The 56531-nt window shown below is 69.5% G+C and carries 52 protein-coding genes and 1 pseudogene; 23 read left to right on the top strand and 30 right to left on the bottom strand.

Annotated features, from left to right (window positions below):
• The first annotated feature begins 112 nt into the window (after positions 1-112).
• From ABZW18_RS19250 to ABZW18_RS19240, 3 genes are all read left to right on the top strand, one after another.
• Positions 113-1153 (top strand): ABC transporter substrate-binding protein, encoded by a 1041-nt coding sequence (locus ABZW18_RS19250; RefSeq protein ID WP_356188840.1) that lies wholly within the window; start codon positions 113-115, stop codon positions 1151-1153.
• A 103-nt stretch (positions 1154-1256) separates the two neighbouring features.
• A complete protein-coding gene (locus ABZW18_RS19245; protein WP_356188838.1) occupies positions 1257-1706 on the top strand; it encodes a PaaI family thioesterase in 450 nt (149 codons plus the stop codon).
• A 72-nt stretch (positions 1707-1778) separates the two neighbouring features.
• Positions 1779-2927 carry a pyridoxal phosphate-dependent aminotransferase gene (locus tag ABZW18_RS19240; RefSeq protein WP_356188836.1) on the top strand — a complete coding sequence of 383 codons (1149 nt, stop codon included), beginning with the start codon at positions 1779-1781 and terminating at the stop codon, positions 2925-2927.
• Here ABZW18_RS19240 and asnB read toward each other — a convergent pair whose 3' ends face one another.
• Genes asnB through ABZW18_RS19205 form a run of 7 tightly spaced genes read right to left on the bottom strand, consistent with a single transcriptional unit; the run spans position 2928 to position 10444 of the window.
• Positions 2928-4844, bottom strand: coding sequence for an asparagine synthase (glutamine-hydrolyzing) (asnB, locus tag ABZW18_RS19235; protein WP_356188834.1), 1917 nt, complete (start codon positions 4842-4844; stop codon positions 2928-2930).
• Positions 4844-5611: an NTP transferase domain-containing protein gene (locus tag ABZW18_RS19230; protein WP_356188832.1), complete on the bottom strand. Its 768-nt coding sequence runs from the start codon at positions 5609-5611 to the stop codon at positions 4844-4846. The genes asnB and ABZW18_RS19230 overlap by 1 nt, the downstream gene beginning before the upstream one ends.
• The gene (locus ABZW18_RS19225; RefSeq protein ID WP_356188830.1) at positions 5608-6762 is read right to left on the bottom strand and encodes a hypothetical protein; all 1155 of its coding nucleotides are present in this window, start codon (positions 6760-6762) and stop codon (positions 5608-5610) included. Before ABZW18_RS19225 ends, ABZW18_RS19230 begins: the two co-directional genes overlap by 4 nt.
• Positions 6763-6767: 5 nt before the next feature.
• Entirely contained in the window at positions 6768-7715 is a 948-nt protein-coding gene (locus tag ABZW18_RS19220) for a transketolase C-terminal domain-containing protein (protein WP_356188828.1), read from the bottom strand.
• Positions 7712-8602: a transketolase gene (locus tag ABZW18_RS19215; RefSeq protein ID WP_356188826.1), complete on the bottom strand. Its 891-nt coding sequence runs from the start codon at positions 8600-8602 to the stop codon at positions 7712-7714. The genes ABZW18_RS19220 and ABZW18_RS19215 overlap by 4 nt, the downstream gene beginning before the upstream one ends.
• Complete coding sequence (locus ABZW18_RS19210; RefSeq protein WP_356188824.1) at positions 8595-9524, bottom strand: NUDIX domain-containing protein; 930 nt, start codon at positions 9522-9524, stop codon at positions 8595-8597. The genes ABZW18_RS19215 and ABZW18_RS19210 overlap by 8 nt, the downstream gene beginning before the upstream one ends.
• A complete protein-coding gene (locus tag ABZW18_RS19205) occupies positions 9521-10444 on the bottom strand; it encodes a class I SAM-dependent methyltransferase (protein ID WP_356188822.1) in 924 nt (307 codons plus the stop codon). The genes ABZW18_RS19210 and ABZW18_RS19205 overlap by 4 nt, the downstream gene beginning before the upstream one ends.
• A gap of 187 nt (positions 10445-10631) precedes the next feature.
• Between ABZW18_RS19205 and ABZW18_RS19200 the strand changes: the two genes are divergently transcribed.
• The 4 genes from ABZW18_RS19200 to rosC are packed head-to-tail and all read left to right on the top strand — an operon-like array spanning position 10632 to position 14490.
• Positions 10632-11726, top strand: a complete 1095-nt coding sequence (locus ABZW18_RS19200) for an aminotransferase class V-fold PLP-dependent enzyme (protein ID WP_356188820.1) — start codon at positions 10632-10634, stop codon at positions 11724-11726.
• On the top strand, positions 11723-12754 hold the full coding sequence (locus tag ABZW18_RS19195) for a nucleoside-diphosphate kinase (protein WP_356188818.1): 1032 nt from the start codon (positions 11723-11725) through the stop codon (positions 12752-12754). Before ABZW18_RS19200 ends, ABZW18_RS19195 begins: the two co-directional genes overlap by 4 nt.
• Entirely contained in the window at positions 12744-13796 is a 1053-nt protein-coding gene (locus ABZW18_RS19190) for a methyltransferase (RefSeq protein WP_356188816.1), read from the top strand. The genes ABZW18_RS19195 and ABZW18_RS19190 overlap by 11 nt, the downstream gene beginning before the upstream one ends.
• A 22-nt stretch (positions 13797-13818) precedes the next feature.
• Positions 13819-14490 carry an 8-demethyl-8-aminoriboflavin-5'-phosphate phosphatase gene (gene rosC / locus ABZW18_RS19185; protein WP_356188814.1) on the top strand — a complete coding sequence of 224 codons (672 nt, stop codon included), beginning with the start codon at positions 13819-13821 and terminating at the stop codon, positions 14488-14490.
• 197 nt (positions 14491-14687) lie between these two features.
• On the opposite strand, the gene rosB is transcribed toward rosC, so the two are convergent.
• The 7 genes from rosB to ABZW18_RS19150 all read right to left on the bottom strand — a co-directional run bounded on the left by rosB (position 14688) and on the right by ABZW18_RS19150 (position 21616).
• On the bottom strand, positions 14688-15494 hold the full coding sequence (gene rosB / locus ABZW18_RS19180) for an 8-demethyl-8-aminoriboflavin-5'-phosphate synthase RosB (RefSeq protein ID WP_356188812.1): 807 nt from the start codon (positions 15492-15494) through the stop codon (positions 14688-14690).
• A 233-nt stretch (positions 15495-15727) separates the two neighbouring features.
• Positions 15728-16288 carry an ABC transporter permease subunit gene (locus ABZW18_RS19175; RefSeq protein WP_356188863.1) on the bottom strand — a complete coding sequence of 187 codons (561 nt, stop codon included), beginning with the start codon at positions 16286-16288 and terminating at the stop codon, positions 15728-15730.
• Positions 16289-16786: 498 nt separating this feature from the next.
• Positions 16787-17527, bottom strand: a complete 741-nt coding sequence (locus ABZW18_RS19170) for a helix-turn-helix transcriptional regulator (protein WP_356188810.1) — start codon at positions 17525-17527, stop codon at positions 16787-16789.
• Positions 17528-18151: 624 nt separating this feature from the next.
• Entirely contained in the window at positions 18152-19357 is a 1206-nt protein-coding gene (locus ABZW18_RS19165) for an MAB_1171c family putative transporter (RefSeq protein ID WP_356188808.1), read from the bottom strand.
• Positions 19347-19868 (bottom strand): hypothetical protein, encoded by a 522-nt coding sequence (locus tag ABZW18_RS19160; protein WP_356188806.1) that lies wholly within the window; start codon positions 19866-19868, stop codon positions 19347-19349. The genes ABZW18_RS19165 and ABZW18_RS19160 overlap by 11 nt, the downstream gene beginning before the upstream one ends.
• A gap of 336 nt (positions 19869-20204) precedes the next feature.
• Positions 20205-20687, bottom strand: a complete 483-nt coding sequence (locus ABZW18_RS19155; protein WP_356188804.1) for a hypothetical protein — start codon at positions 20685-20687, stop codon at positions 20205-20207.
• Between the two features lie 149 nt (positions 20688-20836).
• Positions 20837-21616 (bottom strand): class I SAM-dependent methyltransferase, encoded by a 780-nt coding sequence (locus ABZW18_RS19150; RefSeq protein ID WP_356188802.1) that lies wholly within the window; start codon positions 21614-21616, stop codon positions 20837-20839.
• Between the two features lie 499 nt (positions 21617-22115).
• Between ABZW18_RS19150 and ABZW18_RS19145 the strand changes: the two genes are divergently transcribed.
• The 3 genes from ABZW18_RS19145 to ABZW18_RS19135 all read left to right on the top strand — a co-directional run bounded on the left by ABZW18_RS19145 (position 22116) and on the right by ABZW18_RS19135 (position 24244).
• A complete protein-coding gene (locus tag ABZW18_RS19145) occupies positions 22116-22400 on the top strand; it encodes a ribosomal protein L7/L12 (protein WP_356188800.1) in 285 nt (94 codons plus the stop codon).
• A gap of 509 nt (positions 22401-22909) precedes the next feature.
• Positions 22910-23380 carry a tyrosinase family oxidase copper chaperone gene (locus tag ABZW18_RS19140; protein WP_356188798.1) on the top strand — a complete coding sequence of 157 codons (471 nt, stop codon included), beginning with the start codon at positions 22910-22912 and terminating at the stop codon, positions 23378-23380.
• Positions 23381-23425: 45 nt separating this feature from the next.
• Positions 23426-24244: a tyrosinase family protein gene (locus ABZW18_RS19135; protein WP_356188796.1), complete on the top strand. Its 819-nt coding sequence runs from the start codon at positions 23426-23428 to the stop codon at positions 24242-24244.
• A gap of 366 nt (positions 24245-24610) precedes the next feature.
• Here ABZW18_RS19135 and ABZW18_RS19130 read toward each other — a convergent pair whose 3' ends face one another.
• From ABZW18_RS19130 to ABZW18_RS19120, 3 genes are all read right to left on the bottom strand, one after another.
• Positions 24611-25708, bottom strand: coding sequence for a glycosyltransferase family 2 protein (locus ABZW18_RS19130; protein ID WP_356188794.1), 1098 nt, complete (start codon positions 25706-25708; stop codon positions 24611-24613).
• 351 nt (positions 25709-26059) lie between these two features.
• Positions 26060-27262 (bottom strand): S8 family serine peptidase, encoded by a 1203-nt coding sequence (locus ABZW18_RS19125; protein WP_356188792.1) that lies wholly within the window; start codon positions 27260-27262, stop codon positions 26060-26062.
• A 558-nt stretch (positions 27263-27820) separates the two neighbouring features.
• Positions 27821-28870 carry a CDP-alcohol phosphatidyltransferase family protein gene (locus ABZW18_RS19120; protein ID WP_356188790.1) on the bottom strand — a complete coding sequence of 350 codons (1050 nt, stop codon included), beginning with the start codon at positions 28868-28870 and terminating at the stop codon, positions 27821-27823.
• 338 nt (positions 28871-29208) lie between these two features.
• Here ABZW18_RS19120 and ABZW18_RS19115 point away from each other — a divergent pair, with 338 nt between their 5' ends.
• Positions 29209-29715 (top strand): hypothetical protein, encoded by a 507-nt coding sequence (locus tag ABZW18_RS19115; protein WP_356188789.1) that lies wholly within the window; start codon positions 29209-29211, stop codon positions 29713-29715.
• A gap of 3 nt (positions 29716-29718) precedes the next feature.
• Positions 29719-30603, top strand: coding sequence for an aminoglycoside phosphotransferase family protein (locus ABZW18_RS19110; RefSeq protein WP_356188787.1), 885 nt, complete (start codon positions 29719-29721; stop codon positions 30601-30603).
• Here the strand turns inward: ABZW18_RS19110 and ABZW18_RS19105 are convergent.
• The 4 genes from ABZW18_RS19105 to ABZW18_RS19090 all read right to left on the bottom strand — a co-directional run bounded on the left by ABZW18_RS19105 (position 30559) and on the right by ABZW18_RS19090 (position 35070).
• On the bottom strand, positions 30559-31371 hold the full coding sequence (locus ABZW18_RS19105; protein ID WP_356188785.1) for a 3'-5' exonuclease: 813 nt from the start codon (positions 31369-31371) through the stop codon (positions 30559-30561). The genes ABZW18_RS19110 and ABZW18_RS19105 overlap by 45 nt on opposite strands.
• Before the next feature lie 183 nt (positions 31372-31554).
• Positions 31555-32790 (bottom strand): SAV2148 family HEPN domain-containing protein, encoded by a 1236-nt coding sequence (locus ABZW18_RS19100; protein ID WP_356188783.1) that lies wholly within the window; start codon positions 32788-32790, stop codon positions 31555-31557.
• A 100-nt stretch (positions 32791-32890) separates the two neighbouring features.
• A complete protein-coding gene (locus ABZW18_RS19095; RefSeq protein ID WP_356188781.1) occupies positions 32891-34198 on the bottom strand; it encodes a copper amine oxidase in 1308 nt (435 codons plus the stop codon).
• 56 nt (positions 34199-34254) lie between these two features.
• Positions 34255-35070 carry a Tat pathway signal sequence domain protein gene (locus ABZW18_RS19090; protein WP_356188861.1) on the bottom strand — a complete coding sequence of 272 codons (816 nt, stop codon included), beginning with the start codon at positions 35068-35070 and terminating at the stop codon, positions 34255-34257.
• Between the two features lie 224 nt (positions 35071-35294).
• On the opposite strand from ABZW18_RS19090, the gene glgX reads away from it, so the two are divergent.
• Together glgX and treY are read left to right on the top strand one after the other, a co-directional pair.
• Positions 35295-37409, top strand: a complete 2115-nt coding sequence (gene glgX, locus ABZW18_RS19085; RefSeq protein ID WP_356188778.1) for a glycogen debranching protein GlgX — start codon at positions 35295-35297, stop codon at positions 37407-37409.
• Between the two features lie 616 nt (positions 37410-38025).
• A complete protein-coding gene (gene treY, locus ABZW18_RS19080) occupies positions 38026-40491 on the top strand; it encodes a malto-oligosyltrehalose synthase (RefSeq protein WP_356188776.1) in 2466 nt (821 codons plus the stop codon).
• Positions 40492-40707: 216 nt separating this feature from the next.
• Here treY and ABZW18_RS19075 read toward each other — a convergent pair whose 3' ends face one another.
• Together ABZW18_RS19075 and ABZW18_RS19070 are read right to left on the bottom strand one after the other, a co-directional pair.
• On the bottom strand, positions 40708-41073 hold the full coding sequence (locus ABZW18_RS19075; protein ID WP_356188774.1) for a hypothetical protein: 366 nt from the start codon (positions 41071-41073) through the stop codon (positions 40708-40710).
• Between the two features lie 138 nt (positions 41074-41211).
• Entirely contained in the window at positions 41212-41775 is a 564-nt protein-coding gene (locus ABZW18_RS19070; RefSeq protein ID WP_356188772.1) for a DUF1707 and FHA domain-containing protein, read from the bottom strand.
• 268 nt (positions 41776-42043) lie between these two features.
• Between ABZW18_RS19070 and ABZW18_RS19065 the strand changes: the two genes are divergently transcribed.
• The 3 genes from ABZW18_RS19065 (at position 42044) to treZ (ending at position 47636) form a co-directional block, all read left to right on the top strand.
• Positions 42044-44191 carry a hypothetical protein gene (locus tag ABZW18_RS19065; protein WP_356188770.1) on the top strand — a complete coding sequence of 716 codons (2148 nt, stop codon included), beginning with the start codon at positions 42044-42046 and terminating at the stop codon, positions 44189-44191.
• Between the two features lie 81 nt (positions 44192-44272).
• Positions 44273-45841 (top strand): ABC transporter substrate-binding protein, encoded by a 1569-nt coding sequence (locus ABZW18_RS19060; protein ID WP_356188768.1) that lies wholly within the window; start codon positions 44273-44275, stop codon positions 45839-45841.
• A 22-nt stretch (positions 45842-45863) separates the two neighbouring features.
• Entirely contained in the window at positions 45864-47636 is a 1773-nt protein-coding gene (gene treZ, locus ABZW18_RS19055; protein ID WP_356188766.1) for a malto-oligosyltrehalose trehalohydrolase, read from the top strand.
• 63 nt (positions 47637-47699) lie between these two features.
• Here treZ and ABZW18_RS19050 read toward each other — a convergent pair whose 3' ends face one another.
• From ABZW18_RS19050 to ABZW18_RS19035, 4 genes are all read right to left on the bottom strand, one after another.
• A complete protein-coding gene (locus tag ABZW18_RS19050) occupies positions 47700-48671 on the bottom strand; it encodes an NAD(P)-dependent alcohol dehydrogenase (protein ID WP_356188765.1) in 972 nt (323 codons plus the stop codon).
• A complete protein-coding gene (locus ABZW18_RS19045; RefSeq protein WP_356188763.1) occupies positions 48668-48901 on the bottom strand; it encodes a helix-turn-helix transcriptional regulator in 234 nt (77 codons plus the stop codon). The genes ABZW18_RS19050 and ABZW18_RS19045 overlap by 4 nt, the downstream gene beginning before the upstream one ends.
• Positions 48895-49323, bottom strand: a complete 429-nt coding sequence (locus ABZW18_RS19040) for a hypothetical protein (protein ID WP_356188761.1) — start codon at positions 49321-49323, stop codon at positions 48895-48897. Before ABZW18_RS19040 ends, ABZW18_RS19045 begins: the two co-directional genes overlap by 7 nt.
• Positions 49324-49743: 420 nt before the next feature.
• Positions 49744-50343 carry a TetR family transcriptional regulator gene (locus ABZW18_RS19035; RefSeq protein ID WP_356188759.1) on the bottom strand — a complete coding sequence of 200 codons (600 nt, stop codon included), beginning with the start codon at positions 50341-50343 and terminating at the stop codon, positions 49744-49746.
• Between the two features lie 72 nt (positions 50344-50415).
• Here ABZW18_RS19035 and ABZW18_RS19030 point away from each other — a divergent pair, with 72 nt between their 5' ends.
• Both ABZW18_RS19030 and ABZW18_RS19025 read left to right on the top strand, forming a co-directional pair.
• Positions 50416-51243 (top strand): class I SAM-dependent methyltransferase, encoded by an 828-nt coding sequence (locus ABZW18_RS19030; RefSeq protein ID WP_356188757.1) that lies wholly within the window; start codon positions 50416-50418, stop codon positions 51241-51243.
• 173 nt (positions 51244-51416) lie between these two features.
• Positions 51417-51674 (top strand): hypothetical protein, encoded by a 258-nt coding sequence (locus ABZW18_RS19025; RefSeq protein WP_356188755.1) that lies wholly within the window; start codon positions 51417-51419, stop codon positions 51672-51674.
• A 129-nt stretch (positions 51675-51803) separates the two neighbouring features.
• On the opposite strand, the gene ABZW18_RS19020 is transcribed toward ABZW18_RS19025, so the two are convergent.
• Complete coding sequence (locus ABZW18_RS19020; protein WP_356188753.1) at positions 51804-52331, bottom strand: MarR family transcriptional regulator; 528 nt, start codon at positions 52329-52331, stop codon at positions 51804-51806.
• Between the two features lie 128 nt (positions 52332-52459).
• Between ABZW18_RS19020 and ABZW18_RS19015 the strand changes: the two genes are divergently transcribed.
• Together ABZW18_RS19015 and ABZW18_RS19010 are read left to right on the top strand one after the other, a co-directional pair.
• Positions 52460-54076: a DHA2 family efflux MFS transporter permease subunit gene (locus ABZW18_RS19015; RefSeq protein ID WP_356188751.1), complete on the top strand. Its 1617-nt coding sequence runs from the start codon at positions 52460-52462 to the stop codon at positions 54074-54076.
• Positions 54077-54153: 77 nt separating this feature from the next.
• Positions 54154-54261, top strand: a pseudogene (locus ABZW18_RS19010) (transcriptional regulator); the annotation flags it as partial.
• Positions 54262-54392: 131 nt separating this feature from the next.
• On the opposite strand, the gene ABZW18_RS19005 reads toward ABZW18_RS19010, so the two are convergent.
• Positions 54393-54788 (bottom strand): cupin domain-containing protein, encoded by a 396-nt coding sequence (locus tag ABZW18_RS19005; RefSeq protein ID WP_356188749.1) that lies wholly within the window; start codon positions 54786-54788, stop codon positions 54393-54395.
• Positions 54789-54838: 50 nt separating this feature from the next.
• On the opposite strand from ABZW18_RS19005, the gene ABZW18_RS19000 reads away from it, so the two are divergent.
• Positions 54839-55666 (top strand): AraC family transcriptional regulator, encoded by an 828-nt coding sequence (locus ABZW18_RS19000; RefSeq protein WP_356188747.1) that lies wholly within the window; start codon positions 54839-54841, stop codon positions 55664-55666.
• Between the two features lie 4 nt (positions 55667-55670).
• Entirely contained in the window at positions 55671-56018 is a 348-nt protein-coding gene (locus tag ABZW18_RS18995) for a hypothetical protein (protein ID WP_356188745.1), read from the top strand.
• 23 nt (positions 56019-56041) lie between these two features.
• Here the strand turns inward: ABZW18_RS18995 and ABZW18_RS18990 are convergent.
• Positions 56042-56531, bottom strand: a 490-nt coding sequence (locus ABZW18_RS18990; RefSeq protein WP_356188743.1) for a transposase, incomplete at its 5' end; no start/stop codon positions are given.

Below are 56531 nucleotides of genomic sequence, written 5' to 3'. Positions count from 1 at the left end.
ATGTCCGTGCTCGGCCGCCGTACACCGGTGTGCTTGCATGCAGGCGGCAGCCACCTGGCGTACCGCCACCCCATGAGCGAATCGAAGAGAGATGCGACGTCCACAACCACCCATGATGAAGCCAGAACCCTTTGCTCCCACCGCACGGCTCCGCTTCGTCACCGGTGTGGTCGGCCTCCTCCTGGCTCTCTGCGGCTCGCTGGTGTCCTGCGCCGAGCCGACCGGGAGCAGTTCCGCCAAGAACGCGAAACTGACAATCGGGCTGACCTATGTGCCCAACATCCAGTTCTCGCCGTTCTACGTGGCCGAGGCGAAGGGGTATTACAAGGAGGCGGGGCTGAGCGTGAAGCTGCGTCACCACACAGCGGGTGAAGATCTCTTCGGCGGGCTGGAGTCGGGGAGGGAGGACGCCGTGCTGGCCGGCGGCGACGAAATGCTCCAGGGGCGCTCGAAGTCCGTCCCGGTGGTGTCCGTGGCGCAGCTCTACCACCGCTACCCGGTTTCGCTGATGGTCCCGGAGAAGTCCGGAATCCGGCAGGCGAAGGACCTGCGGGGGAAGAGCGTCGGCATCCCGGGGCCGTACGGGGAGGCGTACTTCGCACTGCTGGCCCTGCTCTCCGAAGGAGGGCTGACGGAGAAGGACGTCGATGTGAAGAACATCGGCTTCACCCAGCAGGCGGCACTGGTCGGGGACAAGGTCGACGGTGTGATGGGGTACGTCAACAACGAGGGAGTCGGGTTCGACAAGGCGGACTTCCCGGTGCGCTCCATCAGTCCGTACGCCGGTGAGAAGGAACTGCCGCTGGTCTCCATCGGCATCGGCGCCCGGCAGAGCGTCGCCGACAAGCGCGCGGGAGACCTGCGGAAGTTCCTCGACGCCACCCTGCGCGGGGTGCGGTTCGTCCTCAGCCACCCGGAGGAGACGGTGGAGCTGAGCAGGACCTACGTGCCGGGGCTGACCGGCGAGAAGCAGAAGCGCGACGCGCTGGCCGTACTGAACGCCACCAGGCCGCTGTTGAAGAACTCCGCCGGCGCCCTGGGCCGGCACGACGCCGAGCGCTGGCAGAGCATGGCCGTCTTCATGGCGGAACAGAAGCTGCTGTCCAAGAAGGTCGACGTCACCTCGGCCTTCAGCAACAAGTACCTTCCGTAGCCCGGTGGGCGGCTTCCGCCGGTCGGACTGCGGACGCCCGTTACGCTCCCGGGAAGCCGCACCCTGCGCCTCGCACGTGCGAGGCATCCACAAGGAGGAACGCATGACGGACCTGGGCAGTGTCGATCCGGCGAAGATGTCCGGACTGGAATTCCTGCGTTACGCCACCAGCCTGCCGGACCGGACCGGCATCGGATCCCTGCTCGGCATCGCGGCCGATGTACTCGAGGAGGGGCACGTGATCATGTCCCTCGAGCCACGGCCGGAATTCGCCAATCCACTGGGAACCGTGCACGGCGGAATCTTTTCGACACTGCTCGACAGCGCCATGGGGTGCGCGGTCCACACCACGCTCCCGGCCGGGGCCGGCTACACCACCCTCGGACTGACGGTCAATCTGGTCAGGGCGGTCCCGGTGGATGCCGAGCGGCTCATCGCCGAGGGCACCACCGTCCATGTCGGGGGGCGTACCGCCACCGCTGAGGGTCAGGTGAAGGACGCCGACGGCCGTCTGGTCGCCCATGCCACCACCAACTGCATGATCTTCCGCTGACCGGCTGCCGCAACGGACGGGCTGCGTCCAGGAAGGGAAGAGTCCTTGAAAGGCCCAGAGCTGTCCCGTCGGATGTCAGCCGTCCCCGTGTCGGCCACGGCCGGTGTACGCCAGGCGGCCCGTCGGCTCGACCAGTCCGGAGTGCGCGTCTTCCAGCTGGGGGCGGGTGAGCCGCAGACGCCCAGCCCGGCCGAGGTTGTGGCGGCGGCGGGGCGGGCGGCCGCTGATCCGCGGCTGCACCGGTACGCGCCGGGCCAGGGCATCCCCGATCTGCGGGACGCCGTGGCGGACTACCGCGCCGATCTCTACGGCCACGCGCTCTCTCCCGACGCGGTGCTGGTCACCTGCGGGGCCAAGCAGGCCGTCTTCAACACCCTGCTCGCCCTGGTCGACCCCGGCGACGAGGTCATCGTCCCCACGCCTTGCTGGGTCAGTTACCCCACGATGGCCCAACTGGCCGGCGGGGTACCGGTCGCTGTCCCCACCACGGCCGAGGAGGGGTTCACCCCGCGCGTGCAGCAGCTGGAGGCCGCCCGTACCCCGCGCACCAAGGTGCTGGTGCTGAACTCGCCCGGCAACCCCACGGGCGCCGTGTACCCCGCGGACGAACTGCGCCGGATCGGCCGCTGGGCGCTGACACACGGAATCTGGGTCATCAGCGACGAGGTCTACGGCGAACTGCTCGAAAAGGGCAGCGAGCCGCTGTCCGTCGTCACCGCGGTACCGGAGCTGAGCGAGCAGTGTGCCGTCGTACACGGCGTCAGCAAGACCTTTGCCATGACCGGCTGGCGGGTGGGCTGGCTGATCGGGCCCGCCCGTCTGATCAAGGCCGCGACGGCGCTGCAGTCGCACTCCACCTCTCATCCGACGGCGGTTGCGCAGCAGGCCGCCGCTGCTGCCCTCACCGATGCCCGGGACGCGGCGGAACGGATGCGGGCCGACTACCAACGCCGCCGGCAGCTGGTGGTGGAGCGGCTCTCCGGAGTGCCGGGCGTCACCCTGGCCGCACCGCGGGGCGCGTTCTACGCCTTCCCCCGCTTCGCTCCCGGGGGCCGGCCGCTGGACGACGAGGAATTCGCCACCCGGCTGCTGCGCGAGCACCATGTCGCGACGGTTCCCGGGGCGGCGTTCGGCGCCCCCTCGCATCTGCGGATCAGCTGCACCGCAGACGACGACGAACTGCTGGAAGGACTCGACCGGCTGCTGCGGGCGCTGCCGTGATCACCAGGACACCCCGTCCGGAAAGTTCTGCCTGAGCCAGAGTTCGGCCCCGATCAGCAGCCATACCTGCCGCCCGTGGGTATCCGTGGCACGGCCGTCCGCCGCGGACAGCCATCGGCGCAGCCTGCCCTGGTCGAAGATGGCACCGATACGCGCGTCCGGGCCGAAGAGCAGCTTGTCCACCTCGGCCCGCCGCTCGCCCAGCAGCCAGCGACTGAGCGGCACCGGGAAGGGCAGCTTGCGCCGCGTGGTGACCCCGGGCGGAAGCCGGTGCCGATAGGCCTGTCTGAGGGCGTACTTGGTGACATCACGACGCTCGCTGAGCGCGGCCACCGGCTCGCCCAGCGCCAGGGCCCGTGGCCACAGTCCGCGCCAGCGCAGCCTGTCCCGTTCCGGCAGGGACAGGGCGGCCGCCACGATCCGGTGGTCGGTGAAGGGGACCCGGACCTCCACCCCCTCCGCCATGAAGGCCGCGTCCATGACCTCCAGAAGTCCCCGCAGATGGGTGGTGACGAAGAAGTGCGAGAGCTGGTGGAACAGCCCGGGCCCGGCTTCGTCGAAGCGGTGCTCGACCACCTTGACCAGCGCCAGGTCGTCCGCGACCGCTTCCCGCATCTCGTCGGTGAACAGCGCGAGCTTGTCCGCCTGCGGCCAGTAGCAGTACCGGCTGAGGAAGAGGCCGAGATGGCCGAGGCCGGTCTCGTCCTCGGTCATCCCCGCAGCCGACAGAAGGCGCCGGCGCAGCGGCGGCGGGAGCTTGCGGGCGAGGTCCAGCCGCCGGGCATCGAACGGCAGCCGGAATATCCTCCCGTACCCGGCGAACAGCTCGTCCGCGCCCTCTCCGGAGAGCACGACGCTGGCGTGCGGTTTGATGTGCCGTGCCAGCAGTGTGAGCGCCACCTCGTTGTGCATCCCCAGCGGCTGGTCCTTCAGCCGGGTCAGTCCTGCTGCCTCCGCGAGGTAGTCCCCGGAGGTGACGGGCAGCGTCAGATGGCGGGCGCCGAGCGCCTGCGCGGTCACCCGGGCGTCCGCCACCTCGTCGTATCCGGCACCGGGGAGCGATGCGGTCACGGCCAGCATGCCGGGGTTGTCCCGCGCCAGCTCCAGCGCGATCACCGAGGAGTCCAGGCCCCCCGACAGCAGTACGGCCACGGGAACATCGCTCACCGCCGTCTCCCGCACCACCTCGCCCATCAGCTCGCCCAGCTGCCCGTGGCCGGCGGCTGGGGCAGTGTCGTCGCCCCCGGGGGACCACCAGCGCCGTACCTCCGCTCTGCCGTCGCGAATACGCAGGAGATGGCCGGGGTGCAGCGCCCGTACGCCCTGGAAGTAGCCGTCCTCGGTCAGCGGGTGCCGGAAGGAGAAGAACGACGAGAGTGCCGACGGATTGAGCCCCCGGTCCACCCCGGGCAGCGCGAGCACACCCTTGGGCTCCGAGCAGAAGGCCAGCCGTCCGTCCGCCGTGCCGTAGTACAGGGGCTTGACCCCCAGCCGGTCCCGCACCAGCAGCGTCTCTCCGGTGCGCCGGTCGTACAGCGCGAAGGCGAACATCCCCGCCAGCCGAGGCAGGCACGCCTCGCCCCAGGCGTGGTAGGCGGCGAGCAGCACCTCGGTGTCGGAGCGGGTGGTGAAGCGGTAGCCGCGGTGCCGCAGTTCGCTTCGGAGGTACCGGTAGTTGACGATCTCTCCGTTGTACGTCAGCACCAGGTCGCCGTCGTGGTACGTCATGGGCTGGGCCGACCGGTCATCCGGGTCGAGGATCGCCAGCCTGGTGTGCCCGAACCACACCGGCCCGGTCCGCAGTTCGCCCTGTCCGTCCGGACCGCGGTGGGCGAGGGCGGGGAGCATCCGGCCGACCGGGCCGCTGTCCCCCAGCGGACGCCCCGCCAGGTCGACGACCCCGACGATCCCGCACATCAGGACGGGCCGAACAGCGCGCGGGCCCGCTCGAGATCCGCGCCGTCGTCGACTTCGACCCAGCGCCGTCCCCGGGTGGGTACGGCCCGGAAGCCGGCGTGGCTGATCCCTTCGCGGCCGAGCACGTACTCCAGTGACCGGGTGCGGTGGCCCGGATCGGCCGCGGCCTCCAGCAGCCCGCCGAACGCGGTCTGCGGGGACATCACATGGAGATTGACCAGCTTCCAGCTCTGTCCGGGGCTGAAGCGGTCCGTACGGTCGGCCGTGTGAGTCCAGGCGAGGACGCGGTCATCGGGCCCCAGGACGACGGTGGAGCCGTCGATCTCCGGCCGCCACGGCTCCACCAGCGTCACATCCGGTGCATCGGCCTCGATCAGCGACCGCAGCAGCGCCCGGTCGAACACCACGTCTCCCTCGATGAGTACCACCCGGTCCACCTCCGCGGTACGGGCCAGGTGTCGCAGGCCGACTGCCGCCGACCATGCGGTACTGGTGGTGCGGAAGTCGTCGTTGACGGCGAAGCCCACGCCTGGTCCGGCCACGGCCCGGCGTATCTGGGCGGCCCGGTGTCCGACGACGAAGACCGTGGCCCGCGCCCCGGCCTCGGCCAGGGCAGCCCTGGCACGCTCGGCGATGCTCAGGCCGCCGACGTCCAGCAGGCATTTCGGTCTGTGGTCGGTGTGCGGGCCCAGCCTGGTGCCGAGCCCCGCCGCGAGGATCACAGCACCGAGCCGGGGGCCGTCACCGGGAGCCGCGGGCCCGGTCAACCTGCCGCTCCCCGCGTCCGGTGGTGGGAGACCGCGTCGAGCAGGTCCACATGGCGTAGCAGCTGGTCGGGGCCGGGCGCCCAGTCCATCTGGTACACCGGGAGCCGGTCGGTGATCCGCCGTGCCACCCTGTCCACCGTACGGTCGAGCTGTTCCTCCGGCACCTCTCGATATCCGTGCCAGTTGGGGTAGAGCGGGTCGCGGGAGCCGAGGCACACCTGCTCGATCCAGGCCCGTATCTCCTTCAGCTCGGTGACCGGCCGGATGCGGGTGGTGGCGTCCGGGTCGAAGTTGAGGAACACCACGGCCCGCACCGGGGCTTCCGGTACGACGGAGGCTCCCGCGGCCTTGAGCACGTCCCGGGTGTCCAGCACCTCTTTGGGGTAGATGTCCCAGGCCTGACGGTAGGTCAAGTCGCGTTGTCGCGGTGTCATCAGCCCGCGGAGGAAGCCGAAGTCGTGCATCGTCCCGGTGGAGAGGCTGAAGTTGGACGGCCAGCCCCGGGCGTGCATCGCTTCGTCGTCCACGCGCAGGAAGGTGGTGTCGCAGGAGAGCATCGCCACCTCGAAGTGGGCCAGCGTGTGCAGCAGGACGGTGGTCTTGCCGTTCCGGGAGTCGCCGGGGAAAAGGAGGGCGTCGCCGTCGGGGGTGACCACCGCGCTGGCGTGTACGACCAGTTCGTCGCCGGCCTCGGCGAGGATGGTGGCAAGCCCCTTGACCAGGCGCTGGGTGTCCAGCGTCAGCAGTTCCTCGTCCGGCTGGAGCAGGCAGACAGTGCCTTCGCGGGGCAGCACGAGGCAGACCGTCCGGGTCCTGTCGACCAGCACGGCGTGCGCGCCCTGCCCCAGCTCCGTACGGCGGCCTGGGGTGTTGGTGGGGTACAGGCTGGCGTCCACCACGGTCTCGGTGCCGGCGGCGAGTGCGGAGCGCACCCCGTCCCCGGGGTCGGCCGCGAGCGCGATCACCCGTACGTCGGTCTCTTCCGTGGGCTCCGCCCGGGGCAGAAACGGATCAAGGCCCTTTGTGAGGCCGTGAACCAGGTCCGGCGAGGTCGAGGCGACGGCGAGCCGTCGCGGTCCGTGGGCGAAGACCGCCTGTGCCGCCGTCTCCGTCCGTGCCATCAGGTCGCGCAGGCTCCGTAGCGTCTCCATGTGTCTCAACTCCTTCCGGCGGCCGCGTCGAGCACGGTCCGCGCCCGGGCTGCGATGTGGTCCGCGGTCATGCCGTACTCGTCGAGCAGGTCCCGCCATTCGCCGGTCCGGCCGTAGCAGTCGGGCATCGCCACGGGATGCACCGGAGGGTGCGGCCCGGTCGCGAGCAGCGCGGCGACCGCGGCGAACAGGCCGCCGTGCACGCTGTGTTCCTCGACGGTGAGCAGCACGGTGCAGCGTCCGGCCACCTCCGTCAGGGTGGCGCGGTCCAGCGGCTTGAGCGTGGGGACGTTGACCACGCACGCCGTGACCCCGTCCGCCCGCAGCTTGTCGGCGGCCTCCAGGGCCTCGGGGACGACCACTCCGGTGGCCAGCAGCCCCACGTCGGGCGCCGGCCCGGCCTCGCGCAGCACGCGCGCCCGGCCGATGCGGAACGCCTCGTCCGGTTCGGTCACCTCTTCGGTGGCGAACTTGCTCAGCCGCAGATAGACCGGCCCCTGGTGGGCGGCCGCGGCCAGGAGCGCCTGGTACGTCTCGTGGTAGTCGGCGGGAGACAGCACCGTCATGCCCGGGACCGCGGTCATCAGGGCCAGATCCTCGATGCCCTGGTGCGAGCCGCCGTCATGGCTGGCCGACAGCCCCCCGTGAGTAGCGACGATCTTCACATTGCTGTCCGCGTAACCGACCGACTGCCGGATCTGGTCGAAGGCCCGGCCGATGAATATCGCGTACGTGGTGGCAAAGGGGACGAGACCGGTCATCGCCATCCCCGCCGCAACGCCGATCATGTTGGCCTCCGCGATCCCCAGGTTGTAGTGCCGGTCGGGGAAGCGTTCGCGGAACCAGTCGGTGTGCGTGGACCTGGAGAGATCGGAGTCCAGCACCGCGATCCTCGGATCCCGCTCCGCGAGCGCGAGCAGGGCATGGCCGTACGCGTCCCGGGTCGCCTTCATCGGGCACCTGTCCTTCCGGAGCCTCCGGAGCCGATGTCCGCCAGCGCCGTCTCCAACTCGCCGTCGCTGACCGGGTGGTGGTGCCAGTGGGTGACGCCCTCCATGTACGAGACACCCTTTCCCTTGACCGTCCGGGCCACCAGCACCGCGGGCCTCCCCTGCTGCCGGAGCGCCGTGCGCAGTGCGGCGTCCAAGGCGTCCAGCCGGTGGCCGTCGACCTCCTGGACATGCCAGCCGAAGGACCGCCACTTGGCGGACAGATCGCCCAGCGGCATGACGTCCTCGGTGTCGCCGTCTCCCTGGAGCCCGTTCCGGTCCACCAGGACGACCAACCGGTCCAGCCCCCACTTCGCCCCGGCCATCGCGGCCTCCCAGTTCTGCCCCTCCTGCAGCTCGCCGTCCCCGACCATGCAGAAGACCCGGTTGTCCCGGCCCTGGGCCCGCCAGCCGAGGGCGAGCCCCACCGAGAGGGAGATCCCCTGTCCGAGCGAGCCCGTGCTGGCATCCACGCCTGGCAGGGCGTGCGCGTTGGGGTGGCCGTGCAACCGGCTCTCCAGGCGCCGCAGGGTGCGCAATTCCTCCGGAGGCAGATATCCGGCGCGGGCGAGTGTCGCGTACAGCGCGGGTGCCCCGTGCCCCTTGCTCAGGATGAAGTGGTCGCGTCCGGGGTCGGCGGGGTGCGCCGGATCGTGCCGCATGTATCTGAAGTAGAGCAGCGCGAGCATCTCCACCATGGACAGACTGGTGCCGCCGTGGCCCGTCTGGTTGCTGTGGATGGATCGGAGTATCCACTCCCTGATCCACCGGCAGTGCTCCTCGAGTGAGCCGACCTCCGCGCCCGTCAGCGGCGGCGGCACACGCTCACCCGGTGGCACACGCTCACTCACCGAAGACCACCTGCCCCAGCGGACGGCCGTAGCGGTCCTCGATCCTGACCTTGTCGTCCAACGCGGCCGGGGAGAAGATCTCCACGATCTCCAGCGGCTCCGCGCCGTCATTGGCGATGGCGTGCGGTACGTCCGGGGTGGACTCTCCGCACTCCAGCGCGTACAGCGGAGCGGTGTGCGCGCCGGTCCGCAGCGTCAGAACCCCGGTCCGCACCCGGAAGAACTCACGCCGGGTGCGGTGCAGATGGAAGCTGGACGACCGGCCCGGCAGCAGCCGCGCGAAGGACAGGCCCCACCGGCCCGTGCCGACGAGGATGTGATTGGCGCCGTAGGGCTTCTCGAGGTGCCACTCGGCGCGCGCCTCCAACTCGGCGGCGTCAGCATCGGCCAGGGACATGAAATCGGAGACCACGCTCTCCGGAATTCCGGGCAGTTGCGCTCGCACGCGTTGCAGCGCGGCCGCGTCGGAGGCGGCCCGCGCCTGCTCCGCAGCGGCCCGTACGCGCGGCAGCACACGGGTCAGTGCCTGCCGGTCCTCGGGATGGGTGAGCAGGCCGGCCGCCTCCTGAGGGGCGGCCCAGCGCGCTTCGGGGTTGCACGGGTCCTGGGGCGCCAGCGGGAGCGCGGGCGTGGTGAAGAGGTGCAGAGTGATCCTCTTCCACCGGGTGTCGTCGGGCCGGCCCTCCGCGTCAAGGGCGCTGCGTTCGTACGAGCACAGCTCCCCCTGGTGGACGAGCGAGGTCAGCCCCGTCTCCTCGGCCGCCTCCCGGCGGGCCGCGTCGATGGACGACTCCCCCGGATTCAGATGCCCCTTGGGCAGCGACCAGGAGGTTCCCAGCTGGCTGACGACGGCGAGCGTGCCGAGCGGATTGACGATCACGCCGCCCGCCACCTGCGGCAGCTGCCCCGGCGCCCCCGTCACGGCTTGCGTCCGATCATCTGGACGTACCCCTCCCCGAACCACAGCCGGGCAAGCGGGTGGCTGTACTCGAGGTACATCGGCGCGAGGAAGCGACGGAGGTTGCCGAACCCGTAGGTGTAGCGGGAGAGCCTCACCACGTCCTGACAGCCCGCGTCGGCGAACCAGCCCCGGATCTGCTCCTCGGTGAAGTCGAAGTCATGGTAGGTCGGAGCCTGGATACGGTCCTTGATGGTGAGAACGAGATCCGCGTCGAACAGACTGCGCAGCACCCGCTCTTCCTCGGGCAGGGACGGCTCGCGTTTGGCTTTCTCCGAGAAGAGCCAGTCCAGCGCTTCGCTGGTGCCGTCCGCGCTGAGTCCGTCGATAGTGGCGCGGAAATCCTCATCGCGTTTGTACTGATCGCGCAGAAGGTTGAAGAACTGGTAGAGCAAGCCCTTCGCATTGGCCATCACGGTGGCGAACACATAGCCGCCCGGCTTGGCGACACGGACGAGTTCGGAGTGCCCCAGGCGCGGATCGGACGTGTGGTGCAGCACTCCCGCACAGTGGACGAAGTCATACGCGCCGTCCTCGATGGAGAGCATCGTCACGTTCTCGTCGGCGAGGCTGGAACGGCTGCCATAGGCGGCCAGTTCTGCGCCGGCCACATCCATCCAGCCGGTGCCCAGGTCCACCGATCTGACATGCGCCGCTCCGAGTTCCAGAAAGGCCTTGGACGCATTGGCGTTGGAACCGCATCCGACGTCGAGTACGTGTTTCCCCTCGAACCAGTCCGGCGGCAGCTGAAAGTATTCCGGCGATATCAGGGAGACCAGTCGGCCATAAATGAGCGGATCATCCGCCTGCTCCCGGTGATGGGCGTCGAAGACCCGGCGAGTGCGCTGCTCCAGATCCTCCGTAACCGCGTCATCACGGTCCATGCGTCCCCCTCTGCGGGCGTGTGCTGCACGGTCTTTGCGTTATGGATCAGATTGCCTCCTGGCCCTACCCCGCGGCACTCCCGTGAAGAGCGAATGGCAGCATCATGCAACGCTGTGTACGCGCATCCCGGGGATCGTTTACGGTGTCCGTCCGGCCATCCAAGCCACGAAATTCAGGAGTCCCTCTGTGGCCCGGTTACTCTTCAATCCCGGCCCCACCAATACCGCCCCCGAGGTGCGCGAGGCATTGCTGGTCGGCGATTTCAGCCACCGGGATCCGGAAGTCGCCGAAGCCGCCGCCCGTATCTCGGCAGGGCTGTTGCAGGCGGCGGGGGGCACCGGCACCCACGACTGCGTGATGTTCGCGGGATCCGGGACGGCGGCGAGCGAGGCCATCATCAGCAGCCTGACCGGCCCACTGCTGGTCGTCGTCAACGGCCGGTACGCGGAGCGCCTCGCGCTGATCGCCGAGCGGCACCGCATCGCGGTGACCCGGCTCAACGTCGACCCGTACACGCCGGTCACCGCGGACGCCGTGGACGCCGCCCTGGCGGCCGATCCCGGCCTCACCCATGTCGTCGTCGTTCACCACGAGACCACGACCGGCATGCTGGTGCCGCTGCGGGAGATCGGTGCGGTCGTCGCCCGGCGCGGCCGCCTCCTGGTGGTGGACAGCATCAGTGGCATCGGAGGCCATCCACTGGACCTGCGTGCCGACAACATCGCGTACTGCTCGGTGAACCCCAACAAATGCCTGGAGTCCGTCCCCGGCATCGGTGTCGTGCTCGCCAGAACCCAGGAGCTGCGGACGCTGGCCGGCACGGCGCGCACCTTCTATCTGGACCTGTACGAGCAGTGGCGGCGCGGTCACGACGGCGGCTTCCCGTACACCATGCCCGTCCAAGTGCTCTTCGCGCTCGACCGGGGGGTCGCCCGCTGGCTGGCGGAAGGCGTGGAGCAGCGCATCGGCCGTTACGCCGCAATGGCCGCACATATGAGGCGGCGTCTGGCCGAGTCGGGCTTCGAGGTGCTGCGCCTCCCCCGCGGGTGCGAGGGCCATCTGATCACCAATCTGAGGCTGCCGGACCACATCGACTTCCCCGAGCTGGTCCACGCGGTACGCGAGCGCGGCTACACCCTGTATTCCAACCTCGACTCCCTCAAGGACGGGCGCTTCTTCGTCGCCACCATGGGGGCCATCGGCCACGACGACATCGACGGGTTCGTGGCGGCGCTGGCCGATGCCCTGCCCGCCGCGCACCGCCCGGGGACCGGCCGATGACATCCGGCGCGGAGCCGGTGCCGTGGCCGTCCTTGACGCGTATCCCGGCCAAGGAACGGCTCTACGCGCGCGAGACCTACTTCCGTGAGGGGTTCGGCGATGCCCAGGACACCTTGGGACCGAGCCTCGCGTCCGCGCTGCACCACTCCGCTCTCCTGATGCTCAAGCCGGACGGCCTGGCCGCCGGAAAGCTGCGACCCACCTGTGCCTTTCTCGAGGAACACGGTTTCAGGGTGGTCGGTGTACGGGAGTTGGGGTTCGACCGCCTCCGCTGGCGTGAGCTGTGGCGCTACCAGCTCACGACGGCCACGCTCGACCGGCTCGCGGTGAACGAGTACTTCCTCTCCGCGGGGCCGGCCCTGCTGCTGTTGTTGTGCGACAACGGTCGGCACCCCCTTCCTGCCAGCGTGCGTCTCGGCACGCTCAAGGGCTCGGCCGGCCCCGCCGGCCGGAAGCCGGGGACGCTGCGGGGCGCGCTCGGGCAGTCCAACCGGGTCCTGAGCCTGGTTCACACGGCAGACGAACCGGCCGACGTGGTACGGGAATTGGGCCTGCTGTTCGACGGGCCGGAGCGGCGCGCACTGCTCTCCGGGCTCGCCCGGGGCCGGCCTACCGCCGAGCACACCCAAGAGCTGGCCGCGGCCCTGGACCGGTACGGCGGACCCGGCCGGAGCCTGTCCGGCGCCGAGTCGCTGCGGCGCGTGAGGGCAGCGGTGGAGGCCCGGCGCGCCGCGGGCGGAACACCCGCCGGCCGGGCGGAACGCGTGCTGGCGCGGCTGGCCGAGATACGTGAGGGCGGGCTGATCGACTGGCGCGCCTTTGCCCGGGACCTGGAGGCGCTGGAGCTCACCGTTGACCGGTGGGACCTCGCCGTCCTGGGCTCGCACTGCATCCGCTGTGACGAAGCGGACCACCCCAAGCTGCTGGAGGGCCCGGACCCGGAGGCCTGGATCCGGACCACCGGCGCCGCCGGCGAGAACGGCCCCGACCACCTGCCACCGAGCCGAGAGAAGGTCCATGCAGACTGAGTCGATCCGCCCCCGGAAGGACACCGCCCCCACCCCGGCCCAGCGGCTGTATCAGCACAACGTCGACCTGAAGGTCGCCTTCGTGCTGTACGCCATAGCCAAGCTGGACATCCCCGATCTGCTCGCGGCCGGCCCGCGGAGCGTCGCGGAGCTGGCCGAGCTGAGCGGCTCCGACCCACACCGGCTCCATCGCGTGCTGCGCGCGGCGGCCGCCGTCGATGCCCTGACAGAGGAGGCGGACGGGTTCTTCGGGCTGGCCGAGATGGGCGACCTGCTGCGGTCCGACCATCCGCAGAGCATGCGCGGCATGACGACGTTCTTCTGCGAGCCCGACGTCCTCACGGCGTACGGGAACATCGTGGAGTCGGTCCGTACGGACGAGCCGGCGTTCCGGCTGCGGCACCGGGAGCCGCTGTACGACTATCTCGCACACCCCCGGAACGCGGAGATCCGCGATGAGTTCGATGCGGCGATGGTGGAATTCGGCCGGTATTTCGCCGATGACTTCCTCCGTGCCTACGACTTCTCCCGGTTCTCCCGGTTCGCCGATGTCGGCGGCGGCCGCGGCCAGTTCCTCAGCAGTGTGCTGACGGCCGTACCGGAGGCTACGGGGGTGCTCGTGGACGGGCCCGCCGTGGCCGAGAGCGCGCACCGGTATCTCACATCACAGAACCTCATCGACCGGGTCGAGCTGCGGACCGGGGACTTCTTCGAGGTCATTCCGGCCGGCTGTGACGCCTACGTTCTCCGGGGCGTGCTGGAGGACTGGGCGGACGCCGAGGCGGAGCTCCTGTTGTCCCGCATCCGCCGGGCCATGGGCGACGACCCCGCGGCCCGGCTCCTCATCCTGGACTCGGTAATCGGTGAGACCGGGGACCTCGGGAAGGTCCTGGATATGGACATGCTGGTCCTGGTCGAGGGCGAGCACCGGACGGGCCCCCAGTGGCAGGCCCTCCTCGGGCGGGCCGGTTTCGACATCGTGGGCATCGTGCCCGCCGGCGGCGTGTGGGCCGTCCTCGAGTGCCGTTCCGTCCCCCGCTGACATCGCTGATACGGAGACCATGGTGAGTGACGGACGAGACAGCTTTCTCCAAGTGATGCGCTCGGTGTACGAGCGGTATCTCGTCGGCGTCCCGGGAGTCACCGAGGTGTGGCTGATCCGGCACGCCGACTCCTACGCCGGGCTGGAGGACTACGAGGGCGACCCACGGGATCCGTCGCTGTCCCCCAAGGGCAGGGCCCAGGCCGAACTTCTGGCCACGCGGCTGGCCGACGTCCCGCTGCACAGCGTGTGGGCGAGTGGCGCCCGGCGCGCGCAGGAGACCGCACGGTCTGTCGCCGCGCGGCACGGGCTGCCGGTCACCACCGAGCCGGGGCTCCGCGAGGTGCGTACCAACTGGGACGACGGACGCACCAGCGAGCTCAAGCCGCACGGGGTCTATCCCTTCCCCGAACCGGAGCAGGAAGTGGCGAAACGGATGCGGGCGGCGGTCGAGACGGCCGTCGCCGGCACCCCGGTCAGCGAGGACGGCCGGCCTCCCCGGGTGGCGGTCGTGGCGCACGACTCCGCCCTGGTGATCCTGCTCGGCAGCCTGCTGAACCTCGGCTGGGGGCAGTTGGACATGATCCTGCCGCTGACGAGCGTCTCCGTCCTCGCCGTCAAGGGGGATCGGATGGTCGTCCGGTCGATCGGTGACGCCACTCATATGGCCTCGGCTCCGCCTGAGCTGACCTGAGCTCGACCTGACCTGAGCCGGCCCGAGGTGACCTGACGGTACGGACCGCTGCACGGCACTTCGGGCCGCTCCGGGCCCTTGCCGCTTCCGCTCCAGAGAACGGCGGGCCGCTTCGGCCGCTTCCGCTCAGAGAACGGCGGGGAGGGCGACGCATCGCAGCGCCGCCCTCTTCGAACTGCCCGTCCAGGGAAGGTTACTCAGGCCGTCTTCGTGGGTGTGCTCTCTTCATCGGCGGCCAGTACGGATTCCGTCAGCGGGACATCGCCGAGGTTCTGGAAACGCTTGTAGCGAATGGCCGGGGTGTCCACGTTGACGCGAATGGCAAACACCTCCGAGCTCTCCGCCCGTGCCTCCGCCGCACAGTCCGCCAGATTTGTGGTGAGCGGAGTGGCATCGAGAATGCGCGCCATCTGAGCGGTGTTGGAGACCATGAACCGGATCAGCTTGTTCGTGTGGAAGTGCTTGTCGCCGTGGGCCTCGATGTACCCCGGCCCGGTGCCCGCCGGGCCGAGCCAGTACGCGGCCGAGTTGGGCGGAACGATGTACCCGAGCCGGCCCAGATTGTTCAGTACAGTGCCCGCGACATGGTGGGCACCGTCCTCGTTGCCGCACATCAGCAACCCGGCGACCTTGTTGTAGAGCGGGAACTGCCCGGTGTCGGCGTTCAGCTCATCCATCAGGTTGAGCTTCTCGAGGATGACGTGTGCCGCCGATGTGCACATGTTGAGCGTGATCGGAGTGGCGATGACGAGGATGTCCGCAGCCTTGATCTTGCCCAGCAGCCAGGGCCACTCGTCCTTGCGCCGCGCCTTCTCACCCGCGTTCCAGTCGTCGAAGTCGTCCCAGTACTCCTGCTCGATATCATGGTCGATGACGCGGATGACCTCGGTTTCGATGCCCTCCTTCTGATATCCCGCCACTGCCTTGTCGATGAGCCCCTGAGTCTGGGAACGGCTGGGGGAACGCCGCAGTGTGGTGTTGAGAATCAGAGCCTTTATGGTCACGCTTCCTCCACGTCCACTTCCAGGCCGCCGGTACAGCCCGAGAAAGTGCATCGAGTTCCTGAAGCACCGGTCAGAGCAATTCGCCTGCTGTCCAAGCGCGTTGGATTTCGCTGCAAGCATCTGCCCCGGCACGGAAGTGAGTCAACCGTTCCGAACCCAGATGGCCGGAAGTGCCCAACAGACCGTTTCCAAAAGGAATCTGTATTACTCTGTGCCCCCGCCAAGTACTGTGTTCAGCGCTGTGTCCATCGCTCCACCAGCCGTACGAGCCCATAGAAAATCGCGGCGAGAAGAGTCAGCGTCAGCAGGGTGGCGAACAGGCCGAGAGTGTCGGCTTCACCGCGCTGCACAGCCAGCAGCTGCCCCAGCCCCTCACCACCCATCACGAACTCCCCGACCACGGCACCGGTGATGGACAGCGTCAGCCCGGTGCGGACGCTGGCGAGGATCTGAGGGAGGGCGAGGGGCAGCTCGATGTGCCACAGCATGCCCCAACGCCGTACGCCGTCGACCCTGGCTGCGTCCAGGATGTCCCCGTCCAGGGAGCGGAACCCATGGACGGTGGAGACCAGAATCGGAAAGAACACCAGCAGAGCGCAGAGCACGGCGATGGGCAGCAGCCCGTACCCCATCCAGAGCGCGAGCAGCGGGGCGACAGCGATGGCGGGCAATGCCTGCGAAGCGGCGATGTACGGCTGGAGAGTGCTGGCAGCCAGGGGACTGTGCGCCATGAGATAGCCCAGTGGCAGCGCCACCATCAGACCGAGGCCGCTCCCCGCGAGCGCCTCCATCACGGTCCACCGCGTCGACGTGCGGAAGTCGCCGTTCCCGATCTGCTCGCCGAAGCGCTCCACCAGGTCGGCGGGGGCGGGCAGAAAGAACGGCGAGACGCCGCCGCTGCTGGTGACCAGCTCCCAGATCCCCACCAGTGCCAGGCCGAACACCACAGGCGCCAGCACCAGACGGCTCCTCCGCCAGGCCGGCGCCCCCGCCTGGCTCCGTCTGCCCTGCGCCCTGACGCTGCGCCGCTTCCGCTCCTCGCCCGTGCGTTGCCGGTCACCGGCCTGTTCGAGGTCGGTCGGCGGCGGTTGTCCGCCGCTCCCCTGCTGAGTGGCCGCGCCCCGTTGAGGTGCGGTGCCGGTGCCGTACCGGGCCATAGACCTTCCCCCCAGTCGTGTGGATCCGGCCGGTTCCACGCACAGCCGCGCCACTGGCCGGAACACATACGTCAGCGCGGACAGTTCTGCGGCGCGGACGCCACCGAGAAATCCCGAATTTCGGCCGTGGGCAGGCTATATCCCCCGAGGCGCAGAGCGTACGGCCCCTCGCCCCCCGGGCAGGGGAGATGCGGCGCCCGGAGCCGCCGGGCGGGCCGTCACGGCTCGCCCGACGGCACTGTGGTCGTCCAACAGCCCGATCTGCGCAGCGCGCACCCCTGCCTGGAACCGGGACTCCGCTCCCAACTCCTTCATGATCGTGGCCACATGGCGGCGGTAGGTGCGCAGGGACAGGCTCGCCCTCCGAGCCGCCACCTCGTCCTTGTAGCCCATCGCCATCAAGTGCAGCACCTGGCGTTCCGGCGCACTCCTGGCGTCCTCCTCGGAGTGGAGCACGGAGACGGACGAGCGGGCCGGCCCCAAGAGGGTGCGGGAGAGCACCTCGACCACCGCCGGATTGTTCACGACCACGACAGACGTCGCCCCGGGGCCGTTCACCTCGGGGAACTCGATGGCCGCCGCCGACCGGTCCCTGATCGCCAGCACACCCTGGGTCGCCACTCCGGTGACCGAGACATGCAATCGGCTGTCCGCCCTCGAGAGTTGCTTACGCATGCTCGGGAGCTGGGTGACACTCGGCGGGCAGAGCAGACTCACGTCCACCCCGCGGTCCGTCAGGCGGGAGGCCGCCGCGTCGATCACTTTGAAGTGATCGACGGCCAGGGTCGACCGGTCGGTGAAGTTGACACTCCAGATGACCTCGCGCTTCGCCGCCAGGGTCCAGCGGGCGATCCGGCGTACGGGATCCTCGGTCATGTCGTGAGGCTCGGCAGTCCAGGGTGACATCACCTGACGGTGGTTCATGGAATCCCCCTAATCTTGGCCAAACTCGTGAGCTGGTCGCGGTCCGCTCCCGCAGCGGGGACACCACCGGGGCGTGGCTGCGCCGCCGTGGTCCCGAGGTCGTCCGCGCGAGAACGTCCGGTGCGGCGGCGGACAGGGAACGGCTGCAGCGTCGGAGCACGGAGTGGTGTGAAGCAGGCAGGCATCCGTCGTGTCCTTGGGGGCCGGTTCGCTCGGTCCTCGTCGGCCAACGCCTGGATACGAGCGCCTCCCCCGAGCGAGACATGCCGACACTGACACAGTCGCCTACACCATTACTCCTGTGACGCAGAGCGCAGTCTCATGGGGCCGCCCGCCATCAACCGCACGCGGGAAAACGCTACTTGGCGGTTACCGGCCGGTCAAGACGTCCGCTATTGCGGATGATGGATCCGGTCGGGGGCCGGGGGCTGCGGGGGCCGGGTGGACGCTCTGATTCCGGGGGCTTCCGGTTACGAGCCGTCCTGGCCGTCGCCATCCGTGAGGGATGCCGTACCACCAGGGCGTACACCGTGCACCTCCAACCGAAGCCGATGGGCCTGTTCCGAGGACGACCCCTCAACGCCTGGTCCACCACCTCGTCGGCAGCGAGCCACTCCCAGGGCTCGGCCGGCTACTCAACGCCCCTGCACGGGCCGCCCCGTAGGCTCTCGCCACGTCCAGAAGAAACGTTCTCTCATCTTCAAGGTCCCCGTCGAAGGCGAATGGGTTGACGGCGCTCGACCGCTGGGGGCGGTGGCCGGCGAGCTTGGCGCTGCGCGCCTCCCGCATGGCGCACGCCAGTACGGCCGCGTCGGTGCCCGGATGCGGAACTCCAGCATCCGTCCCATGGCTGCACGCAAGGCCCGAGCCGGCCGGCTGAACATAGTCGTAGAGGACCAGGATGGCGTCCCGGGTCTCGATGACCCTGCGATACACCAGAAGCTTGCGGGGGATGAGGGGCCACAGGATCTCGGCGGTCCTCGACCTGGGCTTGGTCAGGGCGACGTGGGGCACGGCATCGACAAGGTCTCGCCACAGGGGCCACAGGTGCCAGGCCGTCGTGATGTCCGCCGCCGCACGGCGGGCCGTGAAGAGCGTCGGAACGAGGATGGCCGACGCCCGGAACACCGCATGCAGGTTCATGAGCAGCGGAAGGAAGGGCATGACCCGGTTCGTGTCGAGGGTAAGCCGGAGAAAATAGACGAGCCAGAACAGTCCGGCGAATGCGGTTCCCAGGCCGAACAGTTTCAGGCCCGCTCCGAGAGAGGGGCTCTCCGCACGTAGGCCGTACCGCCAGCAGACTCGGACGCAGGCCGCATTTGCCAGCAGATGGGCCGCAATCAGCGTCAGCCAGTAGGCAGCGGAAGGGGACGGCTCACCGACTGCGGGGATGCTGTGCTCCTGATGCGGCGGCGCACCGAGGTCGAAGAGCAGGAGGGCGACCATGATCGCACCCACGGCGAGGCACAGACCGACTTTCAGACGGCGCCCGCTGGTGTGTGCGACGGCGACAAAGTGCAGCACGGCACCGGCGGACAGCAATCCGAACATGTTCCTCGTCAGTGCGGCGCCATGCGCCGAGCCGGAGGCCTTCAGTATGAGCGAGACAACCACGGGGAGATTGAGGGCCATGGCGACCGCCGCCGTGGCAACCGCCAGCCACAGCCCGCGTTGTTGAGGGGAGCGAAAGGCCGAGGGCCCGCGCACCAGAACCGCGAACCAAAGAAAGAGGCTGCAGGGGTATTCCAGCCGGTTCCCGAGCTCTGCTAAATCACCCGCCACGGGACGCCTCTATTCCCAGAGCCGACTCGAGCTTGCCCAGAACGCCACTCGACTGCTCCGGATGAGGCCGGTCCGCGCTTGTCCGTATCAAACTGGCAAGCATTTCCGCTTCCTGCTCCTGGCGCGTTGTGTAATTGGTGCGGCCGAGGAGATGCCTCACCAGCCGCGGGTCCAGGTCCGACAGAAGTGCTTGTGCCCCCACGTTGTCTCCCGTGTCCAGCGAGTCATGGCCGAACAGGATGTGCCCGAATTCATGCAGCATGATGTGCTCTTGGTGCAGCCGCGACGTCTGCTTCTCATAGAAGACGTGATCGTCGATTGCGGTACCGAGCCACAGGCCGCATGTGCCGGACATGGCTGCTTCCGGCGGTAGCGGGTGAAGGTAGAGGGGCCGACCCCGCTGTTCGGCGATGTGGTGACACAGAGCTTCGATGGAGAACGGCCGAGGCAAGTCGATTTGAGCGAGTATCGGCTCGCAACGCCGGCGCAACTTGAGATATCTGTACGACATGTGCTGTTCCGTTGGGCCTTCCTTGGGCAGCGCCGATATCCGTGCGCACAAACAGACATCAGCCTTCCCAACCGGCGGCCGTCCAATAACGGATGTCACTCATGGCGGCAGCCATGCATGCGGCGGCGAATCTCGTGCGTCCGTTGCGGCCGAGAGTGGTTGAAGCCATGGCCGATCCCGGCCGTCTGATCACAGAGTTACGGCCGGCGCCCGTACGTCTGCTGGAGATCCTGACAACCAGCAGCCTGGGGAGGGATGCGCCGTTTCACTCCGGCCCGCTCTCCCGAAGAGCGACAATCCGTGGTTGGACAATCCCTGCCGACCTGCGCCCGCTGCCTAGCCATCGGCGCCCCCGTTCTCCGTGTCGCGATCCCTGACCTCAGGGAGATTCTGCACCCTGCGCGCTTCGTTGACCATGGTCAGCAAGGCATCCAGACTTGTCGGCGACAACCCCTCCGACCTCAGGGCAAGATTGCGGATCCTGGCATCACGCAATGCGGTGGCCAGCGCGAGCTGGGATTTGACGCGCTGAGAAACTTCATCATTCAAGAAATACTCCGGGGGCACGCCGAAGAACTGCGCGAGGATGTCAAGCTGTTCCAAGGTCACATTGCGCTTCTTGCCCGTTGCCAGTTCCCAGAGGTACGTACCGGAGATGGCACCTCCGGTCACCTCGCTGATCTCCTTGGCCAGCCTGGCGTACCCCGGCCGCTTGCGCTCGTCGGGGTAGATGGTCTGAATCAGCTCGTTGAGCCGCCTGTCGAACTTCTGCAGTATCGGGCGGCCAGCCTCGTGACGTGCTGATTCGCTGCTGCCCATGTACCGTCCTTCGCGCCGGAGGGGATCTCTGTCGGACGTGGCCGTCCGCTTCAGCGGACGGCCACGTCCTTGCATGCATACCGACCGTCCGCCCACCTTGGCAAGGGCTCTGAACTGCACGGGGTGTGACGCGTCATCCGCTATAGCTGTCAGTGACGGCCGGCGCCGCTCTGGTCGGCGACGAGCAACCGGTAGCCGTAGTCCATGCTGTCGCGGGCCAGTAGGTCGGCGTGGTGCTCTGCCCAGGCCCCGGAGTCCAGGTCGGCCCGGAGCCGTTCCATGGCCGGTTCGACGACGTCCGCGGGCAGCTCAGCGAGCGACGAGCTGGCGTGGCGCACCGACGATTCCAGGTACTGCTCGGGGCGGCGCCAGAAGGCGTTCTGGAAACCATCGGTGAAGTCGTACGGGATCGGGAAGGAACTCACGGTGTGAGCGCCCATCGCTTCGACGACCTCTGACAGCGTAGGGAAGCGGGAGAGATCCAGCTCCCGAATCTGCGGCAGGTACTCGTCGATCAGCCACAGCTCCGGACGGTGAGCGGGATCCCAGGTGAACACCACCTGCCGCCGGGACACCCGGCGCATCTCCCGCAGTCCACGGCGGAAGTCGGTCCAGTGGTGCACGGTCAGCACCCCCATGGCCGCGTCGAACACCCCGTCCCGGAACGGCAGATCCTCCGCGTGGGCCCGCACTCTGCGGGATCCGGGGTGCTGGTCGAGCATGACCTGGGAGGGGTCTACAGCCGTGACTTCGACATCGGGCGGTTCGTAAGAGCCCGCACCCGCGCCGACATTCACTACAGTCCGCGCCCCTGAGAGAGCCTTGTTGATCAGCGCGGCCAGTCTCGGGTCAGGGCGACGCACCTGCCCGTAGCCCGTCCCGATGCGATCGTAGGTCGCTGGTGTGCCGGCGGAAGCATGAGAAGCCATGGGGCTATCCCACTGGATAGACGACCGTCTTTCCACCACCCACCACCCACCACCCACCGCTCACCACCAACTCACCCACCGCGCGGGAGCCGTGCTCCGGGCGGCCGGCTCGCACCCGGACCGGACGGTACGAGTGGGCTGCGGCAGGGCTTCGGTCCACTGGCCGCTTGCTGGGTAACGATTTGGGCGGGAAACTGCGCCTCCGCTGCGCGGCCACTCCCGCTGCCGGATCGGCCGGATCGTCAGTGCCTGAGGCCGCGGTCCATGGCTCCGGAGCCGCTGCCCCGGCTCCACTCCGCTCCGGCGACAGCTGCGCAAGTCGCCGCGAGATACTGACCCGTACCGCTTGAAGCACCGATGTGGCCTGGGGCTGCATGGCCGCCCAGAGCGCCCCTCGCGATCCATGGCGGTACACCCCTGCCGGCGTACGACGTGCCGGCGTAGGACGTGCCGGGCGTACGACGTGCCGCTGTCCGACGAGCTGGCTAGGATCCGGAACATGGACATAGCGGTGTACCTCCTCATCCCTCTTGTCGGACTCCTGGGCGCGACCATAGAGCGCAAGCTCGGTCGGATCGATCGCAGAATCGCCCGAGTGGAGCGCAAGGTTGATCTGGTCATGGGCCATCTGGGCATCCGCGATGCCGACCCGGAAATGGATCAGGTCGGTGCGCTCCTGCTGGACGGGAAGAAGCTCCAAGCAATCAAGGTCTACCGCGAGGTCACGGGAGCTGAGCTGAAGGAGGCCAAGGACGCGGTCGAGCGAATGGCGACCCGGCTCTGAGTTGTGACTCAAGGCCGGTACCAACGCCAGCGCCAGCGACTTCGATGGCCGCCACGTCCCCTCCCCCGACACGGATGCCACCCGATCTCCTCTCCCTCCCCTCTCGGGTCGATCGAGCGGGAGAACGCACCTGAGTGACCGGCGGCCCCGACGAGCGGTGCCGGACCGGTGATGGCGCGCTGCCAAACGCCTCTCGGGATGCGCATTCCCGCCGACTTCCTGGCGTGAGAGACGTCACCCTTTATGGTCAACAGCGAGAGAATATTCGGTTGTTGGCATCAGAAACAGCGGAATATTTGCTTCCGCGACCCTCGGCGATGCAGCCCGAGCAAGATCGCCGTCGTTGAATTTTGCAATGCCATGAGCCGAATGTCTGGTTCATGGCCAACCTCCTTCTTGCGGTGTCTGCTCCTGCCAGCATGTTGCAGCGCGGGACGATCATCGATCCGCAGAGCGAAGACCGAACCTTCCGTGGCACCGCCGCAGAAGACGAACAGAGGAGGTCCTCCATGTCCCGTCCCACCCGCCGCCACGTTCTGCGCGGTAGCGCCCTGGTGCTGGCCGGAGCCGCGCTGGCCACACCGGCGGCCGTCGCCGCTGCCACCGCCTCCCGCTCGGGTGCACCGGACAAGCGCCCCGTCCGCTCCGGCACTTCCGAGATACCCGAGGCCTTCTCCGAGGTCTATCTCGGCCGCCTCATCGAGGGTAGGCCGATGAACCAGGACGAAGGCCACGAAGGCAACGGCGGTCACGGCGGTCACGGCGGCAGCCACGCAGACCGCGGTGGTCACCAAGGCCACGGGGCGATGGGCTACTCCGTGCGCGTCGACGGCGAGGAGCTGCACGTGATGCAGAACGCCGACAGCACGTGGATCAGCGTGGTCAACCACTACGAGACGTTCCGAACCCCACGCGCGGTGGCCCGCGCCGCCGTTCGCGAGCTCCACGGCGCGGATCTCGTCCCGGTTCCCGTCGGCTGACCGGCGCCCCTCAGACCGTCCACCAACCCACGAGGAGACCTCGACATGGCAGACCGGAAGAACCAGGCGGACCTCACCGCCACCGAGAAGCGGAACTTCGTCGACGCGGTGCTGGCACTCAAGCGGAGCGGCCGCTACGACGAATTCATCACCACGCACAACGGTTTCATCATGGGTGACACCGACAACGGTGAGCGGGTGGGCCACCGCTCACCGTCGTTCCTCCCCTGGCACCGCAGGTTCATCCTGCAGTTCGAGCAGGCTCTGCAGACCGTCAACCCCTCGGTCACGCTGCCCTACTGGGACTGGACCGCCGACCGCACACCGCGTAGCTCCCTGTGGGCGGACGACTTCCTCGGCGGGAACGGGCGAAGCGGCGACGGCCGGGTGACCACTGGTCCCTTCGCCACCGGCAGCGGCAACTGGACCATGAACATACGGGTCGATGGGCGGACGTATCTGCGGCGCGCTCTCGGAGTCGGCGTCCGCGAGCTCCCGACCCGGGCCGAGGTGGACGCGGTGCTGGCCATGCCCGTCTACGACGCGGCTCCCTGGAACAGCGCGTCCGACGGCTTCCGCAACAACCTCGAGGGCTGGCGGGGCGCGAACCTGCACAACCGCGTTCACGTCTGGGTCGGCGGTCAGATGACCACCGGCGTGTCGCCCAACGACCCGGTCTTCTGGCTGCACCACTGTTTCATCGACAAACTCTGGGCCGACTGGCAGCGCCTGCACCCGACCTCGAGCTACGTGCCGACCACCGGCACACCCAACGTCGTGGACCTGAACGAGACGATGAAGCCCTGGAACGACGTCACTCCGGCGGACATGCTCGACCACACACCGCACTACACCTACGCCTGACAGCGGAGCCCACCGGGCATGGGGGACGAAGCCGCGTTCTCCTGACGCCAGTTGTCGGGGGTGCGAGCCGGGGAGAACGGTCCAGGAGCGGCACGAGAGCGGCACGCTGGTCCGGACCGTCCTCGGCCCGTTCACATCAGGCTCTGGTCAGCTCACGGTCGATGGCCCTGGCGTCCTCGTCCTGGGCGAGCCATCGGCCGCAGCCAAAGGACCACTCCTGCTTGCATGTGCGCACATCGGCGCAAAGACTTGGTCGGAGTTGCTCCGCCGGGCGGCCGCCGCGCCGGGCGCAGGCACTGTTGAAGCGCATCCGCTTCGTGCACGTAGGGGACACCGGTGAGGGCGACGGCCGTAGGACGCGGGTGTTCACCGCGCTGCTGATGGCTCGGCGCCGACCATTGCGGCAGGGGTGGGGGCTCGGCCTTTCTCGTAGACCGTGAGGCCCCGGGAGAGTCCGAGCGGGACCAGGAGGAGTTCGACGACCAGGGCCTTCCACGCGTAGTAGAGGTTGACGACCTTTGTCGGGTAGACGCAGGGGATGTTCAGCAGTACGCCGAGGACCGGGAGCTTCCGCCTGCGCGCCGCGTAGACCAGGGGTGGTGCGGTGAGGACTATCTCCGCGCAGGCCCACCACGCCAGCGTCGGGGCCAGGGGACGGTCCGTCGTCGCCGCGACGACGAAGGGCGTGGCCCACCACAGCGGAGCCGTGACGATCTCCAGCAGCGCCACGAGAACCCACACGGCGAGCAGCGGCTTTCTGAACAGCAACTGCCCCATGTGCAGCCGGACGTTCTGACAGAACCCGGCCATCCACCGCCAGACCTGCTTGCGCAGATACGTCAGGGTCTCGGGGTCGGCCGCCCATGCCACCGCGTCACCGACATAGACGGCCTTGCGGCCCACGATCTGCTGGGACCAGGTGAAGTCCATGTCCTCGACGATCGTGCGCTCCGGGAAGCCCCCGAATGCCATCAGAACGTCCCGCCGGAACGCCGAGCAGCAACCGGAGCAGACCATCGGGCTGTTGGCACAGTTCTGGATCGGCCGGTGCCAGTGGAATCCGAAGAGGTACTCGACGGACCGGCCGCGCTCCCACACCGTTCGCGTGTACCGCGTCTGCACATTGCCTGCCGCGACGACCACGCCGGGGTCGTCGAAGGCCGGTTCGATCTTCTCGATGTAGTCCGGCGCCAGCACGGTGTCGGCGTCGACCGCGAGCACCAGATCGGTAGTACAGTGCGGCAGCGCGTAGTTCTGCGCCTTCGCCTTGCTGCCGAGATTGCCCGGCGGCGTCAGCACCGTCACGCCGAACGAGCGCGCCACCTCTCCCGTGCGGTCGGTCGAGCCGTCATCGACGACGATGACTTCGTCGGGCCGGAGCGTTTGCCGGGCGAGGGACTCCAGCGTCGCGGGGAGCCCCTCCTCCTCGTTGTGCGCCGGAACGATGACAGTGAGACTTCGCATGGTTCATTCCCCCGAATGTGCCGAACTTCCCGAACGATCCGAGCCTCCCGGCTATCCCCGGGTTCCGGACCGCACCTCCCACCACGGCGACAAGCCCGACCGCGGCGTAGACGATGGTGCTGAAGCCGATGAACGGCAGACCCCCGTGCATCCTCATCCCCCTGACTCCCCTGGCTGTTGCCCTTGCCCTTCCATCACCGACGGTAGCCGCCGCGGCGAATTCGCGCCGCGGCCGCTCGCGTCCTGTGGATAACTCATCGGGCGGGCAGCCGGTACCTGGGGCAAACGGGACCGGCCGCCACGCCCCGTGGGGGAGGGCGTGGCGGCCGGCGTCTGCGGGAGCTTGCGGAGTTACTCCACGACCTTCAGCAGCTTGTTCGGGGTGCCCTCGCTCGGGTTGGAGATCTTGTCCGGCGTGGCCCCCTCGGTCAGCGCGGCAGCCACCTTGTCGGGGGTGGCGTCCTTGTGGTTGCCGAGGTAGACGGCAGCGGCACCCACGACGTGCGGGGTCGCCATGGACGTACCGGAGATGGTCTTGGTGCCGTCGTCGCTGTCGTTCCAGTCGGAGGTGATCTCCGAGCCCGGGGCGTAGATGTCGACGACACTGCCGAAGTTGGAGAAGTCGGACTGCTCGTCCTTCTCGGTGCTGGAGGCGACGGTGATCGCTTCCTTCACCCGAGACGGGGAACCCTGGCCCGCGTCGCTGGACTCGTTGCCCGCCGCGACCGCGAAAGTGACGCCGGAGGCGATCGCCTTCTTCACCGCGGCGTCCAGGGCCTCGTCGGCGCCGCCGCCGAGGCTCATGTTGGCGACGGAGGGACCCTGGTGGTTCTGGGTGACCCAGTCGATGCCCGCGACGACCTGCTCGGTGGTGCCGGAGCCCTGGTCGTCCAGCACGCGGACAGCAACGACCTTGGCCTTCTTGGCGACGCCGTGGTCCTTGCCGGCGATGGTGCCCGCGACGTGGGTGCCGTGGCCATTGCCGTCGTCCGCCGAGTCGTCACCGTCGACGGCGTCGAAACCGGAGCTGGCGCGGCCCTCGAAGTCCTTGTGCGTGGTGCGCACTCCGGTGTCGATGACGTACGCCGTGGCGCCCTCGCCCGCTGCGTCCGGGTAGGCGAACTTCTTGTCACCCGCGGTGTCGGCCTGGTCGATCCGGTCCAGGCCCCACGACGGCGGGTTCTCCTGCGTGGCGTTGATGCTGAACTTTTTGTTCTGCACGACCTTGCCGACGGCCGGGTCGCCGGCGAGCCGCTTGGCCTCGGTCTCGGTGAGGCCGTTGGCGGAGAAGCCGTTGACCGCCGAGGAGTACGCGCGCTTGAGCTTGCCGCCGTACTCCTTGGCGAGGTCCTTCTTGTCGGCCTTCTCGTCCAGCAGAACGATGTAGCTTCCGCTGATGGCGGTCTCGGCGTTCGCGCCGAAGATCTTTCCCTCGGCGGGTGCGGGGCTCGCGCCCGCGGGGAGCGTCAGCAGGGTGCCTCCGGCGAGAACCGCCGCCGTGGCGGATATCGCCACCGTGAGCCGACGCTTGCCGTAACGCTTGTGGTTAGCCATGAAGAGAGGTCTCCTCGATTGCTGTGTGGGGGGTTGAAGCGTTGTTGCAATCGCCCCGATCCGCAGGAAGATATGCGTCCGGGTGGCTCGAAACCCTGACCGATTGACGCGAGCAATTCAATGACAAGGGTGTGACATCTCGCAGGTGTGACGCAGGCAACAATGCAGCAGAAATCCCAAACCATGGCAATCGGGACCAAGTTGAAGCGACCGGCCTCAACTCCGCTACATCTAAGGGGACATGGTCGGTCGCATGAGGGGCGCGCCCCCTCCAAAAGGCGGAGAGGGCGGCGCCCGGTTCACCGGAGAGCAGGATGGCCGGTCCCGGGCGCCGTGCAGCTTCGTAGCAGCGGAGGTGAGGGCGAGCGCCGTGGCGCTCGCCGTGCCGCCGAGGACCGCCGCCCGGGAGGGCGGTGACGAGCCGGAAGGACCAAGGGCCCTGTTCCGGAACGGGGGTGTGTACGGGCCCGGGGTTACGGCTTCCGGGCCCGCGCGCGTGCCGGTGCCGATCCGTGCGGGCGGCTCGCCCGTACGCCACCGCCCTGATGTGCCATGCCGTCAGACCGTCGACGATGTCCCGAAGGACTGGATCGTGCGGGTGAAGTCGCGGGTCGACAGCAGCAATTTGTAGATGACGGCGAGCTCGAAGGCGAGAAGCAGCGCACCGGCTCCCATGGTCACCGGGGCAATGGCGTCCACGGCCGGGGCGACGATGAACACGGCCATCTGGAACTCGATGCCGCTGATCAGATGCGTACGGATGCGGTGGCGCAGCAGGAACGAGCGGAACCGGATGTACCAGGGAAAGCGGTGCCGGAACTCCTGGTGCAGGTCGACGACGTCCGGTCGGCGCCGCTCCGGCATAAGCGGTGCCCCCACGCCCGGACCGACTCCCGGACCCGCGCCCGGACCCGCGCCCATGTCCGCGGCGGTGTCCGCGCTCACGCTCGAGCCCGCGTCCACGGCCATGTGCGCGCTCACAGCCACGCCCGCCACAATCCGGTCCTGCTCGAGATCCGCTTCCGGGTTCTCCTGCAACAGGTCTTCCATGAAGGTGAGTTCCTGTTGGTCCTCGGCCCTGCGCGCCGCGCGCATCCGGGACTTGATCTGCTTGCGCATCCCGTGCCGGATCTTGAAGATCTGCAGTGAGTCGACATAGCGCAGCATGTCGAGGAAGACCACGCCGAGCGCCAGCCACAGATACACGACCTCCCCGGTACGGGCGTACTGGCCGCCCATCAGCGCGACGGCACAGGCCAGCACGCGCAGCCGGTCGAAGACGTAGTCCAGCCAGGCGCCGAACACCGATCCGGTGCCGGTGAGCCGGGCGAGCTTGCCGTCCATGCAGTCGAGGATGAAGCTCAGGTGGTAGAGCGCGGCTCCGGCCAGCAGCCATCCCCAGCTCCCGGCGGCGAAGCAGCCGGCAGCGCCGAGGCCGAGGAAGAGCGCGAGCCAGGTGATCTGGTTCGGAGTGACGCGGGTCCACATCGCGGTCCACCGGACGAGCGGAGTGGCGACGGGGTCCACCAGCAACACCGTCCACCAGGCGTCACGTTTCTTCTCGGTGGTGCGGCGCACCTCGGCGAGGGGCGGTATGTCTCGGGGCATGGCCCACTTCCTGGCAGCAGGTTCTGTCTGGTTCACCCGACGTTAGGAATGCAGTAACCCAAAGGACAAGATCCGCCCAGCACAACCTTTACCCGGGGGTATCGGTCTCTTTCACTGCCTGAGTCGATGACAGTTTCAGGCCCCGCGCTCCCTGCGCGCTGTCGTGAGGCCCTGCACCTCGTATGGACCAGCTCTGGGGTGCGTACGACTCTGCGCTGGTCAGCGTCTCCTTGCGTCGGGTGACGGGGCAACTGGGCGCCGGGGAGCACGATGACCGAGCAGCGCGGCGAAGCGCGTGGCGGCGGCCGGGTCCGGTTCATCACCGGGACGAGTTCCGGATGGGGCGGGAACTCGCCCTCGCCGTGATCGCTCACGGCGACCGGGTGGTGGCCACCGCTCGTGACGTCTCAACCGTCGCCGATCTCGTGACGCCCGCGCCCCGCCGGGTCAGGGCCGTGCGGCTGGATGGTAGCGGCGAGCACCAGGTTGCCGTTCTGAACGCCGTCATGGTGCTGACGGACGGCCCGACCGTCAAGACCTCCCGCTGCCGGGCGCCGATGCCCAGAGCGGGCACCCACGCCCGGGCCCGGACCCCCGCGCCCACATGCCCGCGCCCAGAGCCCGCACCCATGCCCGGGCCCTGCGCGCCCGAACCCGCCCCGGCCGCGGAAGCGCCCTGCCGGCGCGGCTGGGAGACTGAGTCCCGTACGGCGTCCCGTACGGCGTCCCGTACGGGGCTCGTACGGGGCTCGTACGGGGCTCGTACGGGGCTCGTACGGGGCTCGTACGGGGCTCGTACGGGGCTCGTACGGGGTCCCGTAACGGCACTCGGACAGCGGAGGTAGGGCATGGCGCGGGCCCGATCGGTGCCCTTCACCGAGCAGCGATCACGGGAAGTGATCGCACAGGCCGGATTCCCGGCCGCCGACGCCCAGTTGCTCGCGCTCGGCGAGAACGCCGTGTTCGCGCTGGGCGGCGACGGGCCCGTCGTCCGCGTGGGGCGCGGCTCGGAGCTGCTGGAGCGGATGAGACGCGAGCTGCGGACCGCGGCCTGGCTGGCCGAACAGGGCGTCCCGGCCGTGCGGCCGGCCGAGAGCGAGGCCCGGCTGGTGGACGGGCACCCGGTGACCGTGTGGCAGCGACTGCCGAATGCCGTTCGCCCGGCGGGCGGGGCCGATCTGGCCGCGCTGCTGCGGCTGGTGCACCGACTGCCCGATCCGCCCTTCCCGCTGCCGCGGCGCGATCTGCTGAGCGGCGTGGAGCGCTGGCTGCGGCTGGCCGGGGAGGCGATCGACCCCGCCGACGCCGCGTATCTGCGCGAGCGGCGGGACGGCTTCGCCACGGCCGCCGCGGAACTCGTACCGCGGCTGCCGCCCGGCCCGGTCCATGGCGACGCGCTCCCCCGCAATGTGCACATCGGCCCCGACGGACCCGTGCTGGTCGATCTGGAGACCTTCTCCCACGATCTGCGCGAGCACGACCTCGTCGTGATGGCCCTGTCCTTGGACCGCTACGGGCTCCCCGCCGAGGAGTACGCCGCCTTCACCGCCGCGTACGGCTGGGACGTACGGGACTGGGACGGCTGTGAAGTGCTGCGCGGCGCCCGGGAGACGGCGAGCTGTGCGTGGGTGGCTCAGCACGCCCCCGCGAATCCGGCGGCCCTGGCCGAGTTCCGCACCCGGGTGGGATCACTGCGCGCCGGGGATGACCGGATCCGCTGGTATGCGTTCTGACGGTATGCGTTCCGACGACCCCGCCGAGCCCTCCGTCCGCGCGGGATCCGGGGACGGCCGCTGAGCGGGGATCAGCGGCCAGGCACGTTCCACGTACGCCTGCGGGTCCGAAGTCCGGCGCAGGTACTCCTGGAAGGACTCGGCCTGCTTGGCCGCCGCCGCTGTCTGGAGCTCGTGCAGCGCCGGCAGGTCGATCGAGCCCAGCTCCTTGTGCTTCTCCCCGATGCGCAGCGCCACTTCGGCCGCCGCGACCGCGTCGGCGCCCGCCTCGTGCGCCTCGACCAGCCGCACGCCGTAGTGCCCGCACAGTGCTTCCAGGGTGCGCTTGCCCTTGCGGTAGCGGTCGGCGTGCTTGTCCAGGACGAGGGGGTCGATGACCGGCCCCGGGTCCCGGCCGAGCCGGGCGGACAGCGGCGTGATCCCGTGCCGGCGGCTCTCCCGGTCCAGCAGCGACAGGTCGTACCGGGCGTTCATGACGACCAGCGGGTACCCAGCGCGCAGGACTTCGGCCACCGCCCCGACGATCTCCTCGACGCCCTCCCCCGCCGCCGTACCGTGCTCGCGCGCGTGCCCGGTCGAGATGCCGTGGATGGCGGTGGCCTCGTCGGGGATCGGCACACCCGGGTCGATCAGCCAGGTCCGCTTCGTCACCGGGCTGCCGCCCGGCTCGAGCCTGACGAGCGCTGCCGTCACGATGCGGTCCCGCTCGATGTCCGTCCCCGTCGTCTCCAGGTCGAAGCCGATCAGCAGTTCCCGGTGCCAGCCCATACCCGCGGCCCCCCTCTTCCTTGGTGCGTCCCCCTGATGACCTCCACCCTCCCACGCGGCACTGACAGCGGACCGCCGGGCCGTGGCCGGGCCAGGACACCGCGCGGGAACGGGTCAGGACACCGCGCGGGAACGGGCCAGGACACCGCGCGGGAACGGGCCAGGACACCGCGCGGGAACGGGTCAGGACACCGGGCGGGAGTCGGTCCAGGCGCTCTCGAACTCCTCGCCATAGGTCTGGAAGAGCCCGTGGTCCGCCTCTTTGCCGTCCTCCTGCACCACTTCGCGGCCCCTGCCGCGCAGCACCAGCACCGGACCCTCCATGCCGCGCGCGCGGCGCAGATAGGACTGGACGACCGCCAGCCCGTCCGCTCCGTCGCCATTGACCAGATAGGCGGTGAAACGGGGTGTCTCGTCGAAGACACGGATCTCGAAGCCGCCCGTGTCCCGCAACCGTGACCGTACCCGCCGCATGTGCATGATGTTCATCTCGACGGAGCGGCTCAGCTCGCCCTTCTTGAGGCCGAGTTCGCGCTCTCTGCGCCGCACCGCGCTGCTGGCCGGGTTGAGGAACAGCAGCCGCGCACGGCAGCCGGACTCGGCCAGTCGTACCATCCGCCGGCCCGAGTAGTTCTGCACCAGCAGGTTCAGGCCTATGCCGATCGCGTCGACGCGGCGGGCGCCCCCGAAGAGGTCCTCGGCGGGCAGCTGCCGTTGCAGCCGCACCCGGTCGGCGTGGACCCCGACCACGTCCGCGTACCGGTCTCCGACCAGGTCCTCCACGGCGTCGACCGGCAGCCGGTCGGCCGAGGGCACGCCCGCTCCGCTGCCGAGGGTGTCGAGCAGCCGGGCCGAGGCCCGCTCGGCCTGGGCGAGAACGGTCTCAGAGAGCGCGCGGTTGCGGGAGACGACATTGCGCGTCACCTCCAGCTCGTCCAGGGCGAGTTCGAGATCGCGGCGGTCGTCGAGATACGGCTCGAAGCACGGCCAGTGCTGCACCATCAGCTCGCGCAGCTGGGGCAGGGTGAGGAAGCTGAGCACATTGTCGTCCGCGGGGTCGAGCAGATAGCCCTTGCGCCGGCTCACCTCGCGCACGGCGACGGCCCGCTGGACCCATTCGTGCCCGGCCGGTCCGGCCGCGGCGACCACCCACTCGTCGCCGTGTACCGGCTCATAGATGGGGCGGAGCACCGCGGCGACCACCGCACGCAGGCGCTGCTCGACGAGGTTCAGCCAGATATAGGCCCTCCCGGCCCGTCGCGCGCGCGTACGCACTTCGGTCCAGGCGTCGGCGCCCCAGTCCAGTTCCGCTCCGATCTCCATCGGCCGTGCCAGGGACACCGCGCCGGGTGGGACGTCACTGGCGCTCCCCTGCTGGCCACCGTCACCAGGAGGCAGCTCAAGCCCGCCCGAGCTCACCTGTGCACCGCCTTCCGCCCCCCGTTCCACGATCAAGGAAGGGTACTGCGTGGGCGGAGGGCGGTGCACCCTCATCCGTTGACTGGTCTACCAACTCACCTTACCGAGTGGTCGGTTGGCCGTTCTGGTCCGCGAGAGCGGCCGGAGTGAGCGGGTTCATGGCGGTCACATCGCGCGGTGCGAGCTGGAAACCCTGCCAGTGCAGCGGCATCGGGGCCTGGTCCTCGTCGCGCGCCACATGGTGGAAGCCCATGTTGACCCAGGCGATCGGGTGTTTGAGCGTCTCGCCGTTGACCCAGGTGTTCACGCTGGTGCCGGGGCAGCTGCGGTTGTGGCTGGCGAACTGCTGGCAGGCATTCCACTGGGTGAAGTACACATCGTTCTTGGTGTACGGGCGCCCCGGGTACTTGTTGCTGTGGCCGAGGACGATTTCGTACGACCGCGGGTGCCCGTCCTTGTTCTTGCCCCTGGTGCTCACCAGACGCCACCAGCGCTGGGCCGCGCTGTTGCCGGCCAGTTCCTTGCCGACCTCGGTGCGCTTGGTCTTGGTGGTCGGTATCCGGCCTGGGCGGTCGGTGGTGGTCGCGTCGAACTGCTGGACCTTGGCGGGGGCACCGTCCAGGCCGAAGTTCAGCCGCCAGAAGACGTTGTGGCTGTGGCTGGTGGCGTAGTCCCGGGCGCCCTTGCCGATCGGCCAGCCGCGGCCGTCCGCGGAGTTGTAGTCGGACGGCGAGAGGTTGCCGGTCGCACCGACCTGGGGCGAGATGGTGCCGTCGTCGGAGAACCGCCACTCGGTGATGTACTCGTACCAGCCGACCTTGTTGACGCTGTAGACCAGCAGGTCCTTGCCCTGGGCGGACCAGACCTTGCCGTTGTCCTCGTCGGCGGCGGCGCGGTACGCGTGCCCGCGGGCGCGCGTGGTGGTGCACAGGCCGTTGACCGCTTCGGCGTGCGGCAGCTTGACCTTCTTGAGGGTGCCGCCCGGGCACTCCTGCGGTGAGAGGTTCTGCACGCCCTCGCCGAAGCCGTAGCCCGTCAGGTCGTCGTACTCGACGGAGCCGTCGTCGTACGGGACATGGATCTGGCCGAGCTTGGCCGTGGTGAGGACGGGGATGGGACGGGCCTCGCCCTTGGGCTGGTAGCTGACCTTGTCCAGCACCAGCCCGGCCTTGGACTCGTAGTGCCAGCACATCCGCCAGGTCGTGCCGCCCGCGAGCTTCTGCTCGATCCGGGAGGCGGCGCTGCAGTCCGCCGCGGCGGCCGGTGCCTTGGGGGCCTTCGGGGTCTTGGGTGCGGCCTGCGCGGCTCCCGCCGGGCCCGCCGCGGCCATCGCCCCGCCGAGCAGCACCGTCAGTCCGAGGGCCGCTGTCGCCCGTATCCGGGCGCGGCTCAATCTTCCTTCACGCATGAATGGTGGCTCCGCTTTCTCGCTGTTCTCGCTCAGAAGTACGGAAGGACGGACGTCTAGATACGGCCGACGGTCCGGTCGCTGAGGTCGACGATCAGTTGCCGGCTGTCGATCCAGGGGCCGTTGCGGACCTTGGTGAACAGCCGCACGCAGCGGTGTTTGCCGCACTCGCGCAGCTCGGCGGGCCCGCTGTTCTCCTCGTCGATCCGGTAGACCATGCCGGTGGTCTCCAGCTGGTCGGCACCGGTGAGCGCCTTGCCCGTGGCATCCCGGTAGTCCTTCTTCAGGCCGCTGCTCAGCGGGCTGTCCAGCAGGATCTTCACGGCCTCGGCCGCCTCCGGCCTGGTCGGCGGGGGCTGCTCACCGCGCAGCGTGTCGGTCTTCTCCACCTTGCCCGTCGTCAGGTTGACGGTCTTGGTGAGGAACGTGTCGGCCTTGTAGTCGTAGTAGGAGAGCTCGGCGCGGCGCGGTGGGTCGGCGGCACCGGTCTCCGAGGGCTGCAATTCCGCGAGGTCCGTGCTGAGCCACTGCGGGCCCGCCTCGCCCTCGACGTCCTCACCGGCCGAGCGGAGCCCGGGGTTGAGGGCGAGCTGCTCGGCGCGCCTCAGTTCGTCGTCGGTCAGCGCGTCCCGGCCGGTGCCCCGGGCGCCGACCGGTACGGACGACTCGACGACACCGGGCTGCTGCTGCGCCCGCCCCTGCCCCTGTTCCTGTCCCTCGTCCGACGACTGGGCGGCTGACCCGCCGCGCCCCTCCGTCCGGCCGTCCGCGGCCCCCGCGTCCCCCGGCAGCGTCACTGCGACCATCACCGCGGTACTGGTCACCGCGATGGCCGCCCCGGCCACCACCTTGCCCAGGTGGCGGCGCATCATTGCGCGCACATGCCCCCCTCTCTTCCCCCATATCACCTGATGACTGCATACGGCATATGTAGCGGTCACCCAGTAGGACGAGGCGTTGTCGTAGGAGGTTGCCCTCTTTTCGAGGAAGATCTGACGAAAGCGCCCCGCGAGTCCGCTGGTTGGGCAAGGATTCCTGTTCGGTCAGGGATTCGCCGTCTCGCGGAGTCCGGATCAGGAGTGGAAGAGTCGACATCATGCAGGTCTGGCCGGGACAGGCGTACCCCCTCGGCGCCACGTACGACGGCGCTGGGACCAACTTCGCGGTGTTCTCCGAAGCCGCCCAGAGAATCGAGCTGTGTCTGCTGCACGACGACGGTTCGGAGACAGCGGTGGAACTCCGCGAGTCCGACGCCTTCGTACGGCACGCCTACCTGCCGGGTGTCATGCCCGGCCAGCGGTACGGCTTCCGCGTCCACGGACCGTACGAGCCCTCCCGAGGGCACCGCTGCAACTCGGCGAAGCTGCTGCTGGACCCGTACGCCAGGGCCATCAGCGGCCGGATCGACTGGGACGAGGCGGTCTACGGCTACCACTTCGGCAGGCCGGCCGACCGCAACGACCTCGACTCGGCGCCGCACACGATGACGTCCGTGGTGGTCAATCCGTACTTCGACTGGGGCGACGACCGGCCGCCGCGGACCGACTACCACCGGACCGTGCTCTATGAGAGCCATGTGAAGGGGCTGACGATGCTCCATCCGGCACTGCCGGAAGAGCTGCGGGGCACCTACGCGGCGCTCGCCCACCCCGCCGTCATCGAGCACCTGACCGAGCTGGGGGTGACGGCGCTCGAGCTGATGCCCGTCCACCAGTTCGTCAACGACCACCGACTGGTGGACACCGGCCTCGCCAACTACTGGGGCTACAACACCATCGGCTTCTTCGCGCCGCACAACACCTACGCCTCCTGGGGCGACCGCGGCCAGCAGGTGCTGGAGTTCAAGTCCGCGGTACGGGCGCTGCATCAGGCGGGCATCGAGGTCATCCTCGACGTGGTCTACAACCACACGGCGGAGGGCAACCACCTCGGCCCGACGCTGTCCTTCCGCGGTCTCGACAACGCCTCGTACTACCGTCTGAGCGACGATCCCCGCTACTACATGGACACGACGGGGACCGGCAACTCACTGCTGATGCGCAGCCCGCACGTGCTGCAACTGATCATGGACTCGCTGCGTTACTGGGTGACCGAGATGCGGGTGGACGGATTCCGCTTCGATCTCGCGGCCACCCTGGCCCGGCAGTTCCACGAGGTGGACCGGCTGTCGTCCTTCTTCGACCTGGTGCAGCAGGATCCGGTGGTCAGTCAAGTGAAGCTGATCGCCGAGCCGTGGGATGTCGGCGAGGGCGGCTACCAGGTGGGGAACTTCCCTCCGCTGTGGACGGAGTGGAACGGGATGTACCGCGACACGGTGCGCGATCTGTGGCGTGGCGAGCCACGCACACTGGCCGAGTTCGCCTCCCGGATCACCGGTTCCTCGGACCTCTACCAGGACGACGGCCGGCGGCCGATCGCCTCGGTCAACTTCGTGACCTGCCACGACGGTTTCACGCTCCGCGACCTGGTGTCGTACGACGAGAAGCACAACGAGGCCAACGGTGAGGACAACCGGGACGGCGAGAGCCACAACCGGTCCTGGAACTGCGGGGCCGAGGGGCCGACCGACGACCCCGGGGTGCTGTCGCTGCGCGCCCGGCAGCAGCGGAATCTCATCGCCACGCTGATGCTGTCGCAGGGCGTGCCGATGCTCAGCCACGGCGACGAGTTCGGGCGTAGCCAGAACGGCAACAACAACGCCTACTGCCAGGACAACGAGGTGTCGTGGGTGCGCTGGCCCGGGGAGGACGACGACCGCGGCCTGCTGGAGTTCACCCGCTCGATGGTGTGGCTGCGCCGCGACCACCCGGTCTTCCGACGCCGGCGCTTCTTCCACGGCCGCCCGGTGGAGGGCACGCACGACGAGCTGTCGGACATCGCGTGGTTCACCCCGGAGGGCGAGGAGATGCGTCAGCGCGACTGGCAGGCGGCGTCGGCCCGCTCGCTCACGGTCTTCCTCAACGGCAACGCCATCTCCGAGCCGGGGCCCCGGGGGGAGCGGATCGCGGACGACTCCTTCCTGATGATGTTCAACGCGAGCGACACGGAACGGGATTTCGTGGTGCCGGTCAACCACGGACGGCAGTGGCAGGTCGTGGTCGACACGGCGGTGACGGAGGGAGTGGAGCCGGGCACGGGCCAGAAGGTGAAGGCGGGTGACCGACTCCGCCTGGTGGACCGGAGCCTGACGGTCCTGCAACGCCCGGCGTAACGCGCCCCGGGCGGCGGCCCGCGGGAACTCCGGAGCCGGTACGGCCCTCCCGGCGGTCCTGCCGGGCCCCCGGCGCGCCGCACCGGATCCGCCCCGAGGTGGCTCAAGCAGCGTGAACCGGCACGGCACTCCCCGCCTGCGCCCCGGCCCCGCGGCCCGATGCCCGTTCGGCGCTGGTGGTGCGCCGCCGGCCGGCCGCCTCCCAGCACGTGCTCGCCACACCCAGGGTGACGAACGAGGACGGGCTGCCATGGAGCGCCGTTGCGCCAAGGGCCTGGAGGACCGCACATCCCGGCGCGCACGGCCAAGGACGGCGTTCGCCCGTGGCCGCGGCAGTGGCGAAAGGGCGGCCCGCGCCGCGTTCTCACCGGCCGTCGAAGAGCGCTCCCGCGCTGATCGGTCGGCACGGCCGGGCCGGCCGGAGGTCCGTCCGGTGGTGTGTGCCGCGGCCCCCGCCGTCAGGCCGTACGGCTCGCGACGACCGCCGCCTGCCCACCGCTGCGTCGACCCGACGACGACCCCACGACGACCCGAGGAGGCGGCAGGGCCGGCAGCGAGGTGACCCGGATGCCCGGGCGCGAGGCACGAAACCCGCGCGCGGGGGTACCTCCTAGCCATGACGCCCGAGCCTGCCGCGCCGCTGCCGACCGCCACGTACCGGCTCCAGCTCCAGCCGGACTTCCCGTTCCCGGCTGCCGCCGCGGCCGTGCCGTACCTCGCCTCGCTCGGCATCTCGCATCTGCATCTGTCCCCCGTACTGGAAGCCGTGCCGGGCTCGACGCACGGCTACGACGTGGTCGACCACACCGCCGTACGAGCCGAGCTGGGCGGCGAGGAGGGACTGCGCGCGCTGTCCCGTACGGCTCGCGCACACGGCCTCGGGCTGGTGCTGGACATCGTGCCGAACCATATGGCGGTGCCGGTGCCGGAGCGCCTGAACCGGCCCCTGTGGGAGATGCTGCGGGAGGGACCCGGCTCGCCGTACGCCCGCTGGTTCGACATCGACTGGGACCGGCAAGGGGGCCGCGTGCTGCTGCCGGTGCTCGGCGGGCGGCTCGGCGACGAGCTGGAGCACATCGCCCTGGACGGGGACGTGCTGCGCTACCACGACCACGAGTTCCCCGTACGGCCCGGCACCGCCCGTCTTCCGCTGCCCCGGCTGCTGGACGCCCAGTGGTACCGGCTCGCCTGGTGGCGGCTGGCCCGCACCGAGCTGAACTACCGGCGGTTCTTCACCATCTCCGAACTGATCGGCGTGCGCGTGCAGGACCCGGAGGTGTTCGAGGCAACGCACGCCAAAGTGCTCCAACTGCTGAGCGAGGGCGTCGTCGACGGGCTGCGGATCGACCACCCCGACGGACTCGCCGACCCGGGCGGCTACCTGCGCCGGCTCGACCGGGCGACCGGTGGCCGCTGGACAGTCGTGGAGAAGATCCTGACGGGCGACGAGCGGCTGCCCGCGGACTGGCCGGTCGCCGGGACCACCGGCTACGACGCCCTGCGACACCTCGACGGACTGTTCGTCGACCCGGCCGGCGCCGCTGAACTCCGTCTCGTGCACCGGGACTTCACAGCGCAGCCCGCCGACCGGGGGGGCGAGTGGGCCGCCACCGTACGCCGCGCCGCGTACCGGGTTGTCACGCACGAACTGGCCTCCGAACTCTCCTTCCTGGCCGGCACAGCGGCCCGGATCTGCGAGACGACACCCACGCTGCGCGATCACGCCCCCTGGGCGCTCCGCGCGGCACTCCGCGAACTGCTGGTCCGGCTGCCGGTCTACCGCCCTTACGTGGTCGCCGGCGAGCCGCCGCCCGAGCGTGACGCGGAGATGGTCCGGGCCGCGGCGGAACGGGCACGCGAGGCCTTCTGCGTACCCGAGGAGGCGGACACGGTCGACCTCGTCCGGGACCTGGCCCTCGGGCTCCTCGGCGCGACGCCCGACCACCTGGCCTTCTGTTCGCGGTTCGCGCAGACCTCCTCCGCGCTGCGCGCCAAGTCCGTGGAGGACAAGGCCTTCTACCGCCATGCGCCGCTGCTGTCGGCCGGTGAGGTGGGCGGCGAGCCAGGCAGCCCGGCGGTGTCCGTGCAGGCTTTCCATTCCTTTTGCGCCCGGCTCCAGCGCGACTGGCCGGCCACCGGAACGGTGCTCTCCACGCACGACACCAAGCGCAGCGCTGACGTACGGGCCCGGATAGCGCTGCTGAGCGAGGTGCCGGGCGAATGGGGGGCGCTGCTGGAGCGCGTGACGAAGGAGACGGCGCGGCCGGGCGCGGGAGCCGGTGCCAAAGGAGCTGCTGCCGCCGCGCCCCCGGCCGCCCCCGCCCCCGACCGGCACGTCGCCTGGACCGCCTGGCAGACGGCATACGGGCTGGGGCTTCCGGATCCGGAGCGGCTCGTCCCGGCGGTGCTGAAGTCGGCGCGGGAGGCGGGGCTGCGGACGTCATGGACGGAGGGCGATCCGGCGTACGAGGCCGCGGTGGAGGCATTCGTGAAGGCCGGCCCGTGCGGTCCGCCGATGGACACCGTCGCGCTCTTCCGCCGCGCACTCGGCCGGGGCGCCCGCACGAACGTACTCGGGGCGGCACTGCTCCACCTGACCATGCCGGGGGTCCCGGATCTCTACCAGGGCACGGAGCGGGAGTACACGACCCTGGTGGACCCGGACAACCGCCGCCCGGTCGGCTTCCCACCTGCCGCGCCCGACGCGCCCGCCGCGCCCGACGACGGGCGGGTCCCGGAGGACATGTCGGAGGAGAAGCTCCGGCTCACCACTGTCGCGCTGCGGCTGCGCCGCGAACACCAGGACTGGTTCGGCGAGTCGGGCTCGTACGGCCCGCTGGAGGCCCGGGGCTCGGCGGCGGGGCACTGCGTGGCGTTCACCCGCGCCCGCGCGACGGTCACGGCGGTTACCCGGCTCGCCCACCGGCTGGAGGAGGCGGGCGGCTGGCGGGACACGGAACTCGTGCTGCCGGAGGGCGGGAGCTGGACGGACCTGCTGTCGGGCCGGGTGGTGCGAGGCGGCCCGGTGCCGGTCGCGAAGCTGTTCGACGGGGCGCCGGTGGCCCTGCTGGTCCGTTCCTGAGCGCGGGCCCCGCCAGAGCGCCCGCATCCACGCTCGCTCCGTGAGCCAGGAGCCGCGAGCAGTGGGCAATGAGCCGTGAGCAATGAGCAATGAGCAATGAGCAGTGGCACCACGCACATGCACCACTCCCCCTCCCACGCGCCGCCAAAGCGGTGGGCCAATCCTCCCCACCCTGGTGGGGCGGTGCCTCCACCAGGGGTGATGGTCGATCCTGGCTCAGAGCTCGTCGATCACCAGCCAGCTGCCGTCGGCTGCCTGCCAGTGGGACAGCCGGGACATGTCGTCGTTCCACGGGGTGCTCCCGCGCCACTCCGGGCCGCTCTCCCGTTCACCGGCGGAGCGGCCGCCGGGGTCGACGACCAGCTGCACGTCGACCACCCGCTGCGCGCGGGCGCGCTCGGCCGACAGCTCCTGCGTCGGCCGTATGTACACCCTGCCGTCGGGCCCCACCCAGAATTCGCCGTAGTTCCCATGAACCAGCTCAGGGGCCTCGATCGGCACCTCGCCGCGTTCCAGGGCCTCGCGGACCGCCGACAGGGCGACCTGTCGGGCCCTGGACCCGGCGGAACCTTTCCTCGACATACCTCCATGGTCCCTCCCCGCGCGGCCCGACGCACGCGACGGCAGCGGGGCGGACCCGTCTGCGGACCGGTGTGCGGAGCCCTGTGCGGACCCGTGTGCGGAGCCCTGTGCGGACCCGTGTACCGCACACCTACGCCGTCAGCGGGTGGCGAGGCGGAAGCTGATTCGGCCGAAGGTCACCTGGTCGCCCGGCTGCACCGCGGCCCGGCCCGTCACCCGGCGGCCATTGACGCAGGTGCCGTTGGTGGAGCCGAGATCGCGCAGCACCCAGATGCCGCCCTCGCGGACCAGCTCGGCGTGCACCCGGGACACGGTGTCGTCATTGAGGCGCAGCCCGTTCCCCGGGTCACGGCCGATCCGCAGCGGGCAGGGGCCGGGCTCGGGGAACATCAGTTTGGGCAGCCGCTCGGTCAGCCAGGCCCTGCGCAGCCGCACCGAGAACGACGAGATCCTGGCGACCGAGCCGAAGACCAGCCGGGACACCTTGCTCTCCTGCGGAAGGTCGGCGGTGAGCGCGGCGAGCTCGTCGCGCCCACGGGCGGCGAAGGCCAGTTCCATCCGGCGCAGGAACGTGTCCTGGGACAGCCGCCCCTGAGCCGCCCCCTCGCGGAGCACCTCGATGACGCGGTCCCGGTCGGCGTCCGACAGCCGCGCCGGCAGCGAGGCGGGCGGCGGGGGCGTCGGGATTTCGTGGGACGTCACGGGCTGATTCTCCGGCCGGGTGGCGCGAGGTGTCCAGTACGAGGGCTGCCGGGCCCGGGCGATACGGACTCCGCCACGGGGGCTCAGGGCTGTCGGACCGCCGCGGCACACCCCGCTCGTCGAACCGGCCGGAAGGCAGTTGCCGAAGATTGTGACGGCATGTCATTTCCCATGCTGCACAAGGCCATTTCGTGACACGATGTTGCCTCGCGATCACACGGGGGCATCCGCGCAACGCAGCAATGGCCCGCGTGCGGAAGGGGGATTGATGGCGAACGCGCTACAGATGCCACCTGCCGGACTGGCCGAGGTTGCAGGTCTGGTCCACGAGTGCTGGCTGCGCCCCTCCACCGAGCCGGATCGTCCGCTTCCCGTGATCGCGTTGCTGGGCCGCCCCGGCAGCGGCAAGACACATGCGCTCGACCACCTCGAGGGCGTCACCGAGGGCGCCCCGGTCGCCCGTATCGACTTCGCCGCCGCGGCCGACCAGCGCCCGCACGAGGTGGCCCTGCACCTGGCCTTCCTCCTGGCGCGCAAACACCGCGGCAGCCGACCGCTCCGCTTCCCGCGGCTACTCCTCGGCCTGCTCGCCGTACAGCCGCAGCTGTCGCTGACCGACCGCGGCCAGGCGACCCGCGAGCTGCGCGGCGCGCTGCGCCGGGCCCGCAACCGGGGAGCGGCGGCCGACGCGGGCGAGGGCATCGCCGGTCTCGTCGAGACCCTCGGACTCTCCCCCGTGCCGGGCATAGACCTGATCATCGGGGTCCTGCTGCGCGGCTTCGAGTACATGCCGGCCGGCACCTTCCTCAACCGGGCGCTGGCCTCGTACGGATCGCCCGGTTCGTCCGGCTCGGCCGACGCGCTGGAGGAGCTGGTCGAGCTCAACCGGCGCGCCCGCAGCCGTATCCCTACCGACCGGGGCTACGTGGACCGCCGGCTGTGCCTGGCCTTTCTGGAGGACCTCGGCGCCGGATACGCCCGCGGCCGCCGCGAGCACAACTGCCTGGCACTGCTGGACGACATCGACCGCAACAGCGGCAGCAGCGGCTTTCTGGAGACGCTGCTGAGCCTGCGCACCGAGCGGGCCCGCTCCGAAGCGTACGATCCGCTGCTCGTCGTGGCGGCGGGCGCCACCACGCAGGCGGTGCCGGGACCCAGCGACGGCAGCCCCGACGACCCGCACATCCACCGCCCGGAGGGTGCTTCCTATGCCGCCTGGCGGGCGCGCTCGGGCCGGCCGCTGACCGAATGGTGGTACCCGGTGCGGCTGCGCGATCTCGACGAGGTCGAGGTCGCTCTGGAGGCGTCGCGCCACGAGTCGGAGACCGCTCGACGGACGGGCAGGCCGGAGGCAGGACTGCTGACCCGCAGCACTCCCCTCGTGCACCGGCTCACCTACGGCCATCCCTGGAGCGTGCTCCAACTCCACACCGCCATCGACCGGTTGCTGGAACACACCCCGGACGACCTGCGCGGCCTCCTGGACACCCCCGTACCGCGGGCCGGCCCGGCACCGGACGCGGCACCGGACTCGGCGCCCGACGCGGGGGCGGGCCCGGGGGCGGAGCGCGGGTCCCAACTCGCCACGGCAGTCCGCGCCTATCTGCTGACCGGCCTCACCGACAGCCAGCGCACCGCCGCGACCCGGATAGCCGCCGCCCGTACGCCGAAGTCGGCCGTCAACTCGGGCCTGTTGAACGGGCAGCCGGAGCACGCCCGGGACACCGTGATGCGCGAGCTGCGCAACAGGCTGTGGCTGACCAGACCGGTCCCCGAGGACGCCAACACCCGTGGCGGCACGGGCCCGTCGGGCTATCTGCAACACCCCGGGCCGAACGGGGACACGGCCGCCGACTCCGCGGACAGCACCCTCGACGGCCGCCCGGTGCTCCACCCGTGGCTGCGCCTGCTGCTGCTCGACGAGCTGTCGGGGCCACCGGCCGGATCGGTGGAGGAGTGGGAGGCCATCCATCGCACGCTCGCCGACTGGCACCACCGGCACGGCCAGCCACTGGACTCGCTGTACCACCGGCTGGCGCTGAACGAACTCCAGGAGGTGGTGCGGTACTTCATCACCGGTCTCACCGCCCCCGATCTGCGGCCCTGGCTCAGAGAGCTGTACCACGTGACCGCCGCTCCCATGTACCGCGCGCAACTGTCGGACGCGCCGCCGCGGCGCCGGGCCGGCGAGCTGGCCCGGGAGCACGCGCCCGAGGCGTACGGGGACCGCGCGCGGGGCCGGCCGCTGGCCGAACTCTGCGCCGCCCTCTGGCTGGCAGGAGATCCGCGCAACCGGCTGCCGCCGGGCAGCCCCGAGCTCAACTTCAAGATCGGGGCGATGTTCCGGCAGCTGGCCATGGCGGCCGACGCCGACGCGGACACGCTGCTGGACGAAGCCGCCCGCTACACCGACTGAGCACCGACGAGCAGCAACCAGCAGCAACGCAGTACCGAACGAACACCACGGGGAGGAACCGTCATGTCGCCTGGATCCTGGGTGAGCAACCGACCACTGTGGGCCCGCTGGCCCTGGAACGCGCTGTCCGGCATCGCTCTGCTCACACTCGTGGGAAGTTTCCTGGTCTGGTCGCTGCAACCGGTGGACACATCCTGCGCGCAGGGGGTGGAGCGGGTCGGGGGCGGTGACCCCGAGCAGTGCGTGGGTCTGACCGACGGCTCGTACCGCTTCACCGACGGCACGGAGAAGACAGGGGACAACCTCACCGCCGTCTCGGAGCTGATCCGCAAGGAGAACGAAAGAGTCGACAAGGCGCACAAGAAGGGGACCAGCTACGTCAGCCTCGTCTATCTGATGCCGCTGCTCCCCACGGATCAGGACACCAACACCCCCCATTCGGTGCGCCATGAGCTCCAGGGCGCCTACACCGCGCAGTACCAGGCGAACCACACGAGCTGGTACGGCAGCACTCCCAAGGTCAAGCTGCTGCTTGCCAACAGCGGCATCAACGAGAAGCAGCGCGATACCGCCCTCAAGCGGATCGAGGAGCGCATCCCCAAGGACAACATCGTCGCTGTCGCGGGCCTGGGCACCAGCACCGCCGCCACCGAGAAAATGATCCGCAGGATCACCAAGGACGGGAAGCAGGGCGGGCTGCACCTCGCCGCCGTCAGCTCGGTCCTCACCGCCGACACGCTCAGCAGGATAAACGGCCTGGCCCAAGTGGCTCCCACGAACGGCGACCAGGCTGCTGCCGCGGCCGCGTACCTCCAGCGCAAGGAGTACGCCGGCAAGCGGGTGCTGGTGATTCAGGACGACCGGCCGGGCGACCAGTACACCCGCACCCTGGGCAAGGCGTTCCGGGACGCCTTGCCCCGCGACCGGCTGGTCCGGAGAGTCGAGCGGTACGACTCCTCCCAGGAAGGAGTGGGCACGGCATTCAAGCTTCGGATCGGCAGGCTGTGCGCCGCCAAGCCCGACATCATCTATTTCGCCGGCCGCGGAGTCGATCTGCCGGAGTTCCTCTCGCCGCTCGCGGACCACTCGTGCGGAGGTCGCGAGCTGGTCGTCTTCTCCGGGGACGACGTCTCGCAGTCTGCGGCGCACGAGGGATTCAAGGAGATCAAGCAGACATTGAACAGAGGGAAGGTGCGGCTGTTCTACACCGGGCTGGCACACCAGGGTGCGTGGCAGGAGCGGGCGAGCGCGTACCCGGGACTGGCCGTCACATCGTTCGGGCCGAAGGGCCGGTACCGTTCGGACTTCTCCGACGAGACGCTGGACGACGGGCAGGCCATCATGGGCCATGACGCCGTACTCACCGCGCTGTCCGGGGCCCGGCTCGTGGCCGATCGTGCGGAGGAGAGCGGCCAGGTGACCGGCTCGCGCGTGATCCAGGTCTGGAACGTGCTCGGCGGCAGCGACCACGCGGTCCGGGGTGCGAGCGGTCTCATCGCCCTGGAGAACGATGGTTCCCCCGAGCGCAAAGCCGTGCCGATCATCGAGATCAAGAAGGACGGCACCGTGCACACCCTGGACGTCTCGGCCGCGTCGGGCGATCCGCTGACCGAGGGCTCCCTCGCGTCACCGGACGAGAACGCCGGCTGACCGACGAGGCGAGGAGCCGTCAATGCTGTTCGAGGTGTGGGCACCGGAGGCCGGACAAGCCGAGCTGCACGCGGAGGGCGGCACGCACCGCATGGCGCGCGACCCGGTGCGGAACGGCTGGTGGCAGGTGCACGCCCCGGCCGGGCACGGCTCCCGCTACGGCTTCTCGCTCGACGGCGGCCCCGTCCTGCCCGACCCCCGCTCCCGCCGCCAGCCGGACGGCCCGGACGGGCTCAGCGCCGTCGTGGACCACTCCCGGTTCCTGTGGCAGCAGCGCTCGTGGTCCGGCAGAGCGCTGCCCGGAGCGGTGCTCTACGAGCTGCACATCGGCACGTACACCCCCGAGGGCACGTTCGATGCCGCCGCCGAACGGCTGGCCCGGCTTGCCGAGTTGGGGATCACCCATGTCGAGCTGATGCCGGTGTGCCCCTTCCCCGGCACGCACGGCTGGGGTTACGAGGGCGTGTCGCCGTGGGCGGTGCACGAGCCGTACGGCGGGCCGGACGGGCTGAAACGCTTCGTCGACGCGGCCCACGCCCACGGCCTCGGGGTGGTCCTGGACGTGGTGCACAACCACCTCGGCCCCTCGGGCAACCACCTTCCGGCCTTCGGGCCGTACTTCACCGAGACCCACCACACCCCGTGGGGCGCGGCCGTCAATCTCGACGCCCCCGGCTCCGACGAGGTGCGCGCGTATCTGCTGGGCAGCGCGCTCGGCTGGCTGTGCGACTACCGGCTGGACGGCCTGCGGCTCGACGCCGTGCACGCCCTGCACGACACCCGTGCCGAGCACTTCCTGACCGAGCTGTCCGCCGCCGTGGACGCGCTGGCCGCCGAGACCGGCCGCCCGCTCTTCCTCATCGCCGAGTCCGATCTCAACGACCCTCGGACCACCACGCCTCGTGAGGCGGGCGGCCACGGTCTGCACGCCCAGTGGAACGACGACTTCCACCACGCTCTGCACACCGCCCTCACCGGCGAGGCGCAGGGCTACTACGCCGATTTCGCGCGCGATGCCCCGGCCGCTCTCGCCAAGACCCTGACCGGCGGTTTCTTCCACGACGGCAGCTACTCCGGCTTCCGGGGCCGCTGCCACGGCCGGCCGCTGGATCCCCGTACGACGCCCGCGCACCGGCTGCTGGCCTACGCCCAGACGCACGACCAGATCGGCAACCGGGCGCTGGGCGACCGGCTGTCCTCGCACCTCTCCCCCGGGCTGCTCGCCTGCGCCGCCGCCCTCGTCCTCACGTCCCCCTTCACGCCCATGCTGTTCATGGGCGAGGAGTGGGGGGCGCGCACGCCCTGGCAGTTCTTCACCGACCACACGGATCCGGAACTGGCGGAAGCCGTACGGGGCGGCCGCCGCCGGGAGTTCGCCGCCCACGGATGGGCGGAGTCGCGCATCCCCGACCCACAGGATCCGGCCACCCGGGACCGGTCCTGTCTGGACTGGTCGGAGCCGGAGCGCGAACCGCATGCCCGGCTCCTCGCCTGGCACCGCGAGCTGATCGCGCTGCGCCGCGCCCGCCCCGAGTTGACCGACCCGGACCTGAGCGCCACCGAGGTCTCGTACGGTGCCGAGGTCTCGTACGCCGCCGGGGAGCGCTGGCTGATGGTGCACCGGGGCGCGGTGCGGATCGCGGTCAACCTCTCCCCGGAGGCGGAGGCGAAGGTGCCGGTCGGGGCGGAGTACGCGACCCTGCTGACGGCATGGGAGGCGTGCGGCCCCCCTGCGGACGACGGGCTGCTCCGCCTCCCGCCGGAGTCGGTGGCGGTGCTCACGGTCACGGAGTGACGGCAGAGAGGCGGAGAAGCTGAACGCTGAGAGGGGAAGCCTCGGCGGGGGCCTGGTCGCGCATCACACGGTGATGACGACCTTGCCGCGTACGTGTCCGTCGTGCACATACCGGATGGCTTCGGGGACTTCGTGGAGCGGATAGGTTCTGTCGATGACCGGCATGACCTTGCCGTCCTCGATGATCTTCCGCAGGTACTGAAGGTCCTCCGTGCGCTCCGCGGAGATCAGCCCCCGCAGCCTCTGACTCACGAACGGTGACAGCATCAGCGCCCGGAGCGGGCGATCGGTGCCGCCGAACCACCGTCCGCCACCTTCACCTCCGACGATGACAAGAGTGCCCTTGGGGGTGAGGGCACGCCGGAGGTGTGACAGCGAACGGTTGCCCGCGGCGTCCAGGATGAGGTCGAAGTGACGCGCCCCGTCCGCGAAATCGTCGCTGGTGTAGTCGATGACCTCGTCCGCGCCGATCGATCGGACCAGGTCCGCTTTCGTCGTGCTGCACACGCCGGTGACGTGCGCTCCGAACATCTTGGCCAGTTGCACCGCGAACGCCCCCACGCCGCCCGCCGCACCGATGATCAGGACCTTCTGCCCCGGCTGCACCCGCCCCTGGTCGCGAAGCCCCTGCAGGGCGGTGAATGCGGAGATGGGGACGGCCGCCGCCTGTTCGAAGCTGAGGTTCGCCGGCTTCGGCGCGAACCTGTCCTCTCGGGCGCAGGCGTACTCGGCGAAGGAGCCGTCGCAGGCGCCGAACACCTCATCGCCCGGCTGAAACCGGGTCACGTTCCTGCCGACCGCCTCAACGCGCCCGGCGACATCCATGCCCCGAACGCGCACCTTGGGCGTGCGCAACCCGTAGCCCATGATGCGCAGCAGGTACGGCATGCCCGTCATGAGGTGCCAGACGCCCGCATCGACGCCGGCCGCGTGCACCCGCACGAGCAGATCGTCGTCCCCCGCCACCGGCTCGGCGGTGTCCCTGAGTTCCAGGACGTCGGGTGAGCCATACGTGTCTTGAACGATTGCCTTCATGGTGTCTCTCCTGGACTGTCCGGGTACTGGAACACCTCGTCGAGGGGCACGCCGAACACCCGGGCGATCTGAAAGGCCATCTCCAGGGACGGCGAGTAGCGGCCCCCTTCGATCGCGATGACGGTCTGTCGGGTCACGCCGATGCGATCTGCCAGGTCCGCCTGTGTCATCTCTCCGTGCGCGAAGCGCAGGGACCGGATCGCATTCGTGACTCTGGTCGGCTTCACCATGACTGAAAGCCCCGGCGGTAGGCGAAGATCCTGGCCACAGATCCGAGGATCGCCGACAGGACGAACGCCACGTAGATCGCGTTGGCGATCCAGAAGTGGTTCAGTTCGGCCATCGACATGCCGAGTGCCGTCACTCCGCCGATGACGACGAATGAGTGGCCGACGTACTCGCCGAAGCGACCGATCTCCCTGTCGCGCTGGTCCTTCTTGTTGGCGCCCTCGGGGGAGGCGATCGCGACCACGATGTTGAGCACGATCGCCGCGGCGATCGCGGCACCGATGGTCCACAGCAGCGTCGACACGTACGACACCTCGGTGAGAGGGGTGTGGTCCGCTCGCCCAAGAACGATGCTCAGGTAGGCCGCGTATGCGCCGACCGAGACCACCGCCATGATCCACGCGCGCTTCTCTTCGTATGTCACGCCCGCTCCTATGTAAAACAAACTTGACATGCATGAACGTAAAGCAGGGCCGACATGGTGTCAAACTTTCTTTACTTCCGCTGATGGCGAGCGCCTCGCCCTGTCAGCCGTCGAGTGCCATCCGGATGCCCGGAACGACCAGCACGCAGCTCGATGTCTGCTCCATCCGGCGCCGCACCGCCGCCCGGTCGATGAGCCGCCTACGTCAACCTGGAGCGTCTCTGGAGAGTGCCCATGCCCTGGGCGCTGGGGGTGCTGGAGCCGCAGCCGTGGGCCACAGCACCGACCGGAGCCCCGGCGGTCAGGTCGATGAGGGCAGCCTGCAGACGCCCGAGCTCAGCCCAGTTGGACCCGTCCGCCAGGCTGAGCTTTTGCGCGCACCGGTGCCCGATTCCCCGGGTGCGGGCTTGCTGTGGCCGTTCATGGCAGCGGTTCTTGGACGACGCCGACGATGACCGTGGTCACGACCTTGTGGACAGCTCCAGCCTTGGACGGGGTGCCTTTCCGGTCGGCGAACAGCATGTGCACGGCCCCGATCAGCGTGGGAGCGAGCGTGTCGACGTCGGCATCCGCCGCGACGCGGCCCAGTTCCCGCTCGGTGGTGAGGTAGGAGGCGATCATGGCCGCAGCGTCCGTCAGGACCGGGACGCCGGTCGGCCTGGCCTGGCGCAGCCGGGCGCGCAGGTCATCCCGGGAGGTGACGAGGCCGACGATCGCCACGGCGACCGACCCGAACAGGGCCATCAGCGCGCCGGTGAGGTTGCCGGCGACGGTGCCGGTCCCGGCGGAGTTGCGCAGGGCGGCGGCCTGGTTGTCGATCCGGGCGATGCGGTCCAGCACGAGCTCGGCGAGGAAGGCGTCGAGGTCGGCGAAGTGCCGGTGCAGCACGCCCTTGGCGCAGCCTGCCTCCGTGGTGACCGCCCGGCTGGTCAGCGCGCTCGGCCCGTCCCGGAGCAGGACGCGCTCGGCGGCGTCGAACAGCTGGTCGCGCGCATCGCGGATGGCCACGCCTGTCGGCATCGTGCATTCCTCCTGTCCTCGCTCCGCCCCACCCGGTCGACGAGTGGGCATGTGCCCACTTATAGTGGGCACATGCCCACTATACCGCCGGAGCGAGCACGTCTCTCCGAACTCGAGCCTCATCGAGCCCGACAGATAGCGGAGTCGTTCGGCTCGGACCCCGAACGCTACGACCGAGCCAGGCCCCGTTATCCCGACGCGATGGTGGAGCGGATCGTCGCAGAAAGCCCCGGGCCCGACTTTCTCGACGTCGGCATCGGTACCGGCATCGCGGCCCGGCAGTTCCAAGCGGCCGGCTGCAGGGTGCTCGGGGTCGAGGTCGACGCGCGGATGGCCGAGTGGGCGGCGCGACAGCGCGGGCTCGAGGTCGAGGTGGCGGCGTTCGAAGCCTGGGAGCCTGCCGGCCGAGCATTCGATGCCGTCGTCTCCGGGCAGACCTGGCACTGGATGGCCCCGGTCGCGGGAGCGGCGAAGGCGGCCGAGGCGCTGCGGCCTGGTGGCCGGCTGGCGGTGTTCTGGAACGGGGGTCAACCGTCGCCCGAGGTGGCCGAAGCCTTCTCCGCGGTCTACCGCCGGGTGATGCCCGATTCGCTTGCCTCCCGCCAGTGGACGACCGGCTCGGACGGGTACTCGGCGCTGTGCACCAAAGCAGCCGACGGCATCCGAGAGGTGGGCGCGTTAAGCGAGCCGGAGCAGTGGCGATTCGACTGGGAGCGGTCCTACACCCGGGACGAGTGGCTGGACCAACTGCCCACTACCGGCGGCCACACCCGGCTCCCGCCGGCCAAGCTGGAAGAGGTGCTGGCGGGCATCGGCGCCGCCATCGACGCAGTGGGAGGCAGCTTCACGATGCACTACGCCACGGTGGTGGTCGCCGCGGCGCGAACCGATGCCGCCTGACTCGGCTCTACGGTCCATCCGCTGCTCGCCGTGGGCCGCCACCCGCCCGAGCGGACCGCGGCACACCCGAAGAGCCCCGGACGCCCGACTCCGAAGTCGCGCTCGGACGGAGTCCGAGAATCGGCGGCGCCTACGCCGCCTCCTACGCCATCGGCCTGCTCATCACCGCGCTGTTGTTGCGACGACGCCTCGGCGGCCGACTGGACGGCAAGAGACTGTGCCGCACCTATGTCAAGCTGACGACCGCTGCTCTCGCGGCCGGAACGCTGGGCTGGTTCGCGGCCCGCACCTGCGCCACCACCGTCACATCGAGCACATGGGCGCCCGTTCTGGGCTTGACCGCAGGAGGCGTCACGATGCTCGTCCTCTTCGTGCTGCTCGCACGGATCCTGAAGATCAGCGAGCTGCGGAGCCTGCCGGGGCTGGGGTGAACCACCCGGCTGGACCGCCTTCCACGGCCATCTCCATGGACCACGGCGGTTCCTGCGATGGCCGGAGAGCGTCTGCGCAGCCGCGATGGCCAGGCTACGTGCGAGCGTCGGGGGGAAGGCACTCGCTGGTCAGGTGTCGCCCGGTGAGGGACGGGCCGCCGGTCGGGGCTCTTGGTATTCGTTGGCGAGCAGCGAATCCATGGTGCTGCGAAGGTGGTTGATGAAGTCCTCGAACTGCTGAAGCTGCTCGGGGGTGTACTGCGACATCTCGGTAGCCATGCGTTCGCCGTAGGGGCCGAAGAATTCCTCGGCCCGCGGTCTGATGCCGGGGCTGCTGCGCAGCGTCACGATCCTGCGGTCGGTGTGCTCACGGGTGCGGACGATGTGCCCCGCCCGTGCGAGGCGGTTCAGCAGGATGGTCGTCGCGCCGGAGGACAGGGAGATGCGCTCGCCCAGCCGGGCGGGGGACAGGGGTGAACCCTTGTCCTCGGCGTAGAGGATCTCGGCCAGCGCTGCGGCGTCGGTGGAGTGCAGGCCCAACCAGGTCGCGAAGCGCCGGGTGAACTCGGTGTAGTTGGCGCCGAACGCTCGCAGCCCGTCCATGAGGCGATCGCGCTGGACCTCAACGTTGCCGGACTCCGGTTTCTCCATGGGCATGCTCCATTTTCCGATGTGCGCAGGTGATGCGCGCTCTGTCACGCGGTTTGACAACCTACCCCTCCCACTTTACCTTTGCGGCAAAGCTAACTACCTTTGCCACAAAGGTATCTCTGAGTGGAGTCATCTTGGACGGCACAGTCAAATCCCCTCCCATACGCCAATGGTTGGGCCTCATCGCCGTATCCCTGGGCGTGGCCCTGATCGTCGTGGACATCACCATCGTCAACGTGATCCTCGCTCCGATCATCCACGACCTCGCGATCGACTCCGTCGAGGCCCAATGGATCCAGGAGTCCTACGCGATCGTTTTCGCCGCGCTGCTTCTGATCACCGGACGCCTCTCCGACCTGCACGGCGCCCGCAAGATCTTCCTCATCGGCCTCGTCGTGTTCGGCGTGACGAGCGTGGTGGCCGCGATCGCGCCCAACGGCGGCCTGCTGATCCTGGCGCGGTTCCTGCAGGGCGCCGGCGGTGCGATGATCCTGCCGACATCGTTGGCCCTGGTGAACGCGACGTTCACTGGCAAGGCCCGAGGTCAGGCATTCGCCATCTGGGGATCGACCATCGGTGCCGCCGCGGCTGTCGGTCCGTTGCTGGGCGGCTGGCTCGCGGACTTCTCCTGGCGCTGGGCCTTCGGCATCAACATCCCGCTCGTGGCGGCGATCATCGCAGGCGCTCTGTTCTACCTGCCCGCGTCACCCCGCACCACGGGGCGTATCGACGTCCCCGGCGGCGTCCTGTCGGCGATCGGGCTCGGCTCGCTGGCATTCGCCCTGATCGAAGGACGCACCCACGGCTGGTTGATCACCACCGAGCCCCTGTCCATCGGCGGGCTCTCGTGGAGCGGCGGTCCCTCTCCGGTCCTTGTCGCCTTCCTCGTATCGGCCCTGGTCCTGCTCACGTTCTGGCGCCGGCAGGCAGCGCTCGGCCGCAGGAATGACGAGCCGCTGATGGACGTGCGGCTGCTCTCGATCCCCTCGTTCCGCAACGGCAACGTCGTGACGCTCTTCGTCGGCCTCGGCGAGTTCGGCATCATCGCGGTGATGCCGCTGTGGCTGCAGTTCGCTCTGGACTACAGCGCGTTCCAAGCTGGTCTCGCGCTCGTCGCTCTCGCCGCGGGCAGTTTCTGCGCCAGCGGCGCGAGCTTCTCCATGACCGCTTCCGCGCTGACGCAGGTACGGATCGGTCTGCTCCTGGAGGCCGCCGGTCTGGTGATGCTGGGACTGATCGCCGCAACCGACAGCACCTGGTGGCTGATCGCGATCGCACTGTTCATCTACGGCATCGGCGTCGGGTTCGCCACGGCGCAAGTCACCAACGTCGTCCTGGTGGACGTACCCGCCGAGAGCGCCGGACAGGGGTCGGGCATCCAGAGCGCGGCACGCGAACTGGGCGCCGCGCTCGGCATCGCTGTACTCACCACGCTGTTCTTCAGCACCCTCACCTCCAGCCTCCGCGACCGCCTCACCAGCACCGGGCTCTCGGGCCGGGACGCCGAACAGCTCAGCGGAGTCGTATCGCAGAGCGCCGGATCGGTGATCCCCTCACTCTCCAACGCCCCACAGACGGCAACGGCCGCGGACGCCGCACGCGAGGCCATGGCCACGGCCCTCGAAGTCTCCAGCTACGTCTGCGCCGGGATGCTGGTCCTCGCGCTCGCGGCCACACTGTTCATCGCACCCAGAACCGCCGGCGCCGGCGCAGAGCATGAGCCCGCGCGGCAGGAACCGAGCCCCCGCTGATCCTCCGCGTGCCCGCGTCCCACGCCGATGAGCGGGTTGACCAAGGCGACGGGTGGCGGCACGGAAGGTGACCGGAGATGGCGGGATGCGCGGGCGACAACGAACCGGAGTCGTCGGACAGCCTCAAGGCGTTCGGCGCCGTATCCAAAGTCTTCCGGGAGCGGGCAGGACTCCCCCAGGCGGAGTGACGGCAATGACGGGTCAGCCGTCGAGTGCCATTCGGATGCCGAGGGCCACCAGCACGCAGCCCGAGATCTGCTCCATCCGCCGCCGTACCGCCGCCCGCCGCCCGAGTGCCGCGGGAGTTCTTGAAGTCTTATGTGAGCTCGTGGCCGGTGGTGCTGTCCACGTGGTCCGGGATCTCTCCCTCGTAGCGGTCCCCGGTCGTCGAAGTCCCCGAAGGCTCGAACATGAGGATCGACCCGCCCTGCGACGACGGCTTGTGCTCGGTGCCCCGCGGGACGACGAACGTGTCCCCCTTACGCAGCTCGACCGTGGTCTCCCTGCCGTCGGCATCGCGCATGGCGACGTCGAACCGGCCGTCGAGGACCAGGAAGAACTCGTCGGTGTCGTCGTGGACGTGCCAGACATGCTCCCCTGAGGTGTGGGCGATCCTTACTTCGTAGTCATTCATGCGCGCCACGACCCGGGGGCTGTAGACGTCGTCGAAGGAGGCCAGCGCCTCGGTCAGGTTGACGAGTTTCGTATCCATGAGCCCGATCCTCGGCGAAGCCCGCACGAGAGGTCTTGTACGTTCTTGATGTGACAGAGGAAATTCCCGACTCGTGTCGGGTCATGGCGTGGCGGCCGTCGGTCCCCGGAGTTTCCGAGGTGTTCCACGCCCGCATCGTCGACTACCGCTATCCCGCCCACTGCCACGACACCTGGACCGTCCTCATCGTGGACGACGGCGCCATCCGCTACGACCTCGACACCCGCCACCACGGCGCAGTCGGCAGCAGCGTCTCCATCCTCCCGCCCGGCGTGGTCCACAACGGCTATCCCTCAGAGCGCTACGGCCGGTTCCGCAAGCGCTGCCTCTACCTCGACAGCACCTTCCTCCCCACGCGTCTCGTCGGCGCCTCCGTGGACATCTCCACCTTTCACGACCACGAACTCCGCTTCGCCATCAGCCGGCTGCACGACCGTCTCGTCACCCCCGACCAGCTCGACACCGACGCCCGGTTGGCCATGATCGCCGAACGGTTCAGCCGTCACCTCGAGCTGCGCACCGCCGCCATCCCCGAACCTGAACCGAACCTCGCCCATCGGCTGCGCGCTTTCCTGGACGGTCACGTCACCACCAAGGTCACACTCGTCGAAGCCGCCGGACTGTTCGACCGGACCATCCCCCACCTGGTTCGCAGCTTCAAACGGCAGTACGGCGTCAGCCCTCACGCCTACGTCACCGGGGCCCGCATCGAGCTGGCCCGCAAGCAGCTCCTGCAAGGCCGATCACCGGCCCGGGTCGCCACTGAAGTCGGCTTCCACGACCAAGCGCACCTCACCCGGCACTTCAAGCGCCATGTCTCGGTCCCACCCGCCCAATACGCAGCGGGCAGGGGCATCATCCGACTCCTCATAGGTTGATCTCATGGGACTCTTCGACAAGCTGACCGGAACCAAGCGCCCCGCCGACGGTGTCGCCCAGCGATCCGCCGCCGAGGTCCACGCGGCTCTGCTCGGCCTCAACCGCCCCGATGTCCCGTACGTCGTCCGGGACGGCCGCGAGGAGGGCGCCGACCTGGTGGCCGAGTGGCGCATCCTGGACCCGGCCTGGCAGACCTTCTTCGTCCGCACCCAGGTGAGTCGAGTGTTCCAGGTCCGTATGCGCCTGGTCCCGGAGAAGAACGAGATCCGCTCTCTCGACCAGCAGTACGAGGTCACGTGGGTCGGCGACACCCCCAGGCTGGCCATCGCGAGGCCGGGTGTGTCAATTTAACGGCTGATCTTGGTTGTTGAGGTTCAGCTGTTGGCCGGGGTGAGCCGGCCCTCGAAGGCGATCTGGAATGCGTTGAGGGGTGCCTTCCAGCGCATGGTCCATCGCTTGCGGCCCTTGCCGGTCGGGTCGAGGCTCATCAGTGCCATGTAGACGCACTTGAGGGCGGCGGCCTCGTTGGGGAAGTGTCCGCGGGCCCGGACGGCCTTGCGTATGCGGGCGTTCACGGACTCGATCGCGTTCGTCGAGCAGATGACCTTCCGGATCTCGACGTCGAAGGAGAGGAAGGGCACGAACTCGGCCCACGCGTTCTCCCACAGCTTGATGATCGCCGGATACTTCCGGCCCCAGGCTTCCTGGAACTGCCCGAACCGCTCCGTCGCCGCGTCTTCACTGGGTGCGGTGTAGACGGGCTTGAGGGCTTTGGCGACCTTGTCCCAGTCCTGGCGGGCCGCGTAACGGAAGCTGTTGCGCAGGAGGTGAACCACGCAGGTCTGGACAATCGTGCGAGGCCAG

This window comes from Streptomyces sp. NPDC004647, assembly GCF_040609575.1.
Lineage (GTDB): Bacteria > Actinomycetota > Actinomycetes > Streptomycetales > Streptomycetaceae > Streptomyces.
This window is presented reverse-complemented; position numbering and strand designations above follow the sequence as displayed.

What these genes read in the sequence shown, in the direction of transcription:
- ABZW18_RS19125 (WP_356188792.1), bottom strand. Translation starts at nt 27,262, where the DNA reads ATGGCTAACCACAAGCGTTACGGCAAGCGTCGGCTCACGGTGGCGATA.
- asnB (WP_356188834.1), bottom strand. Translation starts at nt 4,844, where the DNA reads ATGTGCGGGATCGTCGGGGTCGTCGACCTGGCGGGGCGTCCGCTGGGG.
- ABZW18_RS19250 (WP_356188840.1), top strand. Translation starts at nt 113, where the DNA reads ATGATGAAGCCAGAACCCTTTGCTCCCACCGCACGGCTCCGCTTCGTC.
- ABZW18_RS19045 (WP_356188763.1), bottom strand. Translation starts at nt 48,901, where the DNA reads ATGGTGAAGCCGACCAGAGTCACGAATGCGATCCGGTCCCTGCGCTTC.
- ABZW18_RS19155 (WP_356188804.1), bottom strand. Translation starts at nt 20,687, where the DNA reads ATGGGCAGCAGCGAATCAGCACGTCACGAGGCTGGCCGCCCGATACTG.
- ABZW18_RS19065 (WP_356188770.1), top strand. Translation starts at nt 42,044, where the DNA reads ATGGCGAACGCGCTACAGATGCCACCTGCCGGACTGGCCGAGGTTGCA.
- glgX (WP_356188778.1), top strand. Translation starts at nt 35,295, where the DNA reads ATGCAGGTCTGGCCGGGACAGGCGTACCCCCTCGGCGCCACGTACGAC.
- ABZW18_RS19145 (WP_356188800.1), top strand. Translation starts at nt 22,116, where the DNA reads ATGGACATAGCGGTGTACCTCCTCATCCCTCTTGTCGGACTCCTGGGC.
- ABZW18_RS19225 (WP_356188830.1), bottom strand. Translation starts at nt 6,762, where the DNA reads ATGGAGACGCTACGGAGCCTGCGCGACCTGATGGCACGGACGGAGACG.
- ABZW18_RS19130 (WP_356188794.1), bottom strand. Translation starts at nt 25,708, where the DNA reads ATGCGAAGTCTCACTGTCATCGTTCCGGCGCACAACGAGGAGGAGGGG.
- ABZW18_RS19245 (WP_356188838.1), top strand. Translation starts at nt 1,257, where the DNA reads ATGACGGACCTGGGCAGTGTCGATCCGGCGAAGATGTCCGGACTGGAA.
- ABZW18_RS19170 (WP_356188810.1), bottom strand. Translation starts at nt 17,527, where the DNA reads ATGACCGAGGATCCCGTACGCCGGATCGCCCGCTGGACCCTGGCGGCG.
- treY (WP_356188776.1), top strand. Translation starts at nt 38,026, where the DNA reads ATGACGCCCGAGCCTGCCGCGCCGCTGCCGACCGCCACGTACCGGCTC.
- ABZW18_RS18995 (WP_356188745.1), top strand. Translation starts at nt 55,671, where the DNA reads ATGGGACTCTTCGACAAGCTGACCGGAACCAAGCGCCCCGCCGACGGT.
- ABZW18_RS19160 (WP_356188806.1), bottom strand. Translation starts at nt 19,868, where the DNA reads ATGTCGTACAGATATCTCAAGTTGCGCCGGCGTTGCGAGCCGATACTC.
- ABZW18_RS19190 (WP_356188816.1), top strand. Translation starts at nt 12,744, where the DNA reads ATGCAGACTGAGTCGATCCGCCCCCGGAAGGACACCGCCCCCACCCCG.
- ABZW18_RS19150 (WP_356188802.1), bottom strand. Translation starts at nt 21,616, where the DNA reads ATGGCTTCTCATGCTTCCGCCGGCACACCAGCGACCTACGATCGCATC.
- ABZW18_RS19205 (WP_356188822.1), bottom strand. Translation starts at nt 10,444, where the DNA reads ATGGACCGTGATGACGCGGTTACGGAGGATCTGGAGCAGCGCACTCGC.
- ABZW18_RS19240 (WP_356188836.1), top strand. Translation starts at nt 1,779, where the DNA reads ATGTCAGCCGTCCCCGTGTCGGCCACGGCCGGTGTACGCCAGGCGGCC.
- ABZW18_RS19020 (WP_356188753.1), bottom strand. Translation starts at nt 52,331, where the DNA reads ATGCCCATGGAGAAACCGGAGTCCGGCAACGTTGAGGTCCAGCGCGAT.
- ABZW18_RS19030 (WP_356188757.1), top strand. Translation starts at nt 50,416, where the DNA reads ATGCCCACTATACCGCCGGAGCGAGCACGTCTCTCCGAACTCGAGCCT.
- ABZW18_RS19220 (WP_356188828.1), bottom strand. Translation starts at nt 7,715, where the DNA reads ATGAAGGCGACCCGGGACGCGTACGGCCATGCCCTGCTCGCGCTCGCG.
- ABZW18_RS19105 (WP_356188785.1), bottom strand. Translation starts at nt 31,371, where the DNA reads ATGGGCTGGCACCGGGAACTGCTGATCGGCTTCGACCTGGAGACGACG.
- ABZW18_RS19135 (WP_356188796.1), top strand. Translation starts at nt 23,426, where the DNA reads ATGGCAGACCGGAAGAACCAGGCGGACCTCACCGCCACCGAGAAGCGG.
- ABZW18_RS19005 (WP_356188749.1), bottom strand. Translation starts at nt 54,788, where the DNA reads ATGGATACGAAACTCGTCAACCTGACCGAGGCGCTGGCCTCCTTCGAC.
- ABZW18_RS19035 (WP_356188759.1), bottom strand. Translation starts at nt 50,343, where the DNA reads ATGCCGACAGGCGTGGCCATCCGCGATGCGCGCGACCAGCTGTTCGAC.
- treZ (WP_356188766.1), top strand. Translation starts at nt 45,864, where the DNA reads ATGCTGTTCGAGGTGTGGGCACCGGAGGCCGGACAAGCCGAGCTGCAC.
- ABZW18_RS19140 (WP_356188798.1), top strand. Translation starts at nt 22,910, where the DNA reads ATGTCCCGTCCCACCCGCCGCCACGTTCTGCGCGGTAGCGCCCTGGTG.
- ABZW18_RS19110 (WP_356188787.1), top strand. Translation starts at nt 29,719, where the DNA reads ATGGCGCGGGCCCGATCGGTGCCCTTCACCGAGCAGCGATCACGGGAA.
- ABZW18_RS19115 (WP_356188789.1), top strand. Translation starts at nt 29,209, where the DNA reads ATGGGGCGGGAACTCGCCCTCGCCGTGATCGCTCACGGCGACCGGGTG.
- ABZW18_RS19075 (WP_356188774.1), bottom strand. Translation starts at nt 41,073, where the DNA reads ATGTCGAGGAAAGGTTCCGCCGGGTCCAGGGCCCGACAGGTCGCCCTG.
- ABZW18_RS19090 (WP_356188861.1), bottom strand. Translation starts at nt 35,070, where the DNA reads ATGATGCGCCGCCACCTGGGCAAGGTGGTGGCCGGGGCGGCCATCGCG.
- ABZW18_RS19120 (WP_356188790.1), bottom strand. Translation starts at nt 28,870, where the DNA reads ATGCCCCGAGACATACCGCCCCTCGCCGAGGTGCGCCGCACCACCGAG.
- ABZW18_RS19195 (WP_356188818.1), top strand. Translation starts at nt 11,723, where the DNA reads ATGACATCCGGCGCGGAGCCGGTGCCGTGGCCGTCCTTGACGCGTATC.
- ABZW18_RS19050 (WP_356188765.1), bottom strand. Translation starts at nt 48,671, where the DNA reads ATGAAGGCAATCGTTCAAGACACGTATGGCTCACCCGACGTCCTGGAA.
- ABZW18_RS19095 (WP_356188781.1), bottom strand. Translation starts at nt 34,198, where the DNA reads ATGCGTGAAGGAAGATTGAGCCGCGCCCGGATACGGGCGACAGCGGCC.